General features: G+C 35.6%; 55 protein-coding genes and 1 tRNA gene (1 of these 56 running past the window's edge). 16 read left to right on the forward strand and 40 right to left on the reverse strand.

Annotation, left to right across the window (positions count from 1 at the left end):
* Both MM239_RS10975 and MM239_RS10980 read left to right on the forward strand, forming a co-directional pair.
* On the forward strand, positions 1 to 191 hold a 191-nt coding region (locus tag MM239_RS10975; RefSeq protein ID WP_241348286.1), incomplete at its 5' end, for a reverse transcriptase domain-containing protein.
* A gap of 8 nt (positions 192 to 199) precedes the next feature.
* Positions 200 to 967, forward strand: coding sequence for a hypothetical protein (locus MM239_RS10980; RefSeq protein WP_241348287.1), 768 nt, complete (start codon positions 200 to 202; stop codon positions 965 to 967).
* A 146-nt stretch (positions 968 to 1,113) separates the two neighbouring features.
* Here MM239_RS10980 and MM239_RS21200 read toward each other — a convergent pair whose 3' ends face one another.
* The 26 genes from MM239_RS21200 to MM239_RS11105 form a co-directional block, all read right to left on the reverse strand.
* The gene (locus MM239_RS21200) at positions 1,114 to 1,416 is read right to left on the reverse strand and encodes an HNH endonuclease (RefSeq protein ID WP_394801503.1); all 303 of its coding nucleotides are present in this window, start codon (positions 1,414 to 1,416) and stop codon (positions 1,114 to 1,116) included.
* 359 nt (positions 1,417 to 1,775) lie between these two features.
* Entirely contained in the window at positions 1,776 to 5,927 is a 4,152-nt protein-coding gene (avs2, locus tag MM239_RS10985; RefSeq protein ID WP_241348288.1) for an AVAST type 2 anti-phage system protein Avs2, read from the reverse strand.
* Positions 5,928 to 6,372: 445 nt separating this feature from the next.
* Entirely contained in the window at positions 6,373 to 6,660 is a 288-nt protein-coding gene (locus tag MM239_RS10990; RefSeq protein WP_241348289.1) for a hypothetical protein, read from the reverse strand.
* A 377-nt stretch (positions 6,661 to 7,037) separates the two neighbouring features.
* On the reverse strand, positions 7,038 to 7,241 hold the full coding sequence (locus tag MM239_RS10995; protein WP_241348290.1) for a hypothetical protein: 204 nt from the start codon (positions 7,239 to 7,241) through the stop codon (positions 7,038 to 7,040).
* A gap of 676 nt (positions 7,242 to 7,917) precedes the next feature.
* Positions 7,918 to 8,322 carry a helix-turn-helix domain-containing protein gene (locus tag MM239_RS11000; RefSeq protein ID WP_241348291.1) on the reverse strand — a complete coding sequence of 135 codons (405 nt, stop codon included), beginning with the start codon at positions 8,320 to 8,322 and terminating at the stop codon, positions 7,918 to 7,920.
* Positions 8,323 to 8,510: 188 nt separating this feature from the next.
* A complete protein-coding gene (locus tag MM239_RS11005; protein ID WP_241348292.1) occupies positions 8,511 to 9,119 on the reverse strand; it encodes a cyclic nucleotide-binding domain-containing protein in 609 nt (202 codons plus the stop codon).
* A 439-nt stretch (positions 9,120 to 9,558) separates the two neighbouring features.
* Positions 9,559 to 9,801: a HigA family addiction module antitoxin gene (locus tag MM239_RS11010; RefSeq protein WP_241348293.1), complete on the reverse strand. Its 243-nt coding sequence runs from the start codon at positions 9,799 to 9,801 to the stop codon at positions 9,559 to 9,561.
* Between the two features lie 235 nt (positions 9,802 to 10,036).
* Entirely contained in the window at positions 10,037 to 10,231 is a 195-nt protein-coding gene (locus MM239_RS11015) for a hypothetical protein (RefSeq protein ID WP_241348294.1), read from the reverse strand.
* Between the two features lie 183 nt (positions 10,232 to 10,414).
* Positions 10,415 to 10,552 carry a type II toxin-antitoxin system HigB family toxin gene (locus MM239_RS11020; RefSeq protein WP_241348295.1) on the reverse strand — a complete coding sequence of 46 codons (138 nt, stop codon included), beginning with the start codon at positions 10,550 to 10,552 and terminating at the stop codon, positions 10,415 to 10,417.
* Positions 10,553 to 10,805: 253 nt separating this feature from the next.
* Complete coding sequence (locus MM239_RS21095) at positions 10,806 to 11,657, reverse strand: toll/interleukin-1 receptor domain-containing protein (protein WP_317235633.1); 852 nt, start codon at positions 11,655 to 11,657, stop codon at positions 10,806 to 10,808.
* Between the two features lie 15 nt (positions 11,658 to 11,672).
* A complete protein-coding gene (locus MM239_RS11030; RefSeq protein WP_262918625.1) occupies positions 11,673 to 13,781 on the reverse strand; it encodes a UvrD-helicase domain-containing protein in 2,109 nt (702 codons plus the stop codon).
* A complete protein-coding gene (locus tag MM239_RS11035) occupies positions 13,768 to 15,525 on the reverse strand; it encodes an ATP-dependent nuclease (protein WP_241348297.1) in 1,758 nt (585 codons plus the stop codon). The genes MM239_RS11030 and MM239_RS11035 overlap by 14 nt, the downstream gene beginning before the upstream one ends.
* Complete coding sequence (locus MM239_RS11040; protein WP_241348298.1) at positions 15,516 to 19,205, reverse strand: type IIG restriction enzyme/methyltransferase; 3,690 nt, start codon at positions 19,203 to 19,205, stop codon at positions 15,516 to 15,518. Before MM239_RS11040 ends, MM239_RS11035 begins: the two co-directional genes overlap by 10 nt.
* 180 nt (positions 19,206 to 19,385) lie before the next feature.
* Complete coding sequence (locus MM239_RS11045) at positions 19,386 to 19,880, reverse strand: hypothetical protein (protein WP_241348299.1); 495 nt, start codon at positions 19,878 to 19,880, stop codon at positions 19,386 to 19,388.
* Between the two features lie 321 nt (positions 19,881 to 20,201).
* On the reverse strand, positions 20,202 to 21,383 hold the full coding sequence (locus tag MM239_RS11050) for a hypothetical protein (RefSeq protein WP_241348300.1): 1,182 nt from the start codon (positions 21,381 to 21,383) through the stop codon (positions 20,202 to 20,204).
* Positions 21,384 to 21,744: 361 nt separating this feature from the next.
* Positions 21,745 to 22,191 carry a helix-turn-helix domain-containing protein gene (locus MM239_RS11055; RefSeq protein ID WP_241348301.1) on the reverse strand — a complete coding sequence of 149 codons (447 nt, stop codon included), beginning with the start codon at positions 22,189 to 22,191 and terminating at the stop codon, positions 21,745 to 21,747.
* 209 nt (positions 22,192 to 22,400) lie between these two features.
* Complete coding sequence (locus MM239_RS11060; RefSeq protein ID WP_241348302.1) at positions 22,401 to 23,228, reverse strand: DUF5712 family protein; 828 nt, start codon at positions 23,226 to 23,228, stop codon at positions 22,401 to 22,403.
* The gene (locus MM239_RS11065; protein WP_241348303.1) at positions 23,228 to 23,773 is read right to left on the reverse strand and encodes a hypothetical protein; all 546 of its coding nucleotides are present in this window, start codon (positions 23,771 to 23,773) and stop codon (positions 23,228 to 23,230) included. Before MM239_RS11065 ends, MM239_RS11060 begins: the two co-directional genes overlap by 1 nt.
* Positions 23,770 to 24,030: a hypothetical protein gene (locus MM239_RS11070; RefSeq protein ID WP_241348304.1), complete on the reverse strand. Its 261-nt coding sequence runs from the start codon at positions 24,028 to 24,030 to the stop codon at positions 23,770 to 23,772. Before MM239_RS11070 ends, MM239_RS11065 begins: the two co-directional genes overlap by 4 nt.
* Positions 24,031 to 24,208: 178 nt before the next feature.
* Positions 24,209 to 25,549 carry a DUF3987 domain-containing protein gene (locus MM239_RS11075; protein WP_241348305.1) on the reverse strand — a complete coding sequence of 447 codons (1,341 nt, stop codon included), beginning with the start codon at positions 25,547 to 25,549 and terminating at the stop codon, positions 24,209 to 24,211.
* 329 nt (positions 25,550 to 25,878) lie between these two features.
* The gene (locus MM239_RS11080) at positions 25,879 to 26,178 is read right to left on the reverse strand and encodes a hypothetical protein (RefSeq protein ID WP_241348306.1); all 300 of its coding nucleotides are present in this window, start codon (positions 26,176 to 26,178) and stop codon (positions 25,879 to 25,881) included.
* Between the two features lie 79 nt (positions 26,179 to 26,257).
* Positions 26,258 to 26,941, reverse strand: coding sequence for a hypothetical protein (locus MM239_RS11085; RefSeq protein ID WP_241348307.1), 684 nt, complete (start codon positions 26,939 to 26,941; stop codon positions 26,258 to 26,260).
* 1 nt (position 26,942) lies between these two features.
* Complete coding sequence (locus MM239_RS11090) at positions 26,943 to 28,190, reverse strand: tyrosine-type recombinase/integrase (protein WP_241348308.1); 1,248 nt, start codon at positions 28,188 to 28,190, stop codon at positions 26,943 to 26,945.
* Between the two features lie 184 nt (positions 28,191 to 28,374).
* Positions 28,375 to 28,447, reverse strand: a tRNA-Met gene (locus MM239_RS11095).
* Between the two features lie 244 nt (positions 28,448 to 28,691).
* Positions 28,692 to 29,372, reverse strand: coding sequence for a DUF2461 domain-containing protein (locus MM239_RS11100; RefSeq protein WP_241348309.1), 681 nt, complete (start codon positions 29,370 to 29,372; stop codon positions 28,692 to 28,694).
* A gap of 123 nt (positions 29,373 to 29,495) precedes the next feature.
* A complete protein-coding gene (locus tag MM239_RS11105) occupies positions 29,496 to 30,797 on the reverse strand; it encodes a UDP-N-acetylmuramoyl-tripeptide--D-alanyl-D-alanine ligase (RefSeq protein WP_241348310.1) in 1,302 nt (433 codons plus the stop codon).
* Positions 30,798 to 30,942: 145 nt separating this feature from the next.
* Here MM239_RS11105 and MM239_RS11110 point away from each other — a divergent pair, with 145 nt between their 5' ends.
* Positions 30,943 to 33,063 carry a T9SS type A sorting domain-containing protein gene (locus tag MM239_RS11110; protein ID WP_241348311.1) on the forward strand — a complete coding sequence of 707 codons (2,121 nt, stop codon included), beginning with the start codon at positions 30,943 to 30,945 and terminating at the stop codon, positions 33,061 to 33,063.
* On the opposite strand, the gene panB is transcribed toward MM239_RS11110, so the two are convergent.
* The 6 genes from panB to MM239_RS11140 all read right to left on the reverse strand — a co-directional run bounded on the left by panB (position 33,064) and on the right by MM239_RS11140 (position 37,974).
* Positions 33,064 to 33,885, reverse strand: coding sequence for a 3-methyl-2-oxobutanoate hydroxymethyltransferase (gene panB / locus MM239_RS11115; protein WP_241348312.1), 822 nt, complete (start codon positions 33,883 to 33,885; stop codon positions 33,064 to 33,066).
* A 6-nt stretch (positions 33,886 to 33,891) separates the two neighbouring features.
* Positions 33,892 to 34,395, reverse strand: coding sequence for a phosphoribosyltransferase family protein (locus MM239_RS11120; RefSeq protein ID WP_241348313.1), 504 nt, complete (start codon positions 34,393 to 34,395; stop codon positions 33,892 to 33,894).
* A gap of 61 nt (positions 34,396 to 34,456) precedes the next feature.
* Positions 34,457 to 35,383, reverse strand: coding sequence for a ribosome small subunit-dependent GTPase A (gene rsgA / locus MM239_RS11125; protein ID WP_241348314.1), 927 nt, complete (start codon positions 35,381 to 35,383; stop codon positions 34,457 to 34,459).
* Positions 35,384 to 35,528: 145 nt separating this feature from the next.
* Positions 35,529 to 36,767 carry a 3-deoxy-D-manno-octulosonic acid transferase gene (locus tag MM239_RS11130; RefSeq protein WP_241348315.1) on the reverse strand — a complete coding sequence of 413 codons (1,239 nt, stop codon included), beginning with the start codon at positions 36,765 to 36,767 and terminating at the stop codon, positions 35,529 to 35,531.
* 132 nt (positions 36,768 to 36,899) lie between these two features.
* Positions 36,900 to 37,529, reverse strand: a complete 630-nt coding sequence (locus MM239_RS11135) for a peroxiredoxin (protein ID WP_241348316.1) — start codon at positions 37,527 to 37,529, stop codon at positions 36,900 to 36,902.
* A 19-nt stretch (positions 37,530 to 37,548) separates the two neighbouring features.
* Positions 37,549 to 37,974 carry a Fur family transcriptional regulator gene (locus MM239_RS11140; RefSeq protein WP_241348317.1) on the reverse strand — a complete coding sequence of 142 codons (426 nt, stop codon included), beginning with the start codon at positions 37,972 to 37,974 and terminating at the stop codon, positions 37,549 to 37,551.
* 314 nt (positions 37,975 to 38,288) lie between these two features.
* On the opposite strand from MM239_RS11140, the gene MM239_RS11145 reads away from it, so the two are divergent.
* On the forward strand, positions 38,289 to 38,774 hold the full coding sequence (locus tag MM239_RS11145; protein ID WP_241348318.1) for a low molecular weight protein-tyrosine-phosphatase: 486 nt from the start codon (positions 38,289 to 38,291) through the stop codon (positions 38,772 to 38,774).
* Positions 38,775 to 38,812: 38 nt separating this feature from the next.
* Here the strand turns inward: MM239_RS11145 and MM239_RS11150 are convergent, their stop codons facing one another.
* Positions 38,813 to 40,087 carry an aspartate kinase gene (locus MM239_RS11150; RefSeq protein ID WP_241348319.1) on the reverse strand — a complete coding sequence of 425 codons (1,275 nt, stop codon included), beginning with the start codon at positions 40,085 to 40,087 and terminating at the stop codon, positions 38,813 to 38,815.
* A 57-nt stretch (positions 40,088 to 40,144) separates the two neighbouring features.
* Between MM239_RS11150 and fbp the strand changes: the two genes are divergently transcribed.
* The gene (gene fbp / locus MM239_RS11155; RefSeq protein ID WP_241348320.1) at positions 40,145 to 41,185 is read left to right on the forward strand and encodes a class 1 fructose-bisphosphatase; all 1,041 of its coding nucleotides are present in this window, start codon (positions 40,145 to 40,147) and stop codon (positions 41,183 to 41,185) included.
* A gap of 2 nt (positions 41,186 to 41,187) precedes the next feature.
* Here fbp and MM239_RS11160 read toward each other — a convergent pair whose 3' ends face one another.
* From MM239_RS11160 to yihA, 3 genes are all read right to left on the reverse strand, one after another.
* Positions 41,188 to 41,490: a hypothetical protein gene (locus MM239_RS11160; RefSeq protein ID WP_241348321.1), complete on the reverse strand. Its 303-nt coding sequence runs from the start codon at positions 41,488 to 41,490 to the stop codon at positions 41,188 to 41,190.
* Between the two features lie 87 nt (positions 41,491 to 41,577).
* On the reverse strand, positions 41,578 to 42,018 hold the full coding sequence (locus MM239_RS11165) for a DUF5606 family protein (RefSeq protein WP_241348322.1): 441 nt from the start codon (positions 42,016 to 42,018) through the stop codon (positions 41,578 to 41,580).
* A gap of 165 nt (positions 42,019 to 42,183) precedes the next feature.
* Entirely contained in the window at positions 42,184 to 42,792 is a 609-nt protein-coding gene (gene yihA / locus MM239_RS11170) for a ribosome biogenesis GTP-binding protein YihA/YsxC (protein WP_241348323.1), read from the reverse strand.
* Between the two features lie 183 nt (positions 42,793 to 42,975).
* On the opposite strand from yihA, the gene ubiE reads away from it, so the two are divergent.
* Genes ubiE through MM239_RS11185 form a run of 3 tightly spaced genes read left to right on the forward strand, consistent with a single transcriptional unit; the run spans position 42,976 to position 45,500 of the window.
* Positions 42,976 to 43,698, forward strand: coding sequence for a bifunctional demethylmenaquinone methyltransferase/2-methoxy-6-polyprenyl-1,4-benzoquinol methylase UbiE (gene ubiE, locus MM239_RS11175; RefSeq protein ID WP_241348324.1), 723 nt, complete (start codon positions 42,976 to 42,978; stop codon positions 43,696 to 43,698).
* The gene (porT, locus tag MM239_RS11180; protein ID WP_241348325.1) at positions 43,647 to 44,435 is read left to right on the forward strand and encodes a type IX secretion/gliding motility protein PorT/SprT; all 789 of its coding nucleotides are present in this window, start codon (positions 43,647 to 43,649) and stop codon (positions 44,433 to 44,435) included. Before ubiE ends, porT begins: the two co-directional genes overlap by 52 nt.
* Before the next feature lie 27 nt (positions 44,436 to 44,462).
* On the forward strand, positions 44,463 to 45,500 hold the full coding sequence (locus tag MM239_RS11185) for a cyanophycinase (RefSeq protein ID WP_241348326.1): 1,038 nt from the start codon (positions 44,463 to 44,465) through the stop codon (positions 45,498 to 45,500).
* Between the two features lie 70 nt (positions 45,501 to 45,570).
* On the opposite strand, the gene MM239_RS11190 is transcribed toward MM239_RS11185, so the two are convergent.
* A complete protein-coding gene (locus MM239_RS11190; protein ID WP_241348327.1) occupies positions 45,571 to 46,689 on the reverse strand; it encodes an App1 family protein in 1,119 nt (372 codons plus the stop codon).
* A gap of 100 nt (positions 46,690 to 46,789) precedes the next feature.
* Here MM239_RS11190 and rlmN point away from each other — a divergent pair, with 100 nt between their 5' ends.
* Positions 46,790 to 47,854, forward strand: coding sequence for a 23S rRNA (adenine(2503)-C(2))-methyltransferase RlmN (rlmN, locus tag MM239_RS11195; RefSeq protein WP_241348328.1), 1,065 nt, complete (start codon positions 46,790 to 46,792; stop codon positions 47,852 to 47,854).
* 65 nt (positions 47,855 to 47,919) lie between these two features.
* Positions 47,920 to 48,684 (forward strand): type I methionyl aminopeptidase, encoded by a 765-nt coding sequence (gene map / locus MM239_RS11200; protein WP_241348329.1) that lies wholly within the window; start codon positions 47,920 to 47,922, stop codon positions 48,682 to 48,684.
* A 180-nt stretch (positions 48,685 to 48,864) separates the two neighbouring features.
* Here the strand turns inward: map and MM239_RS21205 are convergent, their stop codons facing one another.
* On the reverse strand, positions 48,865 to 48,984 hold the full coding sequence (locus tag MM239_RS21205) for a winged helix-turn-helix domain-containing protein (protein WP_394801504.1): 120 nt from the start codon (positions 48,982 to 48,984) through the stop codon (positions 48,865 to 48,867).
* Between the two features lie 382 nt (positions 48,985 to 49,366).
* On the opposite strand from MM239_RS21205, the gene MM239_RS11205 reads away from it, so the two are divergent.
* The 3 genes from MM239_RS11205 (at position 49,367) to MM239_RS11215 (ending at position 54,363) form a co-directional block, all read left to right on the forward strand.
* Positions 49,367 to 52,558, forward strand: a complete 3,192-nt coding sequence (locus MM239_RS11205) for a carboxypeptidase regulatory-like domain-containing protein (protein WP_241348330.1) — start codon at positions 49,367 to 49,369, stop codon at positions 52,556 to 52,558.
* A gap of 106 nt (positions 52,559 to 52,664) precedes the next feature.
* Complete coding sequence (locus MM239_RS11210) at positions 52,665 to 53,324, forward strand: Crp/Fnr family transcriptional regulator (protein ID WP_241348331.1); 660 nt, start codon at positions 52,665 to 52,667, stop codon at positions 53,322 to 53,324.
* A 25-nt stretch (positions 53,325 to 53,349) separates the two neighbouring features.
* The gene (locus MM239_RS11215; protein ID WP_241348332.1) at positions 53,350 to 54,363 is read left to right on the forward strand and encodes an alkaline phosphatase D family protein; all 1,014 of its coding nucleotides are present in this window, start codon (positions 53,350 to 53,352) and stop codon (positions 54,361 to 54,363) included.
* 46 nt (positions 54,364 to 54,409) lie between these two features.
* Here the strand turns inward: MM239_RS11215 and mgrA are convergent, their stop codons facing one another.
* Positions 54,410 to 55,441: an L-glyceraldehyde 3-phosphate reductase gene (gene mgrA, locus MM239_RS11220; protein WP_241348333.1), complete on the reverse strand. Its 1,032-nt coding sequence runs from the start codon at positions 55,439 to 55,441 to the stop codon at positions 54,410 to 54,412.
* A gap of 189 nt (positions 55,442 to 55,630) precedes the next feature.
* Here mgrA and MM239_RS11225 point away from each other — a divergent pair, with 189 nt between their 5' ends.
* Genes MM239_RS11225 through MM239_RS11235 form a run of 3 tightly spaced genes read left to right on the forward strand, consistent with a single transcriptional unit; the run spans position 55,631 to position 57,136 of the window.
* On the forward strand, positions 55,631 to 55,870 hold the full coding sequence (locus tag MM239_RS11225) for a hypothetical protein (RefSeq protein ID WP_241348334.1): 240 nt from the start codon (positions 55,631 to 55,633) through the stop codon (positions 55,868 to 55,870).
* A 45-nt stretch (positions 55,871 to 55,915) separates the two neighbouring features.
* Positions 55,916 to 56,797, forward strand: a complete 882-nt coding sequence (locus tag MM239_RS11230) for a pirin family protein (RefSeq protein WP_241348335.1) — start codon at positions 55,916 to 55,918, stop codon at positions 56,795 to 56,797.
* A 60-nt stretch (positions 56,798 to 56,857) separates the two neighbouring features.
* Positions 56,858 to 57,136, forward strand: coding sequence for a GNAT family N-acetyltransferase (locus tag MM239_RS11235; RefSeq protein ID WP_241348336.1), 279 nt, complete (start codon positions 56,858 to 56,860; stop codon positions 57,134 to 57,136).
* Between the two features lie 13 nt (positions 57,137 to 57,149).
* Here MM239_RS11235 and MM239_RS11240 read toward each other — a convergent pair whose 3' ends face one another.
* Positions 57,150 to 57,671, reverse strand: the end of a protein-coding gene (locus tag MM239_RS11240) for a TolC family protein (RefSeq protein WP_241348337.1). Its footprint extends 798 nt past the window's final position; the window shows 522 of its 1,320 coding nt (coding positions 799–1,320); the start codon falls outside the window, past its right edge; it ends in the stop codon at positions 57,150 to 57,152.

Consider the following 57,671-nt stretch of genomic DNA (forward strand, 5'->3'; position numbering starts at 1 on the left):
GGGTGGTTCAACAAGCCATTTCCCAAATACTCACAGGTTTATACGAGCCACAGTTTAGCGACCATAGCTATGGGTTCAGACCAAGTGGCGGCGCCCATCAAGCACTCAAGAAGTGTAGAGATTACATTACGGGAGGATATAGCTATGCAGTTGACTTGGACTTGGAGAAGTTCTTCGACAAGGTAAAGTAAACGGAATCATGGATAGGAAAACGAATGGCTATTCCATCAAGGAGGAAAATGATGAAATCCCCCTGAAAAGATTCCTTCTATGCAACAGTTGTGGTAAATCGATGAGAGGGTATATTGTAAAAAGTAAAAAGCTGTATTATTACAAGTGCTGCACGATTGGCTGCAAAAATAATAGAAGTGCGAAATGGCTAAATGGGCATTTTAAAAAGATACTTGGTTACTTCAACCTAAGTGCTGAGCCAAGCCTGACAAAACTGATAAGGGAACAGACAGTGGCCACATTCAACAAATTTGCAGGTCAACAGGGAGATGAATGGAAAGTGTTAAAAGATAAGAAAAAGGAATTGGAGAAAAAGATTATGAGGTTGGAAGAGCGCTATATCAATGAGGAGATTGACAGTGAACTCTACTATCGTTATGTAAAAAAATTCAAGCAGGAATTGGATGAAACAGACAAACTTTTGGCGAAATCGTCAAAGAGGGGGTCGAACCTTGAAAAGTGCATTGATTTAGCGATGGATTTCTCCACCAAACTGGCTCAGAAGTGGGATTCTTGTGATTATGTGACCAAACAACAAATCCAAAAATTGATCTTTCCGGAAGGCATATTTTATGACCGAAAAAAAGATGAGTGTCGAACTTCTAGGATAAATTTTGTCTTTTTGTATGTTGCTCATCTACAGCAAGTTACAAGTAAAAAACAAAGAGGCATCCCCGAGTTGAACCTCGATTATGCCTCTTTTGCCGGTCTAGTAGCGGGAACAGGACTTATTTAAACATATTAAAACCAAATGGTTACAGCTTTAGGGGGACAAAATAGGGGGCAGAAGTCAATGGTTTTATGAATTTGAATTGATTTGAATCAAGTTGAAATAACTGATTAGGAATAATTAATTTACATTTAATCCTTCTATTGCCAAAATCACTTGTGGAGAGATTCATGACATATTGAACAAACAGAAACCAACCACTTGATCGGTTCTTTTCCTAGTTTTCTTTTTGCATATCGTTTATGATGAACTTCAGTTGCTGGAGCACCACAATATACACATTGCCAATTATCTCTTCTTAATACAATATAACGTTTTCTTTGCCAGGCATCTGACTTCAGATAAATATTCCTGTAATAATCACGCCTACGTTTTCTTTTTATAGACCATATCAATCGTTTAAATAGCCATACTGCTATTAATGATAGAATTAAAACCAGAGACTGAAAATCCATACTTTAAGGATTAGCTTTATTGAAGAAAGTGTTTTTCTTTAAAATCACCAAATTATGTTCTATTCCCCTAAAGCCTTTGCTTTAGGGGACGGGAATTTAAAATAAGTGTAAATTCTTGCATTCTTTGCACTTCTTGCAGTTTGTGACTATCCTTCTTTGAATCGATGATTTTGAAGTCAATTTACTGCAAGGTTTATGCAAAGAGTGCAAAGATTTTTTATTCAAGTCGTGTCCGTGGTCAAGCCTAAGATCATTAACAGATTTGACCTCTATTAAATATCTACCACTACTATACTTTATTAAATGCACAGACCTTCGTTTTTACACTTCAGCCATTATTTATATGAATCAATCTTGTACTAGGTTTTTTTAGTTTTAATGGTTCCGTTCAATTTTTCATTTTCAAAATAATAAGCACCACTAATTTCTAATCTTCCGTGATACTCAGTTCCGAATGATCGACCGCCAATTATTTGCTTTTCTCCCAATACCGTCCAAACAACTTTTAAATTATTTTTATTTAGAAACTTCAAAAAAGAATGTTTTCTAACAAGCAAATATGATTTCGAATTATGATAAACATTTGGTGCAAAGCATTGTGCCACTTTGGCGTCGTCAACAAATTCCCCTTCTCTTGGACTATATTTTAAATCCATACCCTTATGAATAACGGTACTTGGTTTTAAAAAACTAATAGGTTCTTCTTTTGATTTATCAAACTCTTCCTCCCATAAAAAACTTTGTGCAGTTACATGGACTTCTGCTACATACTCCCTTGATTTCCTGTCATGAACTTCAGTCCATTCAGTGCCTCCATACAATTCAGACATAAAATAGTCCTGAGCAGGTGACCAATAATATTCTCTGCTGAACATTTCGTATCTGTCTCTACTTTCAGGCATCCAACGCCCCATGAATTCCTGTTCGATAGCCCAATCTTTAAATGAGTCGTACTCATCATTTTTAACTAGATAACTTCTGATGTGACACCACAGCTCTTTATGTGGTTGATCCCATTTTTCTTCACCAATTTTTTTCGGTTCTGACCAAGATGGGTAACCCTCCAATACCAACCATTCTTCTCCCAGATCATCTTTAACCTGGATGATTTCTTCCATTTTAGGCAATACATTTGAATCATTCACCCAGCTTTTGTTTGTACAGTCCCAGTTAAATATTTTGTTGTTAACCCACCAGAAATCTCGAGGCTCGTCTTCATCATAACTACCTGTTTCACTAATAAGCAATGTTGGATCAATATCTCTTATGTAAGGGTCCCAAGGACCTTGGTATGGCACTTCTTTTTCCTTTTCAAAACTCCATCTTTCATATTTCTTGAAATTGTCCGAAACTCGCGCTACCATTTCGTAAAGAGCAATCCACTGGTACTTTTTGCCAATTCTTTCAATTGTAGAAGCTCGCCTTTCATATGAATTAGTGTTTCTGTCGTATTCTCCATGTTTTTCTACGTCATAACCATATTTTTCAAAAATCCACTCAACAGCAAGATTACTAAGCTGGTTTGTATTAACATCCCATGAACTTAAAGCACTTTCAAAAGTGTATCTTCCAAAATCTCCGTATCCACCAGTACCTCGACCGTATTCGGTTGTCATTGAACTAAGAATCGAATTCTGAGACCAATAATGCTTTTTGAAGTCCTTAGCGTCATAATCAAATTTGTATTTTTTATCGATTTTCTTATTAGTCACGATTTTGTGAGGAAATAAACTTCTGTATGGAGGTCTTACATCTTCAATATCAAAAGGTAATTCAGTACCCGAGAAACTTGTAAACTCAATTACTCCTCTTGCATAATCACGGAGTAGAACATGCGGATAAACTTCATCTTTATCCTTAAATATGGTTATGTATATATAATCACTTAAGACTGCTAATTCCTCTTTCTTATTTGTTCTCACTGCACAACCGTAAGCAACTGCAAACAAACGATCATAAACGTAAGGGTCGTTAACTCCTTCAAACATTTTTAGGAGCTCTAACAATACATTAAGCCTATTTTGCAATAAACAAATCAATGCTTTTGTGGAACAATCCCTGAGTTTTCTATTGGTGGAAGTGTGAAACCATGACAAGGTAATGCTCGAAAGTAAAACTGATTCATCCGAGATGTGCGATTTGTCCGTTTCGCTCCATGCCCAATCAATAAGCTGTTTTACTGATGATTCATTGTCATATTTGTATTTAAGTAATTGAGTCCAATTTGCATCTCGGTCAGCAAGTGAGAACTTGAGTAAATGATTATGTAAAGAGTGGGCATTGAAGAAATGGTTTGGTATTGCTGTAACCGCAAGAATAGTTTCCCAGAAATAATCATGTGTACCTTGGTAGGATAATGCATGTTCATTTACATATTTCTTTGACTCTTCATTAATGGTATCTACCTTTCTCCAAAGTAAACTTTCAACAAAAGACTCAACAATTGGATATTTATCCTTTAGGTCAGGAATAAGGCTATAAAATTCATACCCTTTGATTTCAGGAATTTGAATTGAAAATGCCTCAATTAGTCCTTTGTACCTATAAACTGCGTTTTCATTTTCTACGTATTTGTAGAGTTTGCCATTTTCTTTGAAATCTTTTTCTAATTCAGGATATTGTTCAAGCAAGTATTGAACAGTTAAATGGTCTTCAAATCGCTCGTAGGCTAAATAAACTCCCTCTTCATAATCATCCGCTTCTTTCCAAAAGAGGTTTTTTGATATTACACCTTCTGTAATTAATTCATCTATAAATCCTATTTTGTCGATAAAACTTGAAATAGCTTCATTGACGACTTCATAAGCTTGTTCATATGGCACATATCTAAGTTCATTGTCAACTTTGCACTTTATTAAAGCATTAATGGATTTAAGTACTAGGTTTAAACTATCTGAGTACCCAACTCTTTTTGGTTTCGATAAAACAATATTGACGTTTTTGACGAAAAAGTTAATTATTGAAGTTATGCCTTGAAGGCCATCTGGGATGCGGGTTAATCCTGCCTTATTAATCCCCTCACAAAATAGTTTTAAGAAGAGTGGGTTTTGAAATTCTGGGTGTAAAAATGGTACACTGGGCAGTTCAATGCTGTAATTGTCAAAAAACAATTTGCTTGCTTCATATTCGATATTCCTAAATCCATAATGATGATGTTCTACTATTTCCAGACTAGACCTTTCTTCTTCTGGAAAAATTAAATTTTTGTAGGAAGTTCTTATAGTGAATACAAGCCCAAGCCATTCATATTTCTTTATATCATTAATGAAGCTTATTACAAACTCATTCCAGAAGTAATTTCCTTTTCCTTCATTGATCGCATCAATAAAAAGAACTATTCTCTTTCCGGACTCTTCGGCTCGTTTATTTAATTTTCTAAGAAAATCTGCTGACTTAGAGTTGATTTGAAGTCTTTTGAAAATTTGTGTCCATGGATCTTCTTCCGTAACAAAATGCTGCCCCAGAAGAAAAACACTTTCATGTTCTTTTCTAATTCTCCTTGAAACTATATCTCCAATCAAATGTGATTTCCCAATGCCAGCTTCACCATCTAATAATAAAAAAGGATTATTCGCAAGTTTGAATGAAGAGCCATGAATTAAATTTTGAAAAGTAGAAAGCTCGTGTTCAAACTCTCTAATGTTTCTTAATTCAGTACCGTATTTATGATAATATTGGTAGTCCTTTTTTTCTTTTTGTACTTTACGTTCTTCCGTTATATAGTAGTTATAAATATCTTGAACAGAGCTTTGAGACTTGTTCAATAAGTCTTCAAAGTCACTTATCGGAATTGGTGCAGTTCCTAAGAAATCAGTATTGTGAAATAAATTCTGTAATTCATCAAATTCATTTTCCAAGCTCTCAAGACTTTCTTTAACTTCAGGTTGATTCTTTAATACCTTTTTCCCTTTTATCAGAAACTGATCAAATTGCTTTGTTACCTTCCTTTTAAACTGATTGGTTCGTCCCAGACCTTCGAATATTTCAGATATTTCAAGTTTTACATTTAGTTCAGGAGTGTATCTTTTCCCTAGGTCATCAATTGATGATTTACATTGCTCCTTGAACCAATCTTGATTAGGTTGAAATGTTAACTCCGACTTAATACCTTCAATCTTGTCATCAATATCCTTTGAAAGGCGGTTGAAAATGTTGCCTGTAATACTTTCAACTGTTACTTCAATACCTGTTTTTTTAGCCTTTATCTCTTGAAGCCATACATATGTAAATAGAAGAAGCAAAATAATAATCAACAGAATGCTCCACCAAGGAAGGCTTATACTTACCCAAAAATGTATTGCTCCCCAAAATACTTCTAGCCACGTATCATTAGCATCTTGATAAAGTTTGGCTGTTACTTTTACTACGAACTCCAGTTTATTCGCGATTTCTCCCAGAATTACCAATGCTAAAGGAACTGAAATGCTCCAATAGGTTTTTCGTAGCCTCAGTTTGAATACCCAAGAAAGTATCCATTCAACAAGAGGCTTTATTTTTTCTAATTTATTCATTCAACTAGTGGTTGCATATAATTATTATTTAGTTTTTAGCCATGCTTTTGTTTGAGAAAAAACCAAATTTTTTAAAAAGAGACTGATAGCTTTTATCGTAAAGATGGCAACTTTTCCAAAGCATAAATTACTTCAAGATTTATGCTTAATGGAGCAAATAACAAAATAAATTGCAGATAATTCTATTACCTCCTCCTAAAATTACGCCTATAAATAAATTACTAACTAATAAGTATATTTAATTAATTTAAAGTGAAATTTAAGTAATATTAAATTTATTTCCCCAAAAGCCTTGTGGCTTCAGAGGAAGAAAAATTTAAAAACATATTACTTTTGCATTCTTTGCACTTCTTTCAGTATGCGATCAAATGGCTTAAAAATGCTGATTTTGAAATAAAATTCCGACAAAATTCCTGCAAAGAGTGCAAAGATTTATTACTAGTTTTTAATCGCTCCAGATCATGATAGTGGTTTTCACATCCTCAATCTCCCTAATCAGATTATTTTCAACGTCATATAATTTACTTTCAATGTCATCCAACTTACTTTCAATATCATAAAAATTCAAACTTAAATCATCAGTATTACCCATGCTATTTATTTGATTTTTTAGTTCATTAATGTCCTGACGTTGATTTAAGATCATTATGATTGAAAAAACAAGAAGCACAATTGTTATTAATTGAAAGCTTGAAGAAATCCAGTTTTTGAATTTAGAAAATCTATTATCCATAATTTCATTAGTTTAATCTAAGCAATTTGACTATCTATGTCAGGTCCTCTTCCCATCCATTGCACTATTTGTTCTACAGAGAAAATCTTGCGCAATAACTTGAAAATATTTTAGATACCGCTCGTAAAACTACCCCTTTCTCAACTCTTAAAAAATACCAACTACAGGGTATTTTTGATCAAATTTTAATGGTTTCGTATAAAAATTTCATTTAACTTCCCCAAAAGCTTTTGCTTCAGGGGAAACAAAATTTAAAATGATGCCCCTTTCTTGCATTCTTTGCATTTCTTGCAGCATGTGGCCATACGGCTTGGAATCGATGATTTTGAGTTGATTTCACTGCAAGGTTAATGCAAAGAGTGCAAAATATTTAGAGGCTACTCTAGCTTCTTCGCATTCTCCAACTCTTCAATAAAGGAATAGACATTTGAAGAGGGATTATTGAAAAGTTTGGATTCTTTGGCTATTTCACAGGCTTTTTTAGAATCTGTATTGAGCTTGTCTGCTAGTTTTTTTTTAATTATTCCTTTTTTGTATGTACTTGTTCTTATTACGATTACACAGCTCTTTAATATATTCATCTCTCGTGATAGTAGCCTTCTGATTTTTGTAATGATATAAAAACTAAAGCTCAATAGAAGTATTAGAGATGATCAACTTGGCATCGTCAATTTCCTTTAATTGATCAATAATCTTGGAAATATCACCGTCATAGAACAAAAAATCCTTATCCTTCGGATCCGTTGGCTTGCCTTGTTTAGTTTTCTTGATGTAACTGGATTTTATAACCAACCTCAAGGGATTGGATGCCGTCAAGGTGGCATTATTGTACAAGAACAGAAAAGTAATAGAAGTACTTTTTTAGCAGAATTTCGAACTTAAATATTTTTTGCTGGACAGCGAGAACGGAACCAAAACCCAAATATGGATGGCGTTAATCCTTAACCTCTTATTTACACTCCTACACAAGCGAATAAAAGACGCGGAGGATTTTTCCACCATGGTTATGGTGGCAGCAAAAAATTCATGTTTATTTATCAGTCTGGAAAAATTTCTTCTCCATACCAAAGTTTACTTTAAAAATAGATTTCAAAAAGACTTTCAGAAAGTACAAACTCAATTATTCCTTACTGGACAGGGGTACTTTTTGAACTCCAACAAAAAGTCCTCTAAAATGATATTAGAGGACTTTTTTCTAATTTCGAAATTTAGTCGGACGACATTAATTTGAAAATAGTGTAATTGGAATTTAAATTTTCATCCATGGAATTTAAATTCTGATTTTAAAATTTCAATAACATCCATAAGAATGATTATTTGCTTATCTTTTTCTTTTATAATTTTTTCTTTTTCAAATATTATTTTTTCATAAAACAATTTTGCTTTTTGTGTATCTAATAAATTAGGAAAAAGCTCACTATCTTGACTATTTATTTTTGAATTATTGTAATTAATTATGGGCAATTGATTAGACAAAAAATATTCTGGCTTAATGTGGTAAAATTCTGCTAACTGCTTAATCCTTTCTAAGGTTAATTTAGTTTTTCCTGATTCGAGATTAGAATAAGTTTTCTGATTAATGTCCAATACATTAGCTACATACTCTTGAGAGAAGTCTTTAGATTCTCTCAGTATTCGCATGATTTTTTGTGCATTTACCATATTTATAAAATTTTAAATCAATAAAATTTAGTTCCTTTTCCTAAAAGGTGTTTCTACTCATCATCGTAACTTATTGATTTACTGAATAAATTTTGAGATTTATTTTTTTTAACTCTAGTCATAACATTATATAAAAGGTGCTTGAACACATTGACACAATTTAAAACGATTCTCTCTATAGGTAAATGTTATTTTGGATTTATTAAAGTTTCTTTTTCTTTACCTTCAGTGCTTTTTATTCTGTAATATGTTCTTTTTGAAATCCCTAGAGCTTCGTATATGTATTGATCTGGAAGAATATTTATGAGGTTTGGGTACGATTTTCTCAATTCATTGAGCTTGCGGTTATTTGGAATACTTTTAAAGCTCATCCATTTATCTAAATAAATATTACAAGATTGGTTAATTTTGACAGCCAAAATTGCTAAACTAGGGTTAAATTTTAATATCTGCTCTTCATCTGATTTTTTAAGTGCACCAAAAACACATTCAGTTAATGCCATGATTTTCAAATCTGTTTTAGCTGAATTTGAATATGAGTTGAAATCACAAGCAATTGAACCAGGAACATAAATTTGTCTACAAATAAATTTATTTTTGACTTTTTGAAATAGCCCAATATATCCTTTCACAATAATTCTGCTGTTTAATTCTACTTCATTTGTACTTTTTAATACTTCATTTTTTTTACAGATTTGTAAAATCATAAAATCAAATACTGGATTTATTTCAGCAAAAGATACTAGATGAATTTTTAGAATTAAATCGTAAATTTCTCTTTTTACATATAGGTTCATATCGAAATTTTTGAATAAAAATTACTTAATCAAAAAAAATTACTCTGAAAATTAAAAAATAGTGTCAAATGACACAATATTGCGCTATTTGTACTATATCCAATACTTTCACAAAAAATTGTGGGAATTTTGATTATCCATTTCCAAAACTACCTTTTTTCCTTAATTATTGAAAAATCCCTATAACAGGAATTCTTGATTAAATTTGAGGGAATTTGAACAGAAAAGTGATTTTATTTTCCCCTAAATCATTTGCAACATGGGAAGAACAATTTAAAATAATTCTTCTTCTGTGGTTTCTTTACATTACTTGGAATATGTATGCATATTGTCTGGAATCGATGATTTTGTGGTTATTTTACTTAAAGATTTCTACAACTAGATTCTAAACATTGCAGATTCAAGTATATCTCTTTTTGAAGATTAGTACCACCACCACTTATTTAGCTAAATCATAGGTTGCTTGTAGTCTTATCCAAAGCTTAGCATAGCCGCCAAATACCTTTTCAATTTTAAAAGCAAGGCTTGGTGTTATGCCAGTTTTACCATTAACTATATTTGTTAAAGTTGAGCCAGATATATCTAAGAGCTTTGCAGCCTTGCTAATTGTTAAACTTCTACCTTCTAAAATTTCCATTTTTAGTATCTCCCCAGGATGCGATAGTTTCATTTCTCTTTTCATAGCAATGTATTTCTTAATAGTCTAAACAAAAAAGCAATTAATTTTATTCATAATTCAGATATTAACAGTCGCTCACATCATATGTAATGGCATTTAATGCTTAAACTTAAACGGATCAAAGTGATGTCTATATGTTAGCATTGAAAATTTCATCTTAAAATTAAAGTGATTTTTTAATTATATAAATGACTACAATTTCCATAAAAAAATTATTTCACCAACTCCTGACTACCATTCAACTCATTATTAATACCTCTACAGGCAATCCCAAGAGCTCGTGAAGGTTTCTGTCCATATTTATAGTCAAAGCTCGCTTAAGATTGAGTACAAGGCTTACAGTAGTCTTACTGCCAATGGCAGAGATTAAGTTTTTATATTTAATCTCTGCCATTTCCATTGCTTCTTTGATAGCAGTAATAGGCTCAGGCAATGCGATAGATTAATGTTCCTTTTCATACTTGTCTATAAGTGTAACCAATAGCTCTGCTTCCATTCCTTCAGGACTATCTGGATTGGCATCAAATATTGAAGAAAGTCTCTTTAAAGCATTTTCATATTCTGCTCCGTGGTGATGATTTTATCCCATTTCATATCTTAGATTTGATTTTACGGTTTAAAACTGACCAACTGTATTGGCATCAACTTTATCATATTCAGCATGCGTGCCGATAAACTTGATAAAGACCCATTGTCTGAGGTAACTGATATGGACAATTAGATGATATTTATTTCTTGTTTTATTAAATACCATCCGATTTTTTTTTGACTGGATCAGAATCAGGAAAGTCTTTGACTACATCCAATGTTTTGTCATTCAGCCCCTTTTGTAATGGATATACATGTTTCTAGGCTAGCTTTAGCATCAGGATGCTTTTCATAGAAATTTACCAAATCACTTAAGGAAATGATATTTTTCGATTAAATCTGTAATTATTAAATTTAAAGACATAAAAAAATTTTCGTTATGAAAACTTTTTAGAGATTTTTTAAACTATAAAATCATTCTAATGTAATACTCGATCTGAAATTTCTTTTGCTATTTCTTCTATTGTGAAACTTGAAGTATTTAAAGCCAACATATCAGCAATGATTGGACTAAATTCCATTACTTCATTTTTGCTGATTTTATGCCAAATTGGTAGAATAACTTTTTCTCCGTTCACTTCTCGTGCAAAAAGTCCATCCAGTTCTCTTTGCGGCCATTCTTTGCTAAAAAAAGCTTCTGATAAAACCACTATTCCGTAGCGCGAATTTCTCAAACCATTATCTATAGAACGCCTGAGACTGTCGCCAACTCTCAATGTGAATTCATCATACCAAACTTTAAGTCCATTTTCTTGAAGTTGTTTTACAAAATCTCTCACAAACTCGTCTTTGTCTTCCGAAGCGTGCGAAACAAAAACATCATAGTTCGTTTGGTCAATGGGTTGAGGCTTCTTCAAAACATCAAATGAATGAATGGATTGCATTTTTTGCTTCTCCATTTCTCGTGTTATTTGCTGTTGCAAAGTCAGTATTTCTTTTTGCTCTTTTTTTGCTTTATCTCGTCCTTTCTGCTCTTCGTTATTTAGCTTGCTTTGCAGGTCATGCTTCTTTTTCTTCTTAGCCGCTAATGTTTTGGACTTGTTTGTTTTATCCTTTTCAAGCTTACTAATTTCTTCATTCTTTTTACTCACTTCTTTCTGAAAAGTGAGAACTCGTTTCAAATCTTTTTCTCTTGAAATCTTAGTTAGAACGTTATGAGCTTCTTTTGATTTACGGCTGATAATACCATTAATAGAATGAATACTTTTCTCAATCGTATTTATTTCACGGTCAACGACTACTATTTGTCTTGCTATATTATCAATGCTCATATCTGGAAATTATATTTATTTATTCAATAACCTTGTTTCGATTCTCCAACCAGCCTTTTTAAAATTATCAATGTGACATGTTACATTTTCTTCCAATGCTGCAAAGCATAATAAATGAGTAGGTCGCGAAAAACCAACATACATCATTTTTAATGCTTCTTTCTTTCTTATATCAATTTCTTTCCCTTTACTATCTCTTTTACCTACAATACAGTTATGACCTTCTAGAAATAATGGCGTAATTATTTTCTCTGTTTCGTATTTGTAATAGGACGTCTCCACGTACATTGTAGCACAATGGGTCTGCCCCTTCACGGAATGTACAGTTCCTACATTTACTTCTAAGTCATCTTCAACTTTCACATCTATTTCTGATTGCAACATTTGCCCATTTGTAAAATCAGTCCCTAAAAAAGCCAAGGTTTCAGAATTGATTTCAAGATTAAACCATTGCTTAAATTTGTTCAAAACAAAATCTTTAATCTTATTGTAAGCTGTTTTTTCATTCCCGGTTTTTGTTTGCCAGCACCAATTATAAAGTTCCTCTTTAAAAAAATCATAATCGAAATCCGAACGCTCCTTGATCTCTTCAATCATTTTACTTTTTGTATAAAACCTATTGATCGATCTTTGCCTCAAAATTGACAGATATGTTTTTCGTTCAAGCCTTAAAATATGTATCAGTCCATTCAGAATGGATTTTCTTATAGCCTCCAAAGTTTGTTTCTTTTTATCATATTTTAAGAGGTGGTCAGACAATGAGTTTAGAAACTCCTTTTTGCCTTCTATTTCTCTGGAATAGGGAACAATATCTTCTAACCTTATTTTATCTTTATTTTTCTCTGTCCGCTCTTCATTCCATTCTCCACTCCAAGCAATTAAGTTGAATTTAGGCTGATTACCATATTTATCAAATATTGGAATTTGCTTGGCTTGCTGATGCTCTTTAATTATTGTTTTGAATAAGGCGGGTAACTCTTTCTTTTTCTCTTTACTGAATACTACTAGTACAGGGGGCACAGGCTTTTCTAATATTCTTTTACCAATTACTTTGTAGGAATCAGGTTTCCTATCTAAAACCAAACAATCTACTATTTGAGCAACTTCTTTGGTTAGTCTGTTTGTGCCTGCTAGTACAAGGTCTATATATTTACTCTGGGCAAAATCTTGGCGTGTTTCCCAAACGCTTTCTACATCGACACTTTTGGAAGGCCCGTAAATTGCTTGGTTTTTATCTCCAATTCGTTGTATAATACTGGAACTAACTTTTGTAAAAAAAATCTTGTCAATAATATCTATCTGATGTTTTAATAAGTCTTGCATTTCATCAATGAAAACATACTTAAATCTTTTTTGTAATAATGTTTTTAATTCGCAGAAATCGTCAATATGCTTTGATGCAAATAAATAGCTATCATCATAACTCAAAATTCCTCTATCCCAAATAGTTGTTTTAACCTTGATAAGATTATCAGTTACCTTTTCTTTTGTCTGATTGTTCCAATCTTGATAATTTTTAGATTTACCTTTTGGCTTTTTGATATCAACCTCTTCATCCGTACTTATGCTTTTAACGATCCTTAGCCTAGGCGCTTCTTCAAATTCTCTAAAAGAATATGTGTATAGCCAATCAATTTTCGGAGTATTGAAAAGATGCTTTACTTCACTTATCACGGTGAAAGTATCTAAGAGCTTTTCACGCTCACTGGAATAAAAATCACTGTCAATTCTGTAGGGTTTTACACCATTTTTATGTATAAATCTTGGTACAGTTAGATATCTATTAATAAAGCTTTGAACTGTGTCAATATAATTTGGATACTGAAAAAGCTTCGGGCAATATTGCTGAAGCTTATCCTTTATTTCATCAATAGCTGCATTCGTATGTGCCAAAACTAGAATTCCAGAGTTATCATCAAACGGTAAATGCTTATTTAAGCAATATAGTTTAGCTAATAAAGCAGTAGTTTTCCCACTTCCAGGCACAGCGAGTAGATCACATATTTTGAGGTTTCTAATAAACGCTATGCGTTCACTTCCTTCATCACCAAATGATTCACCTTTATCAAGTAAAAGGGATTCCGCTTCACGAATATCTTCTATTGAAATCTCAATTTGCCTCATCAGACTTTAGTTTTCTGCAAGCATACTTAATAGCATCTATCAAATACTTTAAATATTCATCTTCCTCATTAATGCTTTCCATTTTTTCTATTTCTATTGCTAATTGGTTAGCAATTGCTGCTTTATCTAGTTTAGAACGCTCTTTGCCAATCAATTTTTGTATCAAAGTATTTTCAAATGTTGTGTTGAAATCAGCTGTTCCACTATGGACAGATTTGACAACTTCTTGAAATTTGTCTGAAATTTTAGATTTGAATAAGCACCATTCTAATGTCCACTCCTTTGCGATAAAAGTGCACACCTTTTGGTCTTTAATTTTTTCTATTAATTTACGCTTCTCCTTTGCTTTTTCCACATCCATTTTGCCATCTATAACTTTAACATCTAAATCAGCGACAACTGAGACAGGCACGTTTAGTATCTTTTTATCATTTCGCTGAAATATTTTTGAATAATGTAAATGAGCTGTACTTCCAACGTTTACTATTGACACTTCATGCTCAACCAAATTACAACCAATTTTCCTAGCTATTGCGGGAATTAGTAGTTCTTCAGACATGCCTTCTACAATAATAACACCTTGAGCAAAAAACAGATTGGACCGTGTGACATCCAAAAAACGTTCAAGAAATCCATAGTTCTTTTTTTCAAGTTTTGTGTATTTATCAGGTTTTATAGGTTCGATAGATTCAGGATCTCCCATAGGATAAACATCATTATCCTTACATAAAATGATGTTTTTAAGATCAACTATTGATGCAAGGTTGGGGCTGTGCGTGGTAAGAATTATCTGAACCTTATTTTCTTTCTTATTACACTGTTCTTGCAGATAATCAATGACTTTAAGTTGTACTTGTGGATGCAAGTGTGCTTCAAGTTCTTCAATTAAACAAAGTCTTAAACCATCCCAATTATCTTTTTTTAGGTGTAGTAGTTCAGCAGCCATAAATAATCTGTTCATAGTGCCAAGACCAAGGTTCTCCTCCCCAACTAAAGAAAGTGAGAGTTTTTCCAGAATATCTTTTATTTCACTTTTCCCAAATGTAAAAAGTGCTTCTTTTTCATTTATAAACTTACCTATCACTTCATCTATCTTATCTTTTATTTCAGTTTTTCCTTCCCCAGCCTTAAACCAATCGTCAACTTCTACTTTGAATTTCTCAAAACTTTGGATTAAAGGATGATGTGAATTTTTTGGATTGCTATTAAGAGATTTATGCCCAATAAGAATTTGTGATAGCCTGGAGTTCTTTTTGGCAGAAAGTTCATTTTCTGCATCTCTCAAAGCTCTTAAATATGTAGCTTTTAAATACTCCCTTGCCTCTGCATTTAATGGGTGGCCATCTTCATCCATACCAGCTTTAACTTCTGAAGGTAATATTCTATCTTCTTTTCTACTGACTTGATATATGAGACGTAGGATGGGTTTAGCCTCTTTTCCTTCGCCTTCCCAACCCAACCATTCAATAAAGTTTTTTGCTTCATTAGATTCTAAACCTTTAAAAATAAGCTCAAAACGTATTTTATCAGCTCTTTCATCTGTATCTTTCATTTTATGGAAATCGGATATTTCAATTTTCATCCATTCATAGGCATGAGTTTTGATCACAAGTTTAATAGCATCAATAATGGTTGTTTTACCTGAATCATTTTGACCAATTAATACATTAAGCCCACTGTTGAAAGGCACTGTTAAATCTTGATACTTGCGAAAATTCTTTAGCTTAAGTTCGTCTAGATACATTTTTCTTCTTTTTCTATGATTTTTATTTCTTCTTCAGTCAAATCAAAAAGTTGATAAAACATTTGGTCAATACGTTGTACAAGTTCTCTGATTTTTTCATTTTCATTATTTGTAGTTGCAACTATGATTTTTCTAACTTCAGAAACAATCTTGTTTTGTTCTTGACTTGTTGCTCGTTTTATGTATGTATTTAAAAGGTTAGGAGCAGAATATAAAAGATATCCACCTGACATTTTTAGTCCATCAAAAAAGCATTCAAATAAATATCGAAAAAGTTTTGAATTCACCCAGCCTAAAATATACTCAGGATGATATTGTTTTGAAAAGGAGTGAATGCAATTTGTGTTTACTGAAGCATATTCTCCTTTTTCATCGTAATATGCTTCAGGTGTAATTGCAATTTTTGCAAGAATTATTTTTGGTCTTGAATATAATTCAAACCGGTTTTTACCTAAAATTTCTTTTGATTTTGGCAAGAATGGCCTTAAATACTTTTTCTTTTTATCTACAAGAGAAGTTTCACCCCAAGTATTAGTAAACTTGTCAATAGTTCCTGTATTAATTAATTTAAAACCTTCACTTTCGTTTATGTATGCGTTAAAATCATCAGCTTCTTTTGCTGTTGAAGTTGCGTTAATTATTCCGCACTTTCCTAGTGGTTCAGATTGGGTAATGATTTTACTTACAATTTCATATTTCTCACTCAAAACAAAGCCAAGAATAAAGTCATTTAAAGAAAATAAATCTTCCGTTTTATAAGTTCTGAATTTGATTGGCTGATATTCATCAATAAAAGTGAATGACTTTAGATTATGATTATTTGGCAACTTCTTAAACAACGTTGTGACTGGATATGTTGATGCTTCTTTAAAAACCTTTACGTTGGAATAATCACCAATATTTAAGATACTTGTTTTGTTTAGCAAAAAATCTCTTAATGCAAAACCATAGCTAGCAGACAAAAATCTATTTGGAGTGATGTAGTTTAGATAACTGTTATCTCTTAAAATAATAAACCCAAGTTCAAAAAAGTATATATATAAATCTACAGATCCTTTTGCAGTCGAGTAGGAATTTTTATAAAAAGCATATTCTTTTTCATGTAAACTCTTTTTCAATTCTATAGCGTTTACATAAGGCGGATTCCCAATCACCGCATCAAAACCTACAAAATCACCCGTATCATTCAGCACCTCCGGGAACTCAAACCTCCATTCAAAGGCATTTTCATAAATCTTATTGTTCTTGATCTCTTCGATTTCGGTAGAAAGCTTCACCAATTCAGTTTCTATCTTTTCTACCCGTTTTTTGGTATCCTTCTTTTGCTTGGCTGATGCCTCAAAAAGACCAGTCTGCATAGTGAGATTATAGAGTTCTCCTCCAAGCTTCGCCTTCCTTTTAATCTTAGGATCGTTGTTGGCAATCTCAGATCGGAAGTCTGACTTGATCTCAGCGATCAGTAGCTCCATTTCTCGCTTTTCCTCTTTATTCTGTGCATTCCGATAAGTAGTCACTGCCATGCGATAGCTGTCTATCGAGAACTTACTTTTCTTCAGTGCCTCACTCAAGTCCGCATCGATAGCAAATCGGCTTACAAGGGAATTCCCACATTTGATATTGATATCAATGTTAGGGAGAGTTTCTAGCTCCGTGGCATTCTTGTAATAAGCATTTTTCAACAACTCAATCCATAACCTCAATCGACAAATCTTCACCGAGTTGGGATTGATATCTACTCCAAAAAGGCAGTTTTCAATGATTGTCTGCTTTTCATGGAACAGGGTTTCTTGGATGCGTTGGCTTTCCTTGTTAGAAGGATTGTATTCAAATAGCTCACCCTCTTCATCAGTCACGATCAATTCATCATTGACTACTTCCACCTGATATTCTTTCAACCGCTTGCCATTTCGGTCTTGCAGGATTTTTAAGTCATTTTTCACTGCAATCATTTCATTGAGTGCAGACACCAAAAAGTGTCCGGAACCCACGGCAGGATCACAGATTTTGATGCTGTTGACGATTTCATTGGCTTGTTTCCGATCTTCTATTTGATCATAGATTTGATCTAGACTTTCTGAAAGTTCAGAACCTTCTGAAATTTTGAATCCTTCTTCTTTGAACTTCTGAACGACAGCTCTCCGAATCGTCTCTCTACACATATACATGGTGATGAAACCCGGAGTAAAGAAAGATCCATCCTTATAGCCATTGATCTTCTCGAAAATCAATCCTAGAACAGAAGCATTGATCAGCGTTTTGTTATCCTCCTGAATATCTTCTGAACCTTCTGAACTGAAATCATAAGCATTCAAAAACTCAAAGAGGTATTCTAGAGTAGACAGTTTGCCTGTTCTTTTCTTTCCCTGCTCGTTTTTCAGCACAGTAGAAGAAATGATCGGAATCAATTTATCATCCCTCAGATTGCTGATAAATAAAGTTGAATGCTCAATATCAGTTGGTTCAAAAAGCGATGAATTGAGATAAGGGACCTTTTCGAAAAGTGCTTTGACATCAGGGTTTCTATCCTCAAATTTCCTTGCCAACACCTGGAAGAAAAGGCTGTTTAGATCATCATAGTTTTTGATCTTGTCAAGACTTAGAAAGGAGTAAGACTTGTCTTCTTTATGATAAGTAAAGAGTTGCGCTTCCAAAAGCTTAAGAAACAGAATCCTGTTGATCCAAGTGATCGAAAGCTCAAGGGCAACATTGAAAAGTCGCTCTTGATGGGTCTTCCCAAACTGAGATGGTTGAGACAATCGGCTGATTTTATCCAAACTATCCAACTGAATGATAGCATCTTCCAGAATACTTCCTGTATTTCTCTCACCTTCCTTATTTCTACCAATCAGCTTTTTACCACCTTCTTTTGTTTCTGTCAGTCCAATAATATGTAACAGTTCACTGTAAAACCGTTTATCAAGGTTATTGCTGTCATTCGAAAAAGGCAGTTTAAGCATGTGTTCCGGTGAAAGCAACTTGAAAAGTGCAATCAGCTTTACATCATCCTTTTTGTCCGCATTTCTGAGCGGTTTATCATAGTTCCTCAAGTCGAAGTACGTAAAAGGTAACTCACCTTCCAGTTTATCAATCTCCCGGGAAGCGATTTCCTTGTAGAAAAAATCCGTTGTATTTCCCGATAACCTACCTTCCTCAAAAGCCTTAAAATCCTTCACCAGAGTCTTGTTCTGCGCAAAAGCTTTTTCAAAAACTGAAGCATCAAACACAAACCATTCATAGATATTGGTCACCACAAGGTGTTTGACTTCAAGGTTATTTTGAGTGATTCTTTCCCTTAGGAAATACAAGATCAATTCATGAAAAGATTTAACATTGAGGCTTTTGATTGATTTAGCTTCGGGGGAAAGAGAAAGCATTTCCGCTCTATTGGTAGGTTTCTTGGTTTCCAAGATCACCCCAACAGGACTTTTGGCATCTTTTCCGTTATGGATAACCATATCATTTCTACCCTTGGTATTGATAGAAAAATCTGGTTCGTAGTACGTTCTTTTAAGAAAGTCAGAGACGAGATTTTTATGAAACTCCTCTGATTCTGATTCATTGATTTGATCAAAAAGTCTGATTAAATTTCCTTTAAAAACCTCAATCTGGGTTCTAACGGGTTTAACTTTTAAAAACGCCTTATTTAATGCCTGTCGTGGTTTAAGAAATTTATGGTCCATTCTCCCTGATTTGTTTTTGAAAAATTCCAACTAACAATTTGCTTGTTTTTGGTCAGATTTGCAATGACACCAAACAGATACTTTAGTTTTTTAATCAAATTTGACAGTCTTTGACTTCAAAATTAGAAGTAAAACAATCTACAATCCTTATAAACTGAATTTCAGAAAGTCATTAAAATTTTAATCTTCAATATTGATGGCTAAACCAATCACTTGAATTCCGGGAACACTTGATTTCCCATCAATGCTGCCTTTGGAAATATTTCTTATTTCAAGCTTGATAATTCCATTAGCATCCGTCCCTTTTGCTTGATAAATAATCTCCTCAAACAAATCGTTGATTTCACAGCTTTTAAAATCATAATCGCTGATTTTATCAAATGAAGTATTGCTCCCTCCATAAACATTGTCATAATCAGCATTTTGAGATCTCCCTTTTCCAGATTTGACATCTGATTTAGGGATAAATCCTTGGTAACAGTCAACCATGATTATTGAAACTGACTTATAGCTTTTTGAAATGTCACCAGTTGTAACAAATATGCCTTCTTTTTCAAATATACTTAAATCTATAACTGATGCATCAAAAGAATATTTATCTAAGACAGCACAACTGTTGAAAAACAATAATAATGACATTATAGAAACAATTTTGATTTGCTTTTTCAATTCCATGATCTTTTTTGTTTTAATAGAACTTTAAAACTAGGTATATTAAAGTGTTAAAAAAATACCAACTACAGGGTATTTTTAGAGGACAGAAGTTTTTATTTTGCATTATTTAGAATCCCTCTGACTTTAATTTAATCCAGCTTGTATGTAAAAGTTATTGTGATAAAAATACTAATTCATAAATATCAACAACATAAACAAGCTATCTTTTGGCGAGATTTAGTGATACAAATTTGATGACCCTAAACTGAAAGTATGTAAAAAACTGTGTGAAAAGTAAAATGTGTGTGTGATAGATAGACGGAAGATGCTAATCTTGAAAATTTATAATTCTCCTTCAGAATTTAATAAATTTCTCAAGTGGTTTATAGATGGGACTATATTATATCCATCATCTGGAAGTTTTAATATTTTGCTAAAAAAATACTTCGCTACAACGGAGGCTTTATAATTAGAAACCCTATTTATGCTTCTTAAAACATATGAGTTTCTAGAAGCATGCACTGCATATCCTTCTAAATTTTCCTGATATCTATATAGGCACTGAGAGAGTACGATCTGCTTTTCAAGACATTCCCTTGCAGTTAAATTACCAGCAGTATATATTAAACTATGTACTTCCCCTATAGTATATCTTCGTACCAAATCTATAAAAAGATTAATCATATTTTTTTCTACAGGTAAGTATCCTTTGAACATATTCTGTTGATCCTTGAGGAAATAAGCTATCGCTTCATGAGCATTTATCTCTTGCCAAAACTCCAAGGCTGGAGATAGTTCTTCTGTTGTAATTTCAAAGCCTTGAGAAAAATTTCGGATTACTCTTTTTAAATCAATTTCGCTATCACTTTCAATATTCAATTTTAGATTTAAATATTTTTTTATTTTTTCAAAATACTCTGGTCTTGTCAATTGAGAAATTGATGACCAGTCGTTATTAGTATCAAAGAAATTTTCAGAAGCGATGATGTTTAAATATTCAGAATTCAAGTAATCATTTGGAGCCAATCTATCAGAATAAGCAGGGAAACCTTTAACTAAGTTTTCGTCTTCACTGATAAACTCATTTATTAAAGCCCCCAAAATTATTTTCTTTTTAAAATTGTAATTTTCGAATATTTGAACACTTTTTTTTGGGAAAATAAAGTCTTTAATTGATTTTGGCTGTCGATTTTCTGCTCTGATTTTTTCAAGATTTTCTAATTTTATTTCCTTACATGTGTTACAAGTACACTGACTACTAATTTGATGACCGCATGAATTGCAATATGGAATAGGTTGTTCTTTTCTTCTGACTTGGGATTTAGACATTCTATTCACCATTAAAGCTTCATTACATAATGGACAATTTTCAGCAAGTTGCTTTGGCGGTAAATAGTCTGAGATGTAGGCTGCCGAAACCTCAATACCAAACTCATGTAAAAGTGACTTGACATTTTCAGAATAATACCGTTCTAGGAATCGCTCGAATTCCTCTTCATTAAAATTGGAAAATGGATTTTTCATAATTATTATTTGTTTGTTAAAAATAATAATTATGCTTAAATTAAAAAATCAATATAAAATATTAAATTAAGATTTAAAAAAAAATATAATTTTTTAATTCGGAAATTAAAAAAAATATGAAATTAAATTTTTTATATAAAGGATTCACTCAATTCGGATATAAAACAATAATAAAGTTGATTTGGATTTAATAGAATTGTGCATTTTGATTTTAACTTAAAAAATGAAAATCAGAAAGTCACCTGTTATTACACCACCCTTTTTTAGCAAACTGATTCAGCAGACAAAAAATGAAGCATAACAAGAACAAGGAAATGGTTAATAGTAAAAAACCGCTATAATTTAATAGCGGTAATAAATTCTAACCTTCTTGTGCCGCTTTCTTAATCGTACTTTCAAGATGAGCCAATATTAACTTTGCCTCTTCAAGAAAGTTGATATAAAAGTCTGGTTGTTCGGGTTTTAGTTTTGTTAGCTCGTTATTGTCACTATTATTACTCAAAGAACTTGACTGTAGGTTGCTTATAATTAAATCAAATAAATCGCCATTGACCATATGGAGGAATGCCATTAATGGGATTTGAAAAATTTCAGAAAGCCGCATTAAATCCTCGGTTGAAATAATTTCTTTTTGTTCGAGTAATGATACTTTCTTCTGGGACCACTCTTCACCTAATTCAAAAGCTAAGGCTTCTTGCTTAATTCCTAGCAATTCTCTGAAGCGCTTAAAGTTTCTACCTTGATGAATTTTGTTCATACTTAACAACGATTTGTTAAGTATGAATTCTAATTTTCTACTAGTTTCCATAATAACCTTGTTTTGATGTATTCTAAAGGTATAATGTTGGCCTAGTAAAAAATCAGTAGTTTAACCCAAGGTGGGTAAAAAAAATGCCCGAATTCGTTTAAATGACAATCTATTGTATGTAAATATTCTACGATCTCCAATTAGAGAGAACTTTTCTTGCATAAGAACTAAATGAATTCAGCATTAATTAGCCCCTATGATTAGTTCACCTACATAGACATCCCACGATTTATTTTCTTCTTTTTTTTCAATATCTGCTCTTGGTCATCAAATTCGTAGATCCACTCTGTAGAAGGTATGGGAAAGAGGATATTAAAAAATAGCTGCTGTTCAAGCTTGACGTTTGGGATAGGATTTATCTGTTCTTTAGGTTGACTTTCCCTCTGAATTCGGTCATTGTTCAACTCTTTTTTGACTTGATTTTGATATTCAAACGTTTCTTCAAAACCTCTTTGGTATCCAAACAAGTTATCAAAAATTTCTTGTGATTGTTGTCTAGATACATTACGATGAAAACCTCCTTTGATAGGGCCAGTCTCAGTGTTTATATGGTTAGTCCATGGTGACAGAGAATATCTTTTTTCTCTATCCATCCTTGATACTAAAATATGAACATGAAAATTAAGACCTGGCTTTTTTTGCTTTGTTTTTTTATCAACTCGATCTTCTTCAATCTTAGCATAATAAACAAGATCATCACCAGTCAAACCTCTTCCAAAGTTCTTAGCATAAGAATCCATATATGCTCTAGTATATTTCTTTAGTTTTTCTTCACTGCAATTAATATGCATAAGTTCTTTCTGGGAAGGACAGATAATTAACATGTAGAATTTCGCTTCTGTTTTCTTGAACTTTTTATGATTTGAATCAATATGTGCTTCCACTCGGATAGGCTCAATATGATCCATAGTCTGGGAAAAAAAACACCTTTTCTCAGAATCTGATTTCCCTTCGTTTTCCTTTTCAAGATATTGCACCTTCTCCGCACAAGATCCTCTGTTGCTTTGGTCTTTTTTATCTCCAAAATCTATATACATCAGCTTGCCGGTTTAAATATTTTCTCATATTCTTCAATGAAGGAGGACAAAATTTCTCTACCCTCTATCCCCAATCTCGGATAGCTCTTACTATTTATATCAGGATAATACTTATTTATATGATCGTAAAACGCTTTCAGAAGATTCCCCATCCTCCTATTGTATTTCTGATTTGTCGCAAGATCGTTTTCAAGTGTTTTTTGCCTGCCTTTTAAGTTTTCTATCAGTTCTAATAGATTTTGAGCTATTTGCTTCTGAGAATTATATATTGCTTTATTTGAATCGAGAACTTCCGATATACTTCCTGACATCCCTCTTAAAGGGCCTTGTTCCATCCGTTTGATGAAAGCCTGTTGATTATGATCTAAAGCTTGGATACTGGCTGCAATTTGGTCTCTTTTTACTTCCTTTGGGTGTATACCAAATTCGTAAATGGATTTGATTGAAAGTTCAGCCACTTCTTTTTTTGTGAGTCGAAACTTGTCGGACATTTGCTCAAGTTGAGTATGAAACTCTTCTGATAATTGAATAGATTTTCTTTTCATTTTTCTAGCTGTTTTTGACTGTACTCTGTAGCCGTAATTGGAACTTTGTAGAAATCTTTCGGCTTAAGAACTATCGCTTCAGCGTAGTTCCCACTTGCTACAGTACAGTCGTTTTTTTTAATGATTAATAAATCCTCATTTCTCTCTGTATTAATTTTGAGAGTACAGAGGTGGTTTTTTATTTTGCTCACATATTTTTCTTTATTTTGATAACTCACTAACATGATTGATTTTAGTACATTTCCTGTTCTTTTCATGGAAACTCGTTTTTGTTTTTCGCAAAATTTTTGTGGTTTTTACCCTTTTACTCATCAATGAAATAAGAATTTCATTTCTGCACTCTTTGCAGAAGGCTTGCAGTAAAATTCACCCGAAATCAGCCTTAACAGGCTGATTTCGGGGTTTGTGCAAGAATTGCAAGGTTTGCAAGAAGTATTAGAGTTTTTCATAAATGCCAGGTCTTTTTGAGACGAATAGTTTTGGGTTATTCGAAAGAAAATAGAAATAAGTCCTTTCAGCTATCCCCAATTTTTCAGCGATTGCTTTACCCTCAGCAGTTTTAAAAATTTTCGGTAGTTTCTTGTAAAGTTCAGCTTGGTATGGCTTTAGGGTTGAAATTGGGTCAGTATTGGTTAAAAAGTCGAGAACCAATTCAGATTGCCCCCTAAAGTATTCCGTCAGTCTAATTGCTCGAATGGTAGTATCCATAGATATCGAACTAATTTCTTTCTGGGTACTAAATGACCAGTCAATTAAATGAAGCGTAAGGCAAAATCTTTGAAAATGAATATCGAATTTTGAATATAATGACGAAACTTCATCATCAGCTTGATCTACTAAGTATTTATTATACACGTTCAGCCACTCAATAGCTAATTTTTTTGCTTCAGGGGAAAAAGGAAAATATTTTTCTTTTCCTCTGACCTGAGAATTGTTAAACACTTTCTTGATTTTTTCATTGTAGGTGTTTATGCTACTTTTTAAATCAATTTCCTGATAAAGTGCTCTTTCTGTTATTTTTGGCCATATAAAGAGAAATCTATCAAATAGACCTGAACCATTAGTTAGAAAAATGGCTAATAGCTTTAGAAGAATTTTCGGTTGAGTAGTTCCTCCAATCATGGAAAAAGGATCAACGATTGGCTCTGCTTCACGGTTAATTCTATTAATTATGAGTGGATCTTGACTCCACATCTCAAGAATATATTCTAAATCACTTCCCGCTCTGTATCTGTTTAGATCGCGAAAAAATCCGGCTAGTTCGTCTCTTACAATAGCTATTCCATGGGGATTATTACCTAATGCTTCAGAAACAGCTTCTATTGTTGCATCTTTAAGAATAGATTGCTTCCTAATAGGAGGTCTTTTTTTATCTTCATCATCGTTGCTATCTTTTAAGCTATTCTCAAATGCCTGTTTTTCTATTTTATATTTGTTATATTCTTTTTTATCATTTTCAACAAAGTACTTCATAGCGAATTTTAAAGCTGCGCTTTTATTAGCCCCTGGATTTCCAATCATGCATAAGAATTGAATTGGCTTTAGGGCTGAACTATTTGGTAAAACCGAAGTTGAGGACGAGTTTCCAATTGCATAGCTAAAAGCGAACAGTATTGAGCCAGATAAATGATCCAGATGAATTCCCTTCCCCTTGGCGATTTCTGAGATAATATTTTGAAGTTCTTGTGGGAAAATATCTATTGGGAATTTACTCGGATTTTCTTTATTTGATAGAGCTGATCGTAAGTCTGGTGTGAGTATTAAATTAGTTTTCATGTTATTTTTTTTTTGGCAATAATTTTCCAGCCCATGATTTTCATGGGAGTTGTTATTAATTAAAGTGAATAAGGGCTAGGTCTGTATTCAGATAATAAACCTTAGCAAGAGAAAGGATCGCCTAAAAAAATATTTCCCAAGTGTCTACGTCAGCTATTTTAGCTGTGCTTTCCCAGAATAGAATCGTCATATTCTTGGAGATTTCGTGAATTTTTGGCAACTTTACGCTGTGTCGCATAAGTGTGTGTGAAATATTTATTAGACATTTTGAATACTTTTGTCATGAGTATTCTTTAAAGGAGAAGGTGGCCGCCTACTCCTTTATTTTTTTATTCATATACACCTTGAAAGTACTTCTCAATTTCTGATCGGTGGATGTATCTTCTTTTCCCACGAAATTCTGATTTGAATTCTATTCCTCTAGCTTCAGCCACACTTTCTAGTTTGCTAACAGAGTAATGTGATTTCACACCAATTTCTTCCATGAAATCCTTAAGTGGAATCCAATCGTTCTTTGCAGACTTTGGAGATGATTTTTGATTTGAGATTTTTTCTTCTAGTGCTTGGAATTTTTCTTCAAGCCACTTAATTGAATTTGGTGATAATAGAATGAAATTTTCTTGTGTCATGATTAAATAGATTTTGTTTAAACAAATGTAAACATTTTTCTTAATGTTTATACACGTTTAAACATTTTCTTAAAATTTTTTATTTTGAGTAATCTGAAACTAGTTTCAAGACCTCTTCATCAAAAGTTGGGTCAAACCATTCTTTTAATTTTTTAAACTCTTTTCCTGATTTAGTTTCTAAAAGTCTGAACTCTAAAATATTTAAATCCTCTAAGCCCAAGTATTTAATTATTTTATAATATTCAAATGTTTCTCTATTGTTCCTGATTCTAAGAATTTCTTCCAATAGTTCTACATTAACATTTCTTAAAAAGGACATAACTAATAATGGTCCTGCTTTTTCCAAAAGCTTAATCGAGTCTGATGATTTTTTTAAAAGCACTCCCTCGACATAGTGAGTAATAATCATTTTATCTAGGTAGGATAAAACATTATTGAAACATAAGTTATCTATTCCCGATCTCACTAAAACCCTAGGGTCAAAAGAAATATTTAAATAGTCTTCAAAATAATCTCGTAACTGATTTATAAACTTAGTTTCTTTTAACACTAACTCATCTCTTTTATCTTTAAAAAGTCTTATTGAATCAACATTCCCTGTATTTTCTAAAGAATACCATAAGCCTACTCTAGAAATAAATACAGTAACAATTCTTCTATATATAACCCTAACATATAAAGGAAAGCCATCAACAGATTTTCCTATTTTTTCCAAATCTTTTCCATAAATAAACTGGATAGTCAGTTTGCTTTTTTTCTTCATATTATTTGTCAATAAAAGAAAGTATCCTCAAGTAGGTTTCCACTGTTCGCCTTTCTGTATAGTGCTTTTTTAATATTGAACCAGGTGAGTGTCCATACATCATTTGGATATCTTTTTCATCCATGCCCAGTTTATCTACCTTGGTTCCGAAAGTCTTACGTCCAACTATGATAGATAATTTATCATCAAAGTTAATTCTATTTGCCAGCACCTTTAACGCTTGGTTAAATTTTTGTTCGGAAATAGCGATACTTGCGGGGAAAATATTACTGCAATCAGAACAATAATACTTGAAAAGAATCTCTTTAGCTACTTTATTCAAAGGAATCCAGAATCCTTCTCCATTCTTTTTTCTCTCCCCCTGAAGCACAAAGTGATCAGGGTTTTCATTGATGAGGTTTTGGTCAAACGCAGATTGTGGTTGTAACCTAATCAAGTCATTGTAGTAAAGCGAAGTATTACACAATAGAATAAAAATATCTCTAGTGATCTCAAGTCTCTTTTCTTCTTCTGAAAAATTTAATTTAATCAGCTGATCGTATTGCTTATCATCAAGGTATATTATCTTTTTGGGTCCCTGATTAGACTGAACATCTAAAATATCAAAATATCTTTTTTTATAAATTACTCCGTATTGGTCACAATATTCTTTGTAGATAACTTTTAAACGATCAACATATTTAGCTACAGTTACTTCTACTTTATTTTCATCTCTAAGGAAGTCAACAAAGCTCCTTATAAACTCTTCATTGATTTCGGACATTACAGCGTGGCTTCGAAACCTATCGATTAATTTCTTTAGTGTTATGTATACTTTGCGGGTATTTGGTGCTAGTTTGATAGATCTCTCAGAATTCAAAAAGTAGGTAATGTACGAAACAATTGTATCACTTGCTCCTGGAGCCATCAAGCCACTTATCCCTCTTATTTTTTTACCTTGATGTTTTACTTCATAGAATTTTTTGAGTTTTTCGGCAGTCAATACTTCATCTCTTCTTAAGTGATCTTGTATTATTTCTTTAAGGTTGTGAATAGCTCTATTAATTACTAGATTATGTGATTCCGAATAAGAGTATTTATTATTGACCCATTTTAAAGGTTTTCCATTCCAAGCTTGCTTTGGGATTTTCTCAAGGTTTAGGTTAATATATTTTCTTATTTTTTTATTGATGCAGATGTAGATACTCTCACCTTCGGTGGATTTCTTTCCTTTAGGATTGATGACAGCTTTTATCTTGAAATCGTGCATTTTATGAAATAACTAAAAAAAAGATATTCTTCAAAGCATATTAAAAAAATGATTAGAAATAGAGGGGACAAAAAGGGGGACAAATTTCTTCGAATTTGTTAAATTCTAATAAATCCAAAAATAGTCTAAATGGCTGTAAATGAAAAAACTCCGAACAATTTTAACATTGTCCGAAGTTACCAAGTAGCGGGAACAGGACTCGAACCTGTGACCTTCGGGTTATGAGCCCGACGAGCTACCAACTGCTCCATCCCGCGATATATTTTTATTATTTTTAAATCAATTTTTTTGTGGACATGAGTTCCGAAGTTCAGAACATTTTCTGTGTCCGTTGTGGCGAACCTATCCTGAAATATAAAATTGATTCTAATATTTCTTCTTTAAAACCAGCCTTTTGCCGATATCGTGATACAAAAGTAGAGGTATTTTTTGTTAAATCCAATGATCTGCTTAAAATATTTCTGATTTCTTAAGATCAAATGATCTTTGAAACTTTAGTTCTCACAATATGCCATCTCCACTATCCACATCTTCAATGGCTTGATGCAAAAAATCATGAAATGGCTTCATGATTTTAAAAGCTGATAATGCCTTTTCTTTAAATTTACCTGATTTGATCTCTTGATCAGAGAGAGGGGTAGATACTATGAAACTTTTGAAACGTAAAAGCTCAATATGAGGATGATCTATCTCATAATCTCTAGGGCTTGTTTTTAGTTGATCTCCTTCGATTCCAGTAAACCAATTTTTGAAATTAGGATTTTCTAAAATAGCAAGAAGCTGATCACCTGAATAATCGATTTCTTGGCGGATTTTTTTCAAAACATCAGCTGGTGGCATCCATATTCCTCCAGCGATAAAACTACTCCCTGGTTGGATGTGTACATAGTACCCAGGACCTTCGGATTTCTTTCCGCCCACAGCAAAGTAAGCCGCCAGATTTGTCTTATATGGTGCTTTGTTCTGAGAAAATCTAACATCCCTATTTTGCCTAAAAACACAATCCTTAGCCTTTAGATTTAACATCCCAGGCTCCCAAACTTTGATTTCTTCAAGCATTTCACCAACTTCTCTCAAAAATCTATCCTTCACCAATAGATAACGATCCCTATTTTCATCCATCCATTCTTTGGAATTGTTTTCCGCTAGGTCTTTTAGAAATTCAAGATACTGTTTTCCCATGTTCTTTGTTGTTTTTCAGGATTTATTAGAATAATCAATTATTAGCTCCTTTGTTATCTCGTATGTAGATTAAAAATATAGGATCCTATATTTAACAAGGGTAAGCAAGTGCATTTTCATTTATCAAATAAAATCCACCAAACCTTCTAGCTTCATACCTCGACTCCCTTTGATCAATATGAGGTAGTCCTCTAGCTTTGAGTCTTGAAGCCAATTTCTGAACGAAAATGGATCTGGAAAGTACAAGCTTTTCATGGGCGCTTTTGACAAAGAAGCTTGTGTGAATTCACCAGTAAAGCAAATTTTATCAAAATTATATTGCGCAACCAACTCACCTAGCTTCATATGTTCTGACACGGTACTTTCCCCAAGCTCGTACATGTCACCCAAAATTACCATTTTATACTTTTTACCAGTCATCTCTCCAAATGTTCTAATGGCCACTTCCATGCTGGATGGGTTTGCATTGTATGCATCCAAAATGATTAAATTACTACGCTTTTCGATCAATTGCGAGCGCATATTTTCTGGTTTGTAAGAGACAATAGCTTCGACTGCATCTTCGACAGGTACACCGAAATATTTCCCCACAGTAATTGCTGTGGCTATGTTCCCAAAATTATACTTCCCTATCATGGAACTTAGGTGCTCGTTGTCTTTCCCTTCTACCTTGAACCTGACGAAAGGATTGGCGTCTACAAATGAGACTTCGCAATAATCTCCTTTGGCAGGATAAAGAACGGGATACTCAAATCTCTTTGCCATATTAGCAAGAATAGGATCTTGTGAGTTAATAAACACTGTGCCTTTATGCTCTCTCAAATGCTGAAAAAGCTCAGTTTTGGTTTTAAGAACGCCTTCAGGTCCCCCCATACCTTCCAAGTGAGCTCTTCCAATATTGGTAATAAATCCATGTGTTGGTTCTGCAATATCACAAAGCTCTTTGATATCTCCTGGCTTATTTGCGCCCATTTCTACAATTGCGATTTCAATATCTTTACCAATAGCAAGCAAAGTCAAGGGCACTCCTATATGATTGTTCAAATTACCCAAAGTGGCAGAGGTCTTGAATTTTTGAGCAAGCACAGCATGAAGAAGTTCTTTTGAGGTGGTCTTACCATTACTTCCCGTAAGGCCGATAATGGGGATGTTAAGCTGCCTACGGTGATAATTAGCTAATTGTTGAAGAGCTGTGAGTGCATCTTCTACCAGCAAGTACTTATCATTTCCTGCTGGAACATGTGCTGCTTCATCTACTACCACAAAAGAGGCTCCTATTTCCAAAGCGCTAGGTGCAAACTCATTGGCATTAAAATTAGGTCCCTTAAGGGCAAAAAAGATATTCCCATTTCCTATTTTTCTAGTGTCTGTGCTGACTCCAGTAGATCGGAGAAAATGTTGGTAAAGCGTAGCGATACTTGTCATAATTTCTTTGATTGAAGGCTAAAATTACGGCATTCGTGACATCAATTTCAAGAATACGTCGTTAATTTGGAAAAATGATTTTCAATAATTGGACTTCACTTGACTTACCTGCTTTATTTTGATCATGAATTCTAACACCAAACCTTTGAAAAGTTTACTTAAACAGTTCTTTTTACTAATCTTGTTTTTTGCTTCAATTGGTGTGCATGGTCAAGTAGCTTTTGAATTCGATCAATCCATATCTATAGAAACAAACGAAAGGCGCTTGCCCCTTGGGCTAGCGGGAGGGCTCAATGCAGCTCAAGTACAAACGATGGATTTGAATGGAAATGGGGGAGAAGAATTAGTTATTTGGGACATAAACTCACGACAGATCATGGTTTTCACTCAGGGGAGTGATGGCTTCATCCATCTTCCAGAGATGTCTTATTATTTCCCATCTGATGTAAGTGGTTTCTTGATATTGGCTGACTATGATGGGGATGGCAAAAAGGATTTGTTTACAAGCAGCCCTTTTGGAATAAGAGCTTATAAAAATGTAAGCTCATCAGGAGCTTCCTTCCCCAGCTGGGAGCTTGCCCAAAACTTCCTGAGACTAGATAATAACTCTAATCTCCAAGCCAATAACTTAGACATCCCTCTGATTATGGATGTTGATGGGGATGGGGATTTAGATATAGCGACTTTCAACTTTGCTTCTGGTGATTTTCTAGAATTTTACAAAAACACGTCTATGGAGCGTAAAGGCACACCTGATATCGATGGGTTTGCATTCCCTGAAGTGAGATGGGGTGGATTTGAGTTTTGTGATTGCGGTCAATTCAGCTTTGGAGTGACATGTGCAGGACTTCCTATGGGTAGGATTGCACCTGAAGAAAACAATAGAATAGAACATGCTGGAGGACACGCTGTGTTATACGCTGACTTTAATGGTGATGGCGTGATGGACTTAGTTATGGGACAGGACGAATGCAGCACCTTATACTACCTGCCTAACAAAGGTACGAATGCTGAACCAGTCTTTGACGAATTTTCCACCTCGTTACCTGATGTTGGAGAGCTTCCCTCTTTCCCCATATTTCATACTGCTCAAATTTGGAAAAATCAACTGCTGATAAGCACCAATTCTTCTTCCATAGCAGGACCATTTAGATCAGATTATAGCAATAATTTTTTCTCAATTCCTCTTGAAGGGGGAGTTACAAGCCCTTTTCTACAACAAGACATGTTAGACCTAGGTGAAAATACTCGACCTTTCTTTAGAGGAAATCGTCTAAGTGGAACACTACTATTAAGCGCAAATACTTTGATAGGAAGGACTGTCGTTGGACAATTGATTCGCTTCCAAGTAAGTGATGATGTCTGGAGAATGGAAGAAATGGACTATTTGAACATGTCAAGCCTTGACCTGACAGATTTGCAAGTTTTATCTCATAGAGCAAGCAGTGGCCAAGATACACATTGGCTGGCAGGAACGGATACAGTAAGCTTTTCATTGGTCAAAAAACTATTTTTCACTACATCAACTAATTTTACTGACTTGTCAGAAATCAATATTCCGGGAGCAACACCTAGACCTTTGGATCATTTTGAGTTTTTCACTTATCAAAATCAGGACTATATGCTGATGGCTAGGCAGACTGGGGAGTTGCTTTTATATCAAGCAACATTTGAAAGCAACCAACCTTATTTTACTCTTTTGGAAACCAGCTTTTTAGGTTTTCAAGATAATCCATCTGCCAGAAACCTATCTGTGCATGTAGTAGCTGGCCAGAGGCCAAGCTTATACGCCTCTGATCAGCGAGGCCAAATTTTTTGGATTGCTGATTTTATGAATAATGAAAACAGGGAGGAGGTATTGGTAAAAATCGGTGAAGAGTCCAGGCCATTTCGACTAGGAAGGAACTCTTGGTTGTCCACCGTATCTGATCCATTTGGAGGTTCCAACAGCCTCATAATTGGCAACACAGCAGGTGGGATACAATATCTAAAATCAGCTGATTCAGCTGAAACACCCTCTAATGGGACATTTGTAGCACGAGTCTTCCCTAACCCTACAAATGGGCCAATCAAATTACTAGTCAACAAGCTAGCAGAAGCTAGCTTGATCAATAGTTTTGGACAAATATTAATCGATCATATTGAGGTTCCTGCAAATAGAGAGGTCGAACTTCAGGCAACCCATCTCTCGCCAGGATTATATATTATAAAGTTAAGATCAGAAGATGGTATGGAGATTAGCAAAAAAGTAATCGTCAGACCGTAATCAATAACTCTCACTTTCATTGGGAAAATCCTTCGCCTTTACATCTTTGACATATTCTTCCACTGCCTGTGTTATTGCTGATCTAAGGTCAGCATACTGTCTCAAAAAACGAGGCTTAAACTCCTGCGTAATACCCAACATGTCGTGTACCACTAGCACTTGTCCGTCTACATCACCACCAGCTCCAATGCCTATCACTGGTATGCTGACCGTTTCAGCAACTTTCTTGGCTAGTTTGGCAGGTATTTTTTCGAGTACTATAGCAAAGCAACCTGACTCTTCGAGGATTTTTGCATCTTCAATAAGCTTGTTCGCCTCTTCTTCCTCTTTGGCCCTTACGGTATAAGTCCCAAACTTGTAAATAGACTGAGGTGTCAGCCCAAGATGCCCCATCACAGGTACTCCTGCACTGAGTATACGTGCAACTGACTCCTTGATCTCTGCACCACCTTCAACTTTGACAGCGTGAGCCCCAGATTCTTTCATGATTCTGATTGCAGATCTCAGTGCTTCTGAACTATTTCCTTGATAAGACCCAAACGGAATATCGACCACTACAAATGCTCTTTTTACACCCCTGACTACCGAACTGGCGTGATAGATCATTTGGTCAAGCGTAATAGGGAGTGTCGTTTCATGGCCTGCCATTACATTTGAAGCAGAATCTCCAACGAGTATGATATCTATTCCAGCTGAATCTATGATTCCTGCCATAGAAAAATCATAAGCGGTGAGCATAGAAATCTTTTCTCCACGGTTTTTCATCTCTTGCAAGATATGTGTGGTGATTCTTTTGATATTTGAAGATGGATGGACAGACATGGGAGATTAATGTAAATATACAGTATATGGTTCTTGGGTGAGGTCGACGGCAATATGCTCGTTTAGCGTGGTAGATAGCTCTAGTCCAGTATAATCTGGAGAAACAGGGAACAACTTGTGACTTCGATTTACGAGCACTGCTATCTCCATTTTTTTCATAGTAATTTCCAGAAATGGTTTTAATGAATATGCCAACGTCTTACCAGTATTGAGTACATCATCTACTAAGATGATACACTTGTTTGCTGGCGCTACATCGGTTGACAAGCTTACTTCTCCTTGAATCAAACTACTTTTGTCAAGCCTGATCTCCACTACTAAGGGGTTGATAGGGGAGATTTGTTGAAGGTTGTCTGCCAGTAACTTGGCTAAAGTATAGCCCATTCCAGCAATACCAGCAAATACAACCTCCTCTTCTGAGGCATTGCGTTCATAGATTTCATACGCCATTCTAGTGATTTTTTGCTTCACTTGTCTATGGTCGAGAACTTGGCTTCTATTTTCAGACATTTGAATTGCTTATTCTAGTTTCGAAATGGAAAATTACGCTAATTGAAGTTAACATCAAAAACTACCTGTGTGCATCTTCTTCATGAAGGATGTTTACATAAGAATCATATCGATAAGGATGAATGTATCCTTCTTCTAACTTCTCTAAAACCACACAGCCTGGCTCATTGAGATGCTTGCAGTTATTGTACTTGCATTGGCCAAGATATTGTCTCATTTCAGGAAAGTAATGTGAAAGCTCGAACTCATCTATGTCCAAAATACCAAACTCCTTGATTCCTGGCGTATCTATTAAATATCCGCCATTTTCTTCCAGCATAAACATCTCTGCAAAAGTCGTTGTGTGAACGCCCTTCGCACTGAATTTGGATATTTCCTGAGTGGCTTGCGAAGCTTTTGGAATGAGCTTGTTGAGCAGCGTTGACTTTCCTACGCCACTATGCCCTGAGAGTAGGGTCGTTTTTCCTTTAAGTAATGGGCTAAAAATCTCTACCAAGCCATGATCATCGATCGCTACAGTCTCAAGAACTGGGTAGCCTAATGGCTCATAAATCTCATGTATATCCTGTAGATAATCCAGATCTTTTTCCTTGACTACCATGTCCATTTTATTTACAATGATAGTGGTGGGGATCCTGAAGCTTTCTGAACTGACTAAAAACCTATCAATAAACCCAAGTGAAGTTCGAGGGTTCCTAATGGTAACAATCAGAAAGGCCTGGTCAATATTAGAAGCAATGATATGGGAAAAATGAGTTTTTCGTGTTGATTTTCGGATAATGTAGTTTTCTCTAGGTAGAATTTCATCAATAGTCCAAGTGGGCTGATCTGCTTCTTTACAAACCTCCACAAAATCTCCAACAGCTATGGGGTTGGTTAACTTAAGATTTTCTTGCTTGAATTTGCCACGCAGCCTTGACTTGACTAAACCCTCGGTCGTCTCCACAAGATACCAACTACCTGTTGATTTGATCACTCTACCTTTCATTTCTTTAATTTAACTTCTCACATGTGAGTTCTTGCTCAGCCTAATAGAATTCAAAGATCGATACATTTTTTAAGATATCCTTCACGTAGAGTTACTTCACCTTTGCCTTTAAAGTGCAATTCTATATCAGCTTGGTTACTCTTGATTATTTGCTGAGAACTTTCTCTATAATTTTCTTAGCACTGCCAAGATTCTCTTTGACTAACAATGATGCAGCCTTACAAGTTTTTTCATACAAATCAGGATCTTCTAGGGCAGTCATTGTAGTATTAAGTTCTTCAATATCCTTAACAGACCCACTAGCACCATAGTCTATACTGATTTTGGCCTCTGGGAATTTGTTTGGCTTACGTAGCTCGCCAAATAAAACTGGAATCCCATATGCCAAAGGCTCTAGAATATTATGCAGTCCCTTTCCAAAAGCCCCACCGACATATGCTATTTGTGCATATTGATAAAGTGAAGAAAGCATCCCAATATTATCAATAAACAACACATCGATATTTTTGAGAATAGGAGATTGAGAAGAGAGCTTATCAGAAACTAAAGTTATTTGATTAGCCCATATGTCAATTTTTGCTTGGTCGATATCATGAGGGGCAATGATGAATTTATATCCTTGTGAGTTGTTGATCCAAGGAATCCAAATAGACAAATCTTCTTCCCAGACTGATCCCAAAACAATTATTTTCTTTCCTTCACAAAACAATTCAATATCTGGATATCTTTTTGGAGATGAGCTTATTTGAGTCACTCTATCAAACCTCGTATCACCTGTATGTGTGCATTCGGCAATATTGATTTGATGAAGAAGGTCTATACTTCTTTCATTCTGCGTAAAGATATGATCAAAGGACCTTAAAATCCTTCTAAAAAACCCCCCAAATACCTGAAAGTAAACTTGATCTTCTCTCATTGCTGCTGAAAACAAGTATAGGGGAATTCTCTGCTTTTTAGCCTCAAAAATATAGTTTGCCCATAAGTCATACTTTACAAAAAAGGCATATTTTGGTTTCAGGTTGATAAGAAATTTCCGAGCATTCTTTGGTGTATCTATCGGTAGGTATAAAAGTAAGTCTACTTCACCCTTATTTTTGCGCTTTACATGCTCATAACCTGAAGGACTAAAAAAAGATACTACAATTTTCAAAGTTGGTTTTTCCTTTTTTAGTTGAAGAATTACAGGCCTAGATTGTTCATATTCACCAAGTGAAGCCACGTGAAACCATGCCAAATCCTCTTGAAATTGAGCCTTGAATGCTTGAATTTGCTCCAAAACTGTTTTTCTTCCCTGTACAAACTGCTTGATTTTTGGCCTACTATTTTGTAACAAAGAGACAATTATAGAAAACAGAAACATGGAAAAATTATAGAGAATTTTCATGGCGTAAAAATCAGTTTTTAGGTTTGGTTCAGGTATCTAGGTGAAACTTTAAGCAAGAAATGAAATTATTTTTAAATGAAAAAGCCTCGATTGGATTCAATCGAGGCTTATTTCAATATTTGTTAAAATAATTTAGTTTTTGCTCAAATAAGCAGAAACTCCTTCTTTCGTTGCAGTCATTGCTTCTTTACCTTCTTCCCAGTTTGCAGGACAAACTTCTCCAAATTTCTCAACGTGCTGAAGCGCATCTACCAACCTGATCATTTCATCAATATTTCTTCCAAGTGGAAGGTCGTTGATAGTCTCTTGTCTTACTACACCGTTTTTGTCAATCAAGAAAGTACCTCTGAATGCTACTGGGGCACCTTCGAATTTCAACTCTCCTTCTTCATTATAGTTCCACTCACCAGCAAGTACGCCATAGTTATGAGCGATTGTCTTAGCTGTGTCTGCTACCAATGGATAAGTAACACCTTCGATTCCACCTTGAGCCTTTGGAGTACCCAACCATGCAAGGTGAGTCTCTTCAGTATCTGTAGATGCTCCTACTACCGCTACACCTCTTTTTTCGAACTCAGCCAATTTCTCTTGGAAAGCCAAGATCTCAGTCGGGCATACGAATGTAAAGTCTTTTGGATAGAAGAAGAATACTACCTCTTTGTTACCAATATACTGCTCCAAAGAAAAGTTTTCAACGATTTCTTCTCCATTGATTACAGCTGCTGTACTGAATATTGGTGCTTTTTTTCCTACTAATGACATGTTTTTGTGTTTTTATTAGTTAATAGTTTTTTTCCTTTTTGTGACCTTTGAAAACGACATTGATTTCATCAATTTCATATCCTTCAAAATCATTTGCTTCAATGAAGTCCTGCAGCAATTTTTCAAATTTTTCATTTTTATAATCCCTGATCTCATGGGAGGTTTTGCAGTAAAGATGACTGTGAGCATCAAGCTTGGAGTCAAATCTCATGACTCCATTTTGGTCAATTGTTTTTCGTAATATTCCTGCTTGAACAAAGCTATCAAGTGTTTTATACACTGTAGCAAGTGATATGGATGGATTACTTATTTTGATCTCCTCATGGACCTGCTCCGCTGAAGGGTGCGATTCGGACTGAATTAAAGCCAAGAATATCACCATGCGCTGATGTGTGAACTTTAGCCCACAATTGGTGATCTTTTCTTTGACTAATTCAAGGTTCATTGAAATATTTGTAATTAATAATCATTATTGTTTGCGAATTATTATGCAAAGATACTAATTATTGAACTTTCAACAAAAAAATCTCAATATATTATTTGGTTAGTTTCGAAAAACACCAATAGCGAAGGTTAAAATTCATGGTTTTTGAACTCATGTGTCATATGTGTTCGGTTGTAAGGCAACAATATCAAAATTATATTTTGTGATTAATTTTTGTGTAATGGTAATTTTGACAGCAATGTTACAAGATGATATTTAAAATTTCACTAACTTGTAGCTTGCTTAATTTTCAGCTAAAAAACTCTAAAGAATCGATGGTAAAAGTTCTATTTGTATGTCTTGGTAATATTTGTAGGTCACCTTTGGCTGAAGCTATTTTTGAGCATAAAGTCAAATCCCAAGACCTAACACGAATTTTTAAAAGTGACAGCTGCGGCACCTCTGATTATCATATAGGGGAACTACCAGATGAAAGAACTATCAAGTGTGCAAGGCAAAAAGGGATAGAAATCAATCATAGAGGGAGACAAATAAATAGGGTAGACATTCGAGAATTCAACTATATTTTAGCCATGGACAAGTCCAATAAAGTCAACATAGAAAAGCTAATCAATAGAAATGGTCTAAATCATAACCAGCTACATTTGATACGAGAGTTTCAGTCAGTTTCTGACTCCATCGAAGTTCCAGACCCATATTACGGAGGAATGCAAGCATTTGAGGAAGTTTATGAAATTCTAGATGATTCAATCGATCATTTTTTAGAGTTTCTAAAACAAGAACATCAGACACATGCCTGATCTCTGAAAAAAGGCAGCAGTATTTACCAAGCGTAACCTTAGGCAAAATCAGTCATATAGACAACTTGAAAGCTGTTTCTGGTGGTTTGCTCCAATAGTACTTTTTTATCCCGAACCATTCGTTTGATGATCTTCTCACTTGGATTCTTGACTGTGATCAAGTAAAGATTTTTGTTATACTTAATTTGAAATTGATCTTTCAGGCTTTCCAAAAGTTCTTCTAATTTGAACATATCATCATCAATCACAATGGATATACTTATGCCTGACACTTGCAAAAGATTGACTTTGAGCTTTAAGAACTCGATTTTGGAATACACGATATGTATATGAGATTCATTGATAAATGTGAAGTCCGTAACCTTGAATGACACCAATATTTGATTCTCTTTCATCACTATACAAGGAACAATATTAACCTGATCGACTTTATGGATTTTGGTACCTGAAGTCTCCGGTTTAACAAATGACTTGACATATAGGGGGATATTTTTATTTGCCAAAGGCTTGATTGTTTTTGGATGAATCACAGAGGCTCCATAATAGGTCAATTCGGCAGCTTCATGATAATCTAGCTCTTCAAATTTCTGTGTATGCTTGAATTTTTTTGGATCTGCGTTCAACACACCGTCTACATCTTTCCATATGGTTACAGATTCAGCGTCTAGACATGAAGCGAGTATTGCAGCACTGAAGTCCGAACCTTCTCTTCCCAAGGTTGTGCTTCTCCCATGATCATCACTCCCTATAAAACCTTGCGTTACAACAAGTTTATCCTTTAATATCATCAACAACTTTTCATTTACTTTTTCTTGCGTAAGGTCCCAAGAAACTTTAGCAAATCTGAATTCTGAATTAGTTTTGATAACTTCTCGAGCATCTAACCAAATAGAAGAAACCTGCCGGTATTCAATGTAAGCCTGCAAAATCAAGGAAGAAGCCAATTCTCCATAAACAATCACCTGATCATAATATTCATCATAATTACCTGGGGTGAGTTCGGTTTTCAAAAAATCGTCCATGCCGTCAAACAACCTTTCAAGACTTTGAAAAATCGTATGGTCATTAGGGAAAAGAGACTCACAGATGGTAAGATGTTGGGTCCTTAAAATTGAACATTTTAAAGAATATGATTCATTCCTATATTTTGACTTAAGAATCTCTTCAAGAGCATTTGTAGTCTTTCCAATAGCTGAAACCACCAAAACCATAGGATTTCGCAATCGTTTGAACAAAATGTTGAAAAGGTTTTTGATAGAATCAGCATCTTTCACAGATGCACCACCAAATTTGAAAACAATTGCTTTTGACATCAGAATTTATTTGTAATTTCAAGGAATCATTTAACAAAACTTGTACTTTTCCAAGACATGAAAATAAAACCCTACATTCCAAATGACAACTCTCTCGCCTACTCAGTAGGAGTAACGTTAGACAGGTTTATCAAGAAGAAACAAGATGATTTTCCATTTGCCTCTGGTGAATTGTCTCAACTGCTTAGAGACATTGCACTTGCAGCAAAGATAGTGAATCGAGAGACCAATCGGGCAGGTCTAGCAAACATTGGAGGGGCATTTGGTCAAACCAACGTGCAAGGTGAGGAGCAGCAGAAGCTTGATGTCATCGCCAACATTCGATTTACCAGAGCATTGACCAAAGGCGGAGAAGTATGCGCCATCGTTTCAGAAGAAGATGATGAGGTAATAGATCTTCAAAACAATTCTGGCAAATATGTGGTGGCCATAGACCCTCTCGACGGCTCATCAAACATAGACGTAAATATCTCTATCGGTACGATTTTTTCGATCTACAGAAGAGTCACGCCTGTAGGTAGCCCGATACAACTTGATGACATCATGCAGCCTGGTAGACAGCAAGTTGCAGCTGGATATGTGCTATATGGTTCATCTACCATGTTGGTATACACCACTGGATGTGGAGTCAATGGGTTTACATATGAACAATCGCTTGGTGAATTTTTCCTGTCACATCCTGATATGAAAGCTCCTAGCAGCGGGAATATATACAGTATCAATGAAGGAATATCAAATAGTTTCAGCGAAGGTTTAGCCAAATACATTGCCCACTGCAAATCGAAAAATTATAGTGCTAGATACATTGGCAGTCTAGTGGCTGATTTTCACCGAAACTTACTCAAAGGTGGGATATACATTTACCCAGAAACAAAAAAAAATCCATCGGGAAAACTTAGACTTCTCTATGAAGCAAACGCTTTGGCTTACATCGCAGAGCAAGCTGGTGCTGAAGCAAATGATGGTGTTCAGCGAATTTTGGATATTCAGCCGACTTCATTACACCAGAGAACTCCACTTTACATTGGATCGAAGGTAATGGTAAATGAAGCATTGGAATTCATTTCTAAAAAATCAATCATACATGAGAACCAGTGATCTCAGCTGGAATACTTTCTTCTGATTTCGATTTTGAGTTTTTGCCTTCGAATGATCGCGAGACTTAAGTCTACAACCATTTGCTCTGGCTGAGATTCATGAAGAATCTTTTTCAGAAGATTTTCCCCTAGGTCAATTCGATAGCAAATCTGCAACAATCGCTCAAAATCTCTGTTCAAAAGTAGCTGAACATGTGGTTTCAACCATTCCAAAAGATCAGACTCAGTGTCGACCCCTTCTTTTAATGCTAAGTCAAAGTCCTTTTCGATTAGTCTGGAGGTATCCGTGATTAAAGAATCATTCATAAATCAAATTTCAACTGATGGGGCTTTTAATGCTTCAAAGTAGCTTAAATAATAAAAAACTCGCAGTGTAATGCTGCGAGTTTTTTATTAACCTTCTTGCTTCTCTTCTGATTCACTAGCTTCTTCATTTCCTTCTTCTAGTACTTCTGGAGCATATTTCCTTATGATTTTGTACCAGCTGACTAGCTTCTTGATATCCGATGGATATACTTTGTCTTCATCATAGTCTGGGAGAATATGTTTCAAAAACGCTTTGAGTTCGTCTGCATCAGCACCACTATCAAGACCCAAATCACCTTTGAACTCTGATTCTATTTTGATAAGAATCTCTTCAAGTGGTGATGCTCCTTCCTCAGTCATGGTATACATAGAAATCTCGCTGAGTACTGACACTCGTTGATTGGCACCTACGACTAGTTTGCCTTTTTTCTCATCCATGGATTCCAAAATTACACCGCTTCTCGTTGGTTTGAGGATTTTATAAAGTCCTGGTTTTCCAGATACTGTTGCTATTTCGTTGAATTTCATATGATCTTAATTTAACTTTTACACGAGGTTGAGATTTTTGCGTAACATGAATCTTTCACCTCTGTGGTGTTGTCGGTACTGTTGACACTATCGACATGCTCGATTTTACTGTTCTTTTTTTAATTGAGGTTGCAAATATAAAGTTTCGAATCAAAAGCCCAAGACTTATGATCTTTCCTGATAAAAATCTTCAACTTGCTCTTCAATAAACCCAGTCAATTCTTCTTTACCTTTCCCATTTTCGGCAGATGTTACGAAATACAATGGGGCTTCCTCAAAAATAGCTTTGGACGCTTTGATAAATTTGGCAATTGTAGATTGGGTCTTTGGCCAAGATTGCTTATCTGCCTTTGTGAATACCAGCACGATAGGAATACCATTCTCGCCACACCAGGTGATAAACTCCAAATCAATCTTTTGAGGCTCTAGGCGACTATCTATAAGGACACACAAAGCAACTAGGTTTTCTCTGTTGTTCAGGTACGACTGTATCATCCCTTCCCAATCGGCTTTAATTGATTTACTGACTTTGGCAAAACCGTAACCTGGAAGATCGACCATATACCACCTTTCATCCACCAAAAAATGGTTAATAAGCTGTGTTTTACCAGGCCTCCCAGATGTTTTAGCAAGGTTCTTATTGTTTGCAAGCATATTGATCAATGAGCTCTTGCCTACATTTGACCTTCCGATGAAAGCAAATTCTGGCTTGTCAGGAGTCGGACACTTGGTATGGTCTGTATTACTGATTAAGAAAGTAGCTTTTTTGATCATAACTATTATTTTTTTGACAAAGGTAAAGTTTTCTCACCATAAATTTGTTGTCAGGTTGGATTCTTGGGCTAAACTGGCTACTATTTCAAAGTTTACATTAGCCAGAAATGGTATTATTGTTCAACATTTTTCCATTGCTCATGTTTACTTAGTAATATTGCAAACTCAATAGATACAGCATACATGTCAGTAGTACCATACAAAGAAAAAGAGTCAGGCAAGAAGGAGCAAGTTGCAGAGATGTTCAACAATATCAGCAAGAAGTATGACTTCCTAAATCACTTCTTAAGCTTGGGGATAGATATCACTTGGAGAAAGAAGGCAATCAAAATGCTGAAAGATGATCAGCCAAAGCTAATTTTGGACATAGCTACAGGCACTGGAGATTTTGCGATTGAAGCATTGGCCCTTAATCCTGACAAAGTGATAGGTGTGGACATCTCTGCTGGTATGCTGGAAGAGGGTAAAAAGAAGATGAAAAAGCGAAAACTGGATCATCTTATTGATATGCAGATGGGAGATTCAGAGAAGCTTTTGTTTGAGGATAATAAGTTCGATGCTGTCATCGTTTCATTTGGAGTTAGGAACTTTGAAAATCTCGAAAAAGGTCTAGCAGATATGTATAGGGTTTTGAAGCCAGGTGCTAAGACAGTAATTGTAGAATTCTCGAAACCTAAGAAGTTCCCGATGAAGCAAGGATATAATTTTTATTTTAAATATATTTTGCCTCAAATTGGAAAACTTGTTTCTAAGGATAATTCGGCCTATACCTATTTGCCTGAATCCGTTCAGGCATTTCCTGATGGAAATGATTTTCTTAAAGTTTTAGAAAAAGTTGGCTTTAAAAACACAAAATGCAAACCATTGACATTTGGAATCAGCTCAATTTATATAGGAGAAAAATAATTTCCCTATCATTTTTGTTTTTGCTAAGTAGCAGTTTTGCCTTTGGTCAGGCTAGGTATAATGAGATTAGCAAAGCTGGTCAAGATGATAAATTTGTGTCCTATGGCTTCTTTCTTGGTGGACATACCAACTACTGGCGATTGAAGTATTCTGAGAGCTTTGCCGAGCAATTATTCCAATCAAATGGACGTCAGATTCAAAGCATCACTCCTTATTATTCACCTGGGTTTTCTCTTGGCTTCTTGGTTGTGTTCAGACTCCATGACCAAGTCAACTTTCTGATTACCCCAAAAGTAGGATTCTACGAATTCAGAACAGATATCAACACTTTTGTAGCTGATCCAAGCCCCGATGCTATTGATGACTCAGAGCTATATACGACAAGTACTGTAATCAATGAATCTACCATGGTAGAGATTCCAGTGCTTTTCAAGTACAAAGCACAGAGGTTTAATAATTCCAGGATGTTTTTTACCGCTGGAGGTTCATTTATGTTCAGAACCAAAGATCAAGAAGAGGCCGATATAGAGGATATCGGGACATTAGGCCGAGACTTCACAGTAGACCTGGGAATTGGTTTTGACATGTATTTCAAGTTTTTCAAATTTTCTCCTGAAGTGAGGTTTTCGCACGGCTTGCTGAACATGTACAGAGCAGAAGCCACTGATCCAGCTTACAGTTCAGCCATTGAGTCTTTGAGAAGAAAAAGCATTACGTTGTACTTAAATTTCCAGTAAATGCTAGTGGCTTAAACTTTCTTTGAAATGAGTATTTTATCAAAGGTTATGAACCTACTACTATTCGCAATGGTTGGGTTATTGTTTTCTTGTAGTAGTAAAGATGAAATTGCTGCACCCATTCCTCCCTTGCAAGATAGCAATCCATATTCGCTTGGAAGAGTAGGAAATGCAGAAGACATCAAAACTTCTACAGAGTCTGGAGTAGTTTTGATGGGTGGAAGTACAGATGTGGATCAAGCCTTCCGTTGGATGATTGAAAAAGCCGGGCATGGAGATATTGTAGTCATTCGTGTGACAGGAGCAGCTGCATACAACGAATACATTTTTGGGCTTTCAAATACCAACTCTGTAGAAACCTTAAGAATAAATTCTAGAGAGGGTGCTAATGATGAGAGGGTGATTAAAACCTTAAAAAACGCAGAAGCAGTTTTTATAGCTGGAGGAGATCAATCTAATTACCTGAGACTTTGGGAAGGAACTAAAGTAGAAGAAGCCCTACAATACCTCATCCACGAAAAGAGAATCCCAATTGGTGGAACAAGTGCAGGTTGTGCCATCATGGGTGAGTTTGTATATACTGGTGAGCAAGGAAGTATTATAAGCACTGAGGCCCTTTTAGATCCATTTGATCAACGATTAACAGTAAGAAAGTCAACATTAATCAATCATCCCTTACTAAAAGCAACAATAACAGATCAGCATTTCTCACAAAGAAATAGAGAAGGAAGACTACTTTCGTTTATGGCTAACATATTTGATCGTTTTGAGACTTCAGCTACCGCTATAGGCGTTGATGAACGTACAGCTTTATTGATTGATGATTCAGGAAATTGGCAAGTTGTAGGAGATCATAAGGTTTACTTTTTAAAAAGCAATGATCTAGGACCAGAAATCTGCAAACCTAGTACACCACTAACATGGGATAGCGATAACTCAGCAGTCAAAGTATTCGAATCTAACCAAAACCCTAACTTTTCTACAAACAGTCTGATAAATTGGGAGCTTCCTTGGTCACAATATTGGTTTGTAACCAACGGTGAGTTTCAGACTAGATCATTTTAATCTTGCTTTGTGAATTGTTTGATCCTAACTGTCTTTGGCGGCATGTCTTCTTAAAAATACCTCCCTCTTTTCATTGCGTTGCAGTACCTTTTTCCATCAAAACATCCCTTATGTCTTTTTCCTGAATCCATCCTTTTTGCAAGGCATCATTTGCAGCTTCTAAAGTATCTTTTATCAGCAACATTTCGACACCTAAAAGCTGCATTTGTGCTTTGATGTCATACATTTTCTTTTCGTCCCCTTCATCGATATGACGAATATAGACGACTTTCACTCTTCCAGGAAAATCTTTGACGATTTGTAGGTAGATTTCTGCATCTTGTTGCCCAGAGTCACCTATCAATACAAAAGGTATAGAAGGAATAGTGGATAGAATTTTTTCTACTTGATACAATTTGTGGGTGTGGTGACTGCCAGCTATGAAATACTCCCTAGACAATCCAACGTCTCTCAGCATCAATGGACCTCTTGGTACAAAGTGTACTTCCATCCATTCTGATAAGAAATCATACAAGTTCCAAGGACTACTAGATACATAAAACATGGGGTTGTTTTCCTTACCGTCAGTACCTCTTTCAAGTGCTTTGTAAAATGAAGCTACTCCAGGGAATGGCAATCTACTGTGAGCATTTCCAAAAAATGTTGTTTTGATCATCTGCCAAACCTTCGTAGCTCCAGTAGGTACAATGGTATCATCGATGTCTGATATGATACCGTATTCTACTTCATGAGTCGGTACAATAACCGATGCCTTGCTACTGACCTTTTTCTGATTGGGAACCACTTGACTAATTAACTCGATATCGACCGTTTGCCAAGGTTTATTATATGACAGCTCATTTTCAAACTCAAAATGGAATTCAAAGTAGCCTTCTTCGTCTGTGTACTGTGTTAAAGTTACATTCTCAAAAGAAGCTTTTACAGCTACTTTAGGGATTTCCCAAGACATGAACCTTTTGTACATTTTGCTAAAATTCCTCCACCTGCTATCACCTATTTCAGACAGCCCGATACCTCGATCTTTCAGTACCCGTCCAATGATATAAACCTGCTTCCCGCTTCCAAAGCCTTTGTAAGGCATGATCATGATAGTCTTTACCATTCCTGTTTTGATACCAAACCATAGCTTAGCTTTGGAAAAAATTAATTTGAGTCTGTATAGGATTCGTAAGGTTCTTTTCTTGACCATAAGTCGGATTTATTTTTTTTTAAAGGTAAAAAATACAAATGAGATAAGGTGAGTTATAGATGAATACTCAAAGGTCTATGAAAATGTTTACCTTTGTAGCATGGAAAATGTTGCGAAAAAGGACATAAGAAAATTATCATTGGAAGAATTGGAAGATTTTTTTATCACTCAGGGAGATAAGAAATTCCGTGCAAAACAGGTCTATGACTGGCTTTGGAATAAGTCTTTGAAAAACTTTGATGATATGAGCAATATTTCCAAAGAGACCAGAGAGATGCTTAAGCAGCACTTTTCAATTAACCATATCATGGTTGATTTGATGCAACATTCTTCAGATGGTACGATCAAAAATGCAGTCAAATTATATGATAGTAAGATTGTAGAGTCTGTCTTGATACCTACATCAAAAAGAATAACAGCCTGTGTGTCATCTCAGGTTGGCTGTAGTTTAGATTGTAACTTTTGCGCTACTGCGAGATTGAAAAGGATGAGAAACTTAAACCCTGATGAAATATATGATCAAGTGGTGGCCATCAAAGATGAAGCTGAAACCTACTTTAATAGACCTCTGACCAATATTGTTTTCATGGGAATGGGAGAACCCTTGCTGAACTATAACAATGTCATCTCGGCAATAGATAAAATCACTTCTCCTACAGGCTTGGGCATGGCTCCAAGAAGAATCACCCTCTCCACAGTGGGTATTCCAAAGATGATCAAGAAAATGGCTGATGATGAGGTGAAATTCAACTTAGCGATTTCCCTCCATTCTGCTATCAATGAAACCAGAAGTTTATTGATGCCTATCAATGATGTAAACCCATTGGAAGACTTAGCTGATTCACTACGCTATTGGTATCAGAAGACCAAACGTAAAGTGACCTATGAATATGTCATTTGGGATGGTATCAATGATGATGAAACTCATGCTAAGGCTTTGGCAAAATTCTGTAAGGTCATTCCTTCAAAAGTCAATATCATACAGTATAATCCCATAGATGAAGGGGAGTTTAGACAAGCTTCCCAAGAGGCTGTGGACATGTATATCAGGATACTTGAAGGTCAAGGCATCATAGCCAAAGTCAGAAAATCAAGAGGTCAGGATATCGATGCTGCCTGTGGACAACTGGCCAATAAAAATGAAGTTGGAGAATTAGGAGAATAGAAATTAGTTTTTAAGGGGTTTTTTTAACTGACTAAAAACACTGATGACAATCAAAAAAAATATCCATGTCTATAAACACTGAATCTGAACTCATTGCCATGCAAAAGGTAAGTGATGTAGTTGCTTACACACTCAAAGAAATGAAGCAATATGCCAAGCCTGGGATGTCTACAAAAGAGCTAGATGACTTTGGGGGCAACATTTTGAGAGATTTTGGGGCTAAGTCGGCACCACAGCAGACTTATAATTTCCCTGGATGGACATGTATTAGTATAAATAATGAATTTTGCCACGGATTGCCATCTTCAAAAAAAATCTTGAAAGAGGGAGAGTTGATCAATATTGATGTATCCGCAGAACTTAAAGGCTATTGGTCAGACAATGGTGCTTCATTTGTACTCGGTGTTGATAAATTCAAGCATCAGCCTCTCATAGATGCTTCTAAAGACATCTTAAAACAAGCTTTGGATCATATCAAAGGAGGTGTTAGAATTTCTGACATTGGTCACCTGATGGAAACTGAAGCTAAAAAATATGGCTACAAAGTCATCCGGAATTTGGGAGGTCATGGTATAGGAAAAAGTCTGCATGAGCAACCTGATGAGTTACTCAATTATAGAAATAAATACGATCAAAGAAGGTTTAGGAAAAATGCCGTTGTGGCAATAGAAACTTTTATAGCTACCCAATCTACCCTAGCAGTAACTACAAATGATGGATGGACGATGATAGGTAACAAAGGGGGGTACATGGCGCAACACGAGCACACCATTGTAATCACTGATTCCAAGCCTATCATCCTCACTGAGAAAAATGAGATTTGGCAATAGCCTTTATCGAGAAAAGTGACTGTTATTCTTCCTTCATCAATGTCTACACTGCCCATTACCGTTTTTCTTTCTCGCTTTCGCTGTTTAGCCATAAATTTTGGCTAGCTGCCAACTTTGCTCAATTTGCCGATGTTAGCTGTATTAGACAGTGAAAATTCAACTTCAAGCATTAACACCGTATCAATTGGACTCTCTAGAAGATTTTTTTAAAGTCTCCTTATACTCTTCTTGGGCTTTGGGGTCTGCTTCAGGATAAAAACCATTTGCTTTCTGATAGCTAAAACCTAATTTTTTAACGATATTTTAAATCTGGGCTTTTTTAAATTCAATCCTAAAATTTGCTTTGATCTCCTCAAGTGAATAGCCTTTAACTTTTAATACTGGTCTTCCCAAAAGATGTTGTTTTAGGGAAGACAAGGCATATTTGTGAAATTATAAATATTCTTTATGTAAAATGAGAAGGTTCTCAAACATCACCAAAAAGGCTAAGCCTTGATAAATACTTAGCAACTTGGTGTAAGGTTAGCTATGTGTATATAGATCATGTATGGTGTACAAGATCAATAAAATCACTCAGTATTACTCTAAAATGAAGTTACTTTTAACTAGGCTTAACATGTTAAATTTTAACATTTTTATGATCTAAACTCAAGCAGTTTTGTGGTAGTAAAATGATCACATTATGTATAACTACTTTACAAAACAAAAAATCAAAGCGCTGTTTATCATTGTTTTAACATGGGCAAGCATATCTTTATGCCCCATATCATCTGCATTTGCTCAAGCGACAAATGCGACTGTCTCTGGACTAATTTTAGATGATAGCAAGGAGCCTCTCATAGGAGCCAATGTTTTGGTCAAAAATGAGTCCACTGGATTTGAGGCAGGAACAATCACAGGTTTAGATGGGAGATTTCAATTGCAGCAGTTACCCCTTGGGAAACCCTACACGGTGACTGTAAGCTATATTGGGTTCAATACTCAAAAACTGACAGGCTACCAACTCAATCAAGGTGATAGAATCAATGTAGAGATCACCATGGAGTATGGAAGTAGTGACCTGTCTGAAGTAGTCGTCACTGGCGATAGCTTCAAAAATCAAGTGGATAAACTAGGAGCAGTGACAGCCATTGATTCTAAGCAAATCAAAAACCTACCCACAGAAGGTAGAAATTTCACGAACTTAACTGCTCTCTCACCACTTCAAGGTGGAGGAGGACTCAACTTGGGAGGTCAGCGAAGAACTTCCACCAATGTCACTTTGGATGGTGTAAATGCAAGAAATCAATTGACCGCAGGGGAAATAGCACGTGGTCCCTATACGGTATCTATTGAAGCAATCAGGGAGTTTGAAGTAGCTACCAACTCCTATGATGTCACTCAAGGGAGACAAGCTGGTGGAGCGCTGAATGCAGTCACCAAATCAGGCACCAATACACTCGAAGGCTCGGCTTTTGCATACCATAGAAATGACAACTTAGCTAGTCCGTTAGATATCAGAGGAAATGAAAGAGAAGTGGTATTCAACAATACTCAGTGGGGTTTTAGCTTAGGAGGACCAATCATAAAGGATAAAGTACATTTCTTCACTGTATTTGATAGACAAGATGCTGGAGAGCCTGTTTTCATCGGTGACATTCGAAACGAAGATGATGAATTAAGGCTTAGAATTAGAAAAGACACTTTGGACAAATTCGTAGATGTCGCCCGAAGGCTTTATGGAGTCGGTTCAGAGCAGCAGCTGGGAGAATTTTCCAGAAAAACGGTAGCCAACACCTTCTTTGCAAGAATAGACTGGCAAATCAACAAAAGAAACAAATTGACTATCAGAAACAACTACACTGACTGGTCAAACCCTTTTTCAGTAAATGACAATACTGCGATCAATTTAGCAGAAGTTTTTGGAGACTTCTCATCAAAAGAAAATAGCCTTCTAGTATCCTTGAGGTCTATTGCCAATGCAAATACCACAAACGAACTAAAAGTCCAGCTTCAACATGCTGAAAGAGGTTTTACTGTCAATGGGCAATTGCCGTCCAACAACATGCCTAGAGCAATCGTCAGGGTGGTTTCACCTTTTCCTACCGAAAACAATCCAAATGCCGTACAAACAACAAATGTTCAAATTGGTGGACAGCGATTCCTGCCAGAAACCAATCTTGAGCAACAAATCCACATTGTAAATACCACTTATACCCAGCAAGGGAAATTCAACTTCACTTTCGGTACAGACAATATGGTGACCTATTTAGAAACATTGCTAAGTAGTGAGCAAAATGGAAGATTTTTTTACAATAGCTTAACAGACTTCGAAAACAACAACCCATTTCGATATGCCAGAGAGGTGCCACTGCAAGGACTTCCGATCGTGAAGCAAACCGTAGTAGACCTTTCGCTTTTTGGCCAAATGGAAGTAAATCCTCATAAAGATGTCAACTTGGTGGCAGGATTGAGGTATGATGCGACGATGTTTATGAATGAGGCCGCTTTCAATCCCACTGTATCCAATGAGCTTGGTATTAGGACAGACAATAAGCCAGCTGATTTTAGAAACCTCCAGCCCAGAGTTCAAGCGACTTGGGACATTAAAGGAAAGAATACAGATGTATTGAAATTTGGTGCGGGTATGTTTGCCGCGCAGCCACATTATTATGCTCAAGTGAACAACATACAAAACTCAGGAGTGATGCTTGCAGCCATAGATGTACAAGGAGATTTGGTTCCTGAGGCTGACTTTATCGGCTATAGAAATGGACTCGAAGCTCCAGGGATTCCAGAAGGTGCAGACTTTATATCCACCATCAATAGCGTCGCTGATGATTTCAGGGTTCCAAATACATTCAAGGCAAATTTAAACTATAACAAGCTGATTGGTGATAGATTTAGAATCGGTGCCAACGTGATCTACTCTTACACATTCAATAACTATGTCTATTTGGAGAGAAACATGGTCGATAATCCTTATTTCAGGCTTTCAAATGAAGGAAATAGAGGGGTGTTTGTTCCAGCCAATACAATTGGGTCTAATGGGCAGACCAATTGGTTGAATTCAAGAAAGTCTAATAATGTCGGAAGAGTACTTGAATTGAATTCCGACGGGGAAGGATATCAATACGCTTTGATTCTAGATGGTAGCGTAAGGCTTGGAAAGGATGGCTATATTACTGCCTCATACACTTTCAATCAGGCTTTCGATAATACATCATACAATTGCTGTGTAGCCAATACTTCCACTTTCCTTCCTGTAGTAGATGACTCTAGGAAATTGAATTGGGCGTATTCAGACAATCAATTTAAACATAAAATAGTCTTGAATGGAGCTACTCCAACTTGGCGTGGATTTACAATGGGGGCGACATTGATAGGAATAGGTGGATCAAGATATTCTTTCTTGGTATCTAATGGCTCGCTTCAAGGTGACTTCCCATTGAACAACGCACTTGCTTTTGTATTTGATCCCAACAGTCCAGATACCCCACAAAATATCAGAGACGGATACAATGCGATTCTAAATGACCCAAACACTTCTGAAAGTACCAAAAAATATTTGAGAGAAAGCTTTGGAAAAATAGCCGATAGAAATGGAGGAGAAAATCCAATGTTCTACAACCTCGACCTCAGACTATTGAAAAACATAAAAATAGCAGGTTCTCAAAGAGTGGAACTGTCTGCAGATGTATTTAACTTCATGAACATGCTCAATAAAGACTGGGGTGTGGACAATAACCTCAGCAGCAGTAGAAACCTACAAAGCATCAGGGGTTTTGACCAAAGCTCTCAACAATACATCTATAATGTAGAACAAGGAGTTGGAATTCTGCCTATTAATGGTACTCCTTGGAGGATTCAGCTAGGGCTTCGGTATTCTTTTTAGATCCTATTCAAAATAAAAATCTCATAGGCTTGCTTTAAGTTTTGGTTAAGATTCAGAAAGAGTAGCGGAATATTCAATACTCTTTCTGAATTTTATCAAAAAAAGCATGGACATCTTATCATATTTTCAACAAACCCTCACAAGAGAAGAAGCGAGTAATCTGATCAAAGAGGTAAATTTTCGAAAAGGAGAATATGTCTATATGCCTCCCATCAAACCAAATGAGATGTTTCAAATAATATCAGGGGCTATCAAAATTGGAACATATACTGAAAAAGGTGAAGAGGTCTGTTATGATATTTTGTTTCAAAATGAAGTATTTGGAAATCTTCGGTATCTCAATGGTCAATTCTTTGAGTTTGCAAAAGCGCTGACTGACTGTAAAATCATCTGTTATGAATTGTCATTTTACAAAAAGATGATAGTCCATGATCCATTGATCTCAGACTGGTTTAATAAAACGACCATTCAACGATGGTGTAAAATGGAAACAAGACTGTATAGATTCTGTACCCTGCCAGCAGCAGAAAGAATCAAAGCGCTTTTCGCTGAATTCGACCACATCATAGTGATCTCTAAATCAAAGAAAGTGAAAATATTGGATCTCCTACACATCGTAGACATTGCCCAAATGACAGGAATATCAAGACAGACCGTATCAAAACTACTAAAGTCATTTGATGATAGCTCAAAATTGAAAACAAACAAGCTCCAACATGACTCAACCATTCTAATGGATAAGAAACTTATCCATCACCTTGCCTAAACAAGAAAAAAACGCACCAAGAACCATGTACAATATATCTAAAAAATTCAATAGTGGGATTTTAGTCTCTTTGACTTTCCTATTAGTCAGCACAATGGCTTATTCCCAAGAGGTCCAAAGAATCGCTTTTGGGTCTTGCAATAAACATGACCTTCCACAACCCCTCTGGAATCCAATAATAGAAGACTCGCCTGAGGTATTCGTCTGGCTCGGAGACAATGTCTATGGAGACACTCATGATATGGACCTCCTTAAGCGTAAATATGATGCTCAAAAAGCTATAGAAGGATATCAAAAACTTCGTCAGAATGCAAAAATCATAGGTGTATGGGATGACCACGATTTTGGTATCAATGACGGAGGAAAACATTACGCTCAAAAAGTGGCATCCATGCAACTGATGCTAGATTTTCTTGATGAACCCAAAGATAGCCCCAGAAGATCGCAAGAAGGTGTATATGGTGCATATGAATATCATCATGGAGAAAATTCAGTGAAAATTTACCTTTTAGACGCTAGGTATAGTCGAGATACCCTTTACAAAGAAGATGGTCAATATCTGCCAAACTTAAGCGGGTCTGTATTAGGTGAAGAACAGTGGACTTGGCTAGAAAAAGAACTAAAAAACAGTAAAGCTGATGTCAACATCATTGCGTCTGGAATACAATTCATACCAACAGAACATCCTCATGAAAAATGGGAAAACTATCCCAAAGAAAGAGAGAGACTATTTGACTTGATTCATTCTTCTAAAGTGAAAAACCCAGTTCTCTTAAGTGGAGATAGACATATCGCTGAGATCTCAAGATTAAAAGATAGCAGATTCACTAAGGGTCTTTATGAGATTACTTCTAGCGGAATGACTCATGTGTGGAAAAGCTACAAAGAAGAATACAACCCATACAGGGTATCTGGATTAGTCGCCTCTCTTCATTATGGGTTGGCCTCCTTTGACTGGAAAAACAAGCTTATGAATTTTCAAATAAAAGGTGAAAAAGGTCAAGTTTACATAGAACAGACAATCCAAATATTGGATTAAAAAAAACTCTCCATGAAGGGAAAATCTTTCTTCATGGAGAGTTGAATCATTCCAACTCCGCTGACTTGGCCCAAATATTCAGTCCCCCATCTGTTGCATAGCGATCTATAGCGGCTAGTTCCTCTTCCGTAAAGGAGAGGTTCTCAATAGCACCAACACAATCTATCACTTGTTCGGCCTTGCTAGCCCCAATCAATGCTGTAGTCACCCTGCCATTTTTAAGTACCCATGCAATCGCCATTTGTGCCAAAGTCTGTCCTCTTTGCTGTGCGATTTCATTTAGCGCTTTGATTTTGCCCAGATTCTCTTCACTCAGGAACTTAGGATTGAGTGATTTATCTTGATTGGCACGGCTATTTGATGGGATCTCCTTGAGGTACTTGTCCGTCAGCATACCCTGAGCTAATGGAGAAAACACGATAGAACCTATGCCTTCATTTTCTAAGGTGTCCAAAAGTCCATCATCTTCCACCCATCTGTTGAGCATGGAGTAGCTTGGCTGATGTATCAAGCATGGCGTGCCCAGCTCATTCAAGATAGCGACGGCTTCTTTGGTTCGTTTACTGTTATACGAAGAAATGCCAGCATAGAGCGCTTTGCCTGAACGGACGATTTGATCCAAGGCCTGCATGGTTTCTTCCAAAGGAGTATTGGGGTCAAAACGGTGAGAATAAAAAATATCAACATAGTCTAGTCCCATTCTTTTAAGACTTTGATCACAGCTAGCGATTAAATACTTCTTGCTCCCCCATTCACCGTATGGGCCAGGCCACATTAGGTATCCCGCTTTGCTAGAGATGATCAACTCATCCCTGTACCCTGCAAAATCTTCTTTCAGAATCTTTCCAAAAGCAACTTCAGCACTTCCTGGAGGAGGCCCATAGTTGTTGGCTAGGTCAAAATGCGTAATCCCAAGATCAAAAGCTGTTCGACAGATTTCTTGTTTGACTTGGTGAGGTTTATCATCACCGAAATTATGCCATAACCCTAGGGATATGGCTGGTAACTTCAACCCACTGTTACCACATTTGTTATAAACCATTTTTTGGTATCGTTCGGGATTTGGCGCGTATTTCATCTTTTATTTATTTCATTTTTTTGAGCATACTAAGTTACAATTTAACAATTACACACATCAATGTACTTCTCATCTTTTTAATTTAAAATGATTTATGAATATAATTAATTGAAATATGAATAAAAAACATAGAAATAAGCATAGTTGGAACGGTTGTTGAAAGTCTAAAGACAAAAAAACCAACAACCTATGCTAACCATAAACAACAAACCAACAGGAATTTTACCACTTGTATCATTTGGAAAGAAGAGCGATAAAGACGTAGACAAAAGATCCAATAGAGATACACCAGGAGAATCTGAAGGTGCTCGTCCTCCAAAAAAAGAAGAGTATAAAGAGCGTCAAAGGAAAAACGATAAAGAGAAAGATGACGGGCTAGGAGAGGATCAAAAAGTAGATAATGAAGAAAAGTATAAAAATAAGCGCTAATTTTTCCTTAAATTAACTTTTTCAAAGGCAAATAAGGAATCTAACATGTCAAATATTAGCTTAATCATAGAAGAGCGTGCTGCCAACATTGGGAATTTTATGGTCGGCAGGCTTCTTCCTTTCAGGCAAAAAAGAGCCGTAGGTCCATTTGTATTCATAGATCACATGGGACCAGTCAAAATGAGCGAGCGAGAAAACATGGAAGTATTGCCCCATCCACATATTGGTCTATCTACACTTACATTCTTGTTTGACGGAGCTATTATGCATCGAGACAGTATCGGAAGTGAAGTAGAAATCCAACCAGGTGCGGTCAACTGGATGACAGCTGGTAGTGGTGTGGTACATTCTGAGCGGACTCCTGAGAGGTTGCAAGACTCCACCAAAAGTCTTCATGGGCTACAGATTTGGGTTGCATTACCCAAGGAACTTGAAGAGACTTCGCCATCATTCACACACATAGACGCCAACCAAATCCCAGAATGGCAAGAAGATAGCATTAGTTTCAAATTGATAGCTGGTGAAGCCCTTGACAAAAAATCTCCTGTGCCAGTGCATAGCCATCTGTACTTTATAGAGATCAAAAGTCAAAATGCTACTAAAGTGAGCATTGGCGACAAGCTATATGGGGAGAGTGCCCTATATATTCTCAATGGCTCCGTATTCAGCGAAGGAAATGAGTATGGACCAAAGCAAATCCTCGTAGCGAAAGATGCCAAACTCTGTGAATTTGACATCGCTGAAAATTCTACGGTATATATTTTTGGAGGCGAATCTTTTCCAGAGGAAAGATACATCGATTGGAACTTTGTCTCTTCGAGCAAAGAGCGTCTTGCTAAAGCTAAGGAAGATTGGATCAATCAGAAATTTCCGAAAGTGGTAGGTGAAACAGATTTTGTTCCTTACCCTACTTTCAAAAAGTCTTAAAATAAAAATCTTACATTTTTTCTTTCAACATAATACTAAAGGACAAATAATTCTAGAACCATGGAAATAGAACAAATCAACCACGAATCGAAAGGGTACTTCAAGGCTATAGATGATGGAAAAGAAGCCGGGAGAATGACTTATTCTTGGGCAGGCGAACAAAGGATCATCATAGACCACACGGAAGTAAATCCTGAATTCAAAGGTCAGAGTGTGGGCAAGAAGATGCTTATGACTGCTGTGGAATTTGCCCGAGAGAAAAATATTAAAATCTTACCCTTGTGCCCTTTTGCCAAAAGTGTATTTGACAAAACACCTGAAATTCGGGACGTACTTTAAGCCAAAACCTCTTTTATTCTCCAATAGCAAATTTCAGCTGTAGCTCTTGAAAGTACAAGGTATACCTTGCTTGTGCATGGTCTGATTGTGCAGTAACTAATTGCTGATTGGCTTGAGCCAAATCCACAAAATTGCTGATGCCCAATCGAAATCTCTCCGAAATGGCCTCATGTGCTACTTCGGCAGCTTCCAATTGCACTGCGGTTGCGTCCCGCCTTTTTACGGCTGCTCTCATGCCTTGGTAGGCAAGTTTTACTTCTTGAGAAATGGTTCTCTCCATGGCGCTTCGATCAAGCTGCTGATTCATAAATTCTACCTTGGCCCTTGTGACTTGAGTCTTATTATCGTAGTTATTGAAAATAGGTATATTAAGGCTTAAGCCAATGACACGTTGAGGGAAAATAGTGAAGAATTGGTTACTGAAGGTTCTATCATCCAGAGAAGTATAGAATGTATTAAAATTGAAGTAAGCGCTAAGTTGAGGAAAATATGCAGACCTTGACATAGCCAGTAGACTTTTGCTCCCTTTTTCCAT

The sequence above is a fragment of the Belliella filtrata genome (assembly GCF_022549775.1).
Lineage (GTDB): Bacteria > Bacteroidota > Bacteroidia > Cytophagales > Cyclobacteriaceae > Belliella > Belliella filtrata.

Coding starts and splice junctions, on each gene's coding strand:
- MM239_RS11000 (WP_241348291.1), bottom strand. CDS start 8,322: ATGGTAAATGCACAAAAAATCATGCGAATACTGAGAGAATCTAAAGAC.
- ubiE (WP_241348324.1), top strand. CDS start 42,976: ATGTCAGTAGTACCATACAAAGAAAAAGAGTCAGGCAAGAAGGAGCAA.
- MM239_RS11210 (WP_241348331.1), top strand. CDS start 52,665: ATGGACATCTTATCATATTTTCAACAAACCCTCACAAGAGAAGAAGCG.
- fbp (WP_241348320.1), top strand. CDS start 40,145: ATGAAAATAAAACCCTACATTCCAAATGACAACTCTCTCGCCTACTCA.
- MM239_RS11090 (WP_241348308.1), bottom strand. CDS start 28,190: ATGCACGATTTCAAGATAAAAGCTGTCATCAATCCTAAAGGAAAGAAA.
- MM239_RS11045 (WP_241348299.1), bottom strand. CDS start 19,880: ATGGAATTGAAAAAGCAAATCAAAATTGTTTCTATAATGTCATTATTA.
- MM239_RS21200 (WP_394801503.1), bottom strand. CDS start 1,416: ATGGATTTTCAGTCTCTGGTTTTAATTCTATCATTAATAGCAGTATGG.
- MM239_RS11225 (WP_241348334.1), top strand. CDS start 55,631: ATGCTAACCATAAACAACAAACCAACAGGAATTTTACCACTTGTATCA.
- MM239_RS11055 (WP_241348301.1), bottom strand. CDS start 22,191: ATGGAAACTAGTAGAAAATTAGAATTCATACTTAACAAATCGTTGTTA.
- MM239_RS11005 (WP_241348292.1), bottom strand. CDS start 9,119: ATGAACCTATATGTAAAAAGAGAAATTTACGATTTAATTCTAAAAATT.
- MM239_RS11020 (WP_241348295.1), bottom strand. CDS start 10,552: ATGGTATTTAATAAAACAAGAAATAAATATCATCTAATTGTCCATATC.
- MM239_RS11105 (WP_241348310.1), bottom strand. CDS start 30,797: ATGACAAGTATCGCTACGCTTTACCAACATTTTCTCCGATCTACTGGA.
- MM239_RS11130 (WP_241348315.1), bottom strand. CDS start 36,767: ATGAAAATTCTCTATAATTTTTCCATGTTTCTGTTTTCTATAATTGTC.
- MM239_RS11070 (WP_241348304.1), bottom strand. CDS start 24,030: ATGAAAAGAACAGGAAATGTACTAAAATCAATCATGTTAGTGAGTTAT.
- yihA (WP_241348323.1), bottom strand. CDS start 42,792: ATGATCAAAAAAGCTACTTTCTTAATCAGTAATACAGACCATACCAAG.
- MM239_RS11215 (WP_241348332.1), top strand. CDS start 53,350: ATGTACAATATATCTAAAAAATTCAATAGTGGGATTTTAGTCTCTTTG.
- MM239_RS11235 (WP_241348336.1), top strand. CDS start 56,858: ATGGAAATAGAACAAATCAACCACGAATCGAAAGGGTACTTCAAGGCT.
- MM239_RS11135 (WP_241348316.1), bottom strand. CDS start 37,529: ATGTCATTAGTAGGAAAAAAAGCACCAATATTCAGTACAGCAGCTGTA.
- porT (WP_241348325.1), top strand. CDS start 43,647: ATGCAAACCATTGACATTTGGAATCAGCTCAATTTATATAGGAGAAAA.
- MM239_RS11040 (WP_241348298.1), bottom strand. CDS start 19,205: ATGGACCATAAATTTCTTAAACCACGACAGGCATTAAATAAGGCGTTT.
- rlmN (WP_241348328.1), top strand. CDS start 46,790: ATGGAAAATGTTGCGAAAAAGGACATAAGAAAATTATCATTGGAAGAA.
- MM239_RS11100 (WP_241348309.1), bottom strand. CDS start 29,372: ATGGGAAAACAGTATCTTGAATTTCTAAAAGACCTAGCGGAAAACAAT.
- rsgA (WP_241348314.1), bottom strand. CDS start 35,383: ATGAAAGGTAGAGTGATCAAATCAACAGGTAGTTGGTATCTTGTGGAG.
- MM239_RS11080 (WP_241348306.1), bottom strand. CDS start 26,178: ATGACACAAGAAAATTTCATTCTATTATCACCAAATTCAATTAAGTGG.
- MM239_RS11060 (WP_241348302.1), bottom strand. CDS start 23,228: ATGTATATAGATTTTGGAGATAAAAAAGACCAAAGCAACAGAGGATCT.
- MM239_RS11150 (WP_241348319.1), bottom strand. CDS start 40,087: ATGTCAAAAGCAATTGTTTTCAAATTTGGTGGTGCATCTGTGAAAGAT.
- avs2 (WP_241348288.1), bottom strand. CDS start 5,927: ATGAATAAATTAGAAAAAATAAAGCCTCTTGTTGAATGGATACTTTCT.
- MM239_RS10995 (WP_241348290.1), bottom strand. CDS start 7,241: ATGAATATATTAAAGAGCTGTGTAATCGTAATAAGAACAAGTACATAC.
- MM239_RS11030 (WP_262918625.1), bottom strand. CDS start 13,781: ATGAGGCAAATTGAGATTTCAATAGAAGATATTCGTGAAGCGGAATCC.
- MM239_RS11165 (WP_241348322.1), bottom strand. CDS start 42,018: ATGAAATTCAACGAAATAGCAACAGTATCTGGAAAACCAGGACTTTAT.
- MM239_RS11230 (WP_241348335.1), top strand. CDS start 55,916: ATGTCAAATATTAGCTTAATCATAGAAGAGCGTGCTGCCAACATTGGG.
- MM239_RS11085 (WP_241348307.1), bottom strand. CDS start 26,941: ATGAAGAAAAAAAGCAAACTGACTATCCAGTTTATTTATGGAAAAGAT.
- MM239_RS11065 (WP_241348303.1), bottom strand. CDS start 23,773: ATGAAAAGAAAATCTATTCAATTATCAGAAGAGTTTCATACTCAACTT.
- MM239_RS11185 (WP_241348326.1), top strand. CDS start 44,463: ATGAGTATTTTATCAAAGGTTATGAACCTACTACTATTCGCAATGGTT.
- MM239_RS10980 (WP_241348287.1), top strand. CDS start 200: ATGGATAGGAAAACGAATGGCTATTCCATCAAGGAGGAAAATGATGAA.
- panB (WP_241348312.1), bottom strand. CDS start 33,885: ATGTCTGTCCATCCATCTTCAAATATCAAAAGAATCACCACACATATC.
- MM239_RS21095 (WP_317235633.1), bottom strand. CDS start 11,657: ATGAGCATTGATAATATAGCAAGACAAATAGTAGTCGTTGACCGTGAA.
- MM239_RS11035 (WP_241348297.1), bottom strand. CDS start 15,525: ATGTATCTAGACGAACTTAAGCTAAAGAATTTTCGCAAGTATCAAGAT.
- MM239_RS11140 (WP_241348317.1), bottom strand. CDS start 37,974: ATGAACCTTGAATTAGTCAAAGAAAAGATCACCAATTGTGGGCTAAAG.
- MM239_RS11010 (WP_241348293.1), bottom strand. CDS start 9,801: ATGAAAAGAGAAATGAAACTATCGCATCCTGGGGAGATACTAAAAATG.
- MM239_RS11190 (WP_241348327.1), bottom strand. CDS start 46,689: ATGGTCAAGAAAAGAACCTTACGAATCCTATACAGACTCAAATTAATT.
- mgrA (WP_241348333.1), bottom strand. CDS start 55,441: ATGAAATACGCGCCAAATCCCGAACGATACCAAAAAATGGTTTATAAC.
- MM239_RS11075 (WP_241348305.1), bottom strand. CDS start 25,549: ATGAAAACTAATTTAATACTCACACCAGACTTACGATCAGCTCTATCA.
- MM239_RS11205 (WP_241348330.1), top strand. CDS start 49,367: ATGTATAACTACTTTACAAAACAAAAAATCAAAGCGCTGTTTATCATT.
- MM239_RS11050 (WP_241348300.1), bottom strand. CDS start 21,383: ATGAAAAATCCATTTTCCAATTTTAATGAAGAGGAATTCGAGCGATTC.
- MM239_RS11120 (WP_241348313.1), bottom strand. CDS start 34,395: ATGTCTGAAAATAGAAGCCAAGTTCTCGACCATAGACAAGTGAAGCAA.
- map (WP_241348329.1), top strand. CDS start 47,920: ATGTCTATAAACACTGAATCTGAACTCATTGCCATGCAAAAGGTAAGT.
- MM239_RS11160 (WP_241348321.1), bottom strand. CDS start 41,490: ATGAATGATTCTTTAATCACGGATACCTCCAGACTAATCGAAAAGGAC.
- MM239_RS10990 (WP_241348289.1), bottom strand. CDS start 6,660: ATGGATAATAGATTTTCTAAATTCAAAAACTGGATTTCTTCAAGCTTT.
- MM239_RS11145 (WP_241348318.1), top strand. CDS start 38,289: ATGGTAAAAGTTCTATTTGTATGTCTTGGTAATATTTGTAGGTCACCT.